The following is a 57,671-nucleotide window of genomic DNA, read 5'->3' as shown; positions in this document are numbered from 1 at the left end:
CACGCCGCGCCACCCTCGATGACGGACGATGTGCCGAGTCGCTCCCTCGATCGGCAGGAAGCTTCGCCTCGCTGGCGGCTCCTGCTGTTCGCGCCGAGCTTCGTGACCTGCGGTGAGCCGCCTCCACTCGCGTTCAAGGGAGGGTCGTGCCTCGATCTCATTCGCGTGTGGGCGCGTGCGGAGCCCCGGACCGCCGCCGCGTGCCAGCGCTGAAGGAGCCTGCTCCGTCGACTCCCGAAAGCCCAGCGCGCCTGAAGTCGCAGCCCCTTGCCGACGTTCACCTTCGAGACCACGCCGACCGGCCCACGCCTGACGTGCGTCACACGATTCTCGAGCCTGGAGGCAATGGAGCAGACGGCGGCCGGCCTGGAAGAAGGGTTGCGCGCCGCGATGCCCCAACTCGACGCCTTGCTCGCCGAGTCGAGCGCCTCGCCGGCGTGAGCCCGGGACGGATCCTCGGGGCCGTTGCGACGCCATCGAGCGGTGACAGAATCGCCTCGGGTCGAACCCGATCTTTCGAACGAGGCGAAGGGCGGCGAGGAGCGCGGTCGAGGCGCAGTCTTTCCGGTGCGAGAGCAACGCCGGCCGACGAACGAAGAATCAGCGAAGAAAGGACGCGCGATGACTCCCCTCTTCAAGAAGCTCAACCTCGGCAGCGCGACGGTCGTGCACGTGCTGAACGCGCCCGCCGCGATCGAGCCGGAGCTCGCGGCGCTCGAGCAGGTCGAGATCCGGCGGAGCGCCATCGGGCCGGTCGGCTTCGCGCTGGCGTTCGTCACCACCCTCGACGAGGTCGAGCGGGCGACCGGTCTTCTCACGCCCAACGCCGTGGAGGACGCCACCCTCTGGATGGCCTATCCCAAGGGCACGTCGAAGAACTACCGTTGCGAGTTCAATCGAGACACCGGCTGGGCCAGCCTTGGCGCCGCCGGATACGAGCCGGTGCGCCAGGTGGCGATCGACGAAGACTGGTCGGCATTGCGCTTTCGTCAGGTCGCCCACATCAAGAAGATGACGCGCAACCCGGAGGGGGCGATCTCGTCCGCCGGAAGAAGCAAGGCACGGGCGTCGCGTGGAGGCTGAGCGCCTTGGCCGGCTCGCGCCCGCAGCCGGTCTCCGGCGCCGCAGCCGGCCCGGCTCGAAGCGAACCGACGCCCCCCGCCACGCGATGACGAGACCTGAATGACGACACGCCAGGATGCGGAGACGACGATCGTGCCGGCCCGAATCCCGGATCGTCTGCCGGCAGGTCGACGCACAGGCGGGAGGTCGATGCCCGTCTGGCTCCAGGGGCTCGGCCTCCTGGTGGTCGCCGCGTTCTTCGGTGGGTCGCTCGTACTGCTCGGCCGGGTGATCGGCAGCACGTCCCCCTGGCTCGCCGTGCTCGTGATGTTCTACTTCCTCGCCCTGGCGAAGCTCGCCGAGCCGCTGATCGTGCTGCGGATGCCGCGGGGGCTCTCCCGCCTGCGGCCGTGGGAGGTCGACGGCCGCCTTTCGCGCCGGTTGGGCGTTCTTCGCTTCGGCCGTCTGCTACGCGACACCCCGCTCCGCCATCTGAACGCGCGTGTCTATCTCGGAGACTCGTCGACCGACCCGCGTCGCGTTCGCCTCCAGGTGGCATCCGCCGAAGCGTGTCACTTCTGGGCCGCGGTGCTCCTCGCGCCGTTCATCGGCGTCGCGGCCGTCGCCGGGCGCTGGTCGGTCGTCGCCGGGTTCCTCGTGACCCAGTTGCTGGTGAACCTCTATCCGATCCTGCACCTGCGCTCCGTTCGCGGTCGCCTCGACCGAACGATCGAACGGCAGAGCGCCGCCCGGTCGGCGCGCCAGCCTGCGCGCTAGATTGCGACGAGAGGTGCTCGCGGCCGCAGGGTCGGCAAAGCAGACAACCGGCGTCCGCTCGCGGACCGCGAACGCTTTGGCCCCGGGGTAGGATCGCACCACCAATCTGCTCTGCCTCGGATGTTCGCCCTCTCGAAAGCGGCCGCGTGGGTCGCTCCGGAAGAGGCCAGTGCGAGAAACCCTCGCTGTAGCGCATCGCCCGGCTGGCGCTCGGTCGCTCTCGCCGCGGCTAATCTCTACCGCCGAGGGGTTCGCAAGCGTTCGCTGGAGACGCAATCGCCGATGAAACGACCAAGCTCGATGATCGTGCCAATCGTCGTGGACGCTTCCGCAGCCCGCGGCTCGACAGCGCAACACCACCGCCATCGAGTCACCGAGGCCACCAACGGAGAGGGAGCCTGCCGATGAAGCCGGAGTCGAATCGCACGGTCGAAGACGGCGACGCCTGCGTCGTCACCGCAGGGTCGCATGCCGGGAAATCCGGGATCGTGCGCGACGTCAAGACCAGTCCGACGGGTGCGGTGACCATCACGGTCGTGCAGGCGAATGGCGAGAGGTTCAAGACCCTCGCCAGGAATGTCTCTCGCCAGAGCGACACGCCGGAGTAGGGGACTTGCCGGCTCCGTGTTCCATCCTGCAGGGAAAGCAGCGCTGCTGCGCGGTCGCGAGCGGGTGCGGCCCGGAGTAGAATCACCGCTCGTTCCTCGGAGGCTTGTGTGCTTGCTGTCTCGAGCGCGACCGCGTCGGTCGGCGCCGGGCGGCCGGCGTGACGCCCGAGCCATGGTCGCGCTCGCCGGACGTCGGGCTTCGAGGCTCGAGCGAAGCCACCGCCTTCACCCACGACCGACCGCGGAGGTTCGATGAAACGAGTCACCGGCATTGGCGGCATCTTCTTCCAGGCCCAGGACGCACCGGCCCTCCAGGCCTGGTACAAGAAGCACCTGGGAATCGACGTCCAGGAGTGGGGCGGCACGGCCTTCACCTGGACCGATGGCGAGGGCAAGCCCGTCGCCGGCACGACCGTCTGGTCCATCGGCGCGGCGAAGGGCGATGCGTTCGCGCCCGGCAAGGCGACCTTCATGGTCAACTACCGGGTGGAGGATCTCCACGCCCTGGTCGCCGCCCTGCGCGACGAAGGCTGCAACGTTCTCGAGAAGATCGACGAGTCCGAGTACGGCAAGTTCGCCTGGGTCATCGACCCGGAAGGGAACAAGGTCGAGCTCTGGGAGCCGCCCACCGGACAGTGACCTGAAGGGTCGCTTTCCAGCGCCGTTCTGCGCCGCTCCTCTGGCGACGCGAGCCCTCCCGCGCGTCGTGGCGTTCCCGCGGAGCCACTCCGCAATTTCCCTACACGTCCCTGCTCCCGCCGCCGATTCCCGCGGCCCGCTCCCTGACCGACCCTCAGGCCGTCGAATCATCCACCGAGCGGAGGGCCCTCCGAACCGGTCGATCGCCGTGCCGACGCGGCGCTCGCCCTCCGCACCCCACGCCACCACACTCCAGTGGATCCGCGATCCGACGATCTCCCCCGATGGACACACCATCGCCTTCGCTCTGGGCGGTCAGATCGGGCGGGTCGACGCGCCGGGCGGCGAGGCAACGCCGCTGACCAGCGGCGAGCTCTGCTCCACCCGTCCCGTCTGGTCGTCGGACGGCAAGTCGATCGCCTTCGCCTGCAAGCGCAACGGGAACTTCGACGTGTTCGTCACCGACGCGACCGGTGGCACGCCGCGCCGCCTGACCTTCCACTCGGCAAGCGACCTGCCTGATGCCCTCTCGCTCGATGGCCAGAAGGTCTACTTCCGCTCGACCCGGGTCGCAGATCCGGAAAAGGAGCTGCCGCCGGCGAAGAGGTAAAGAGTGAAGTCCCGGTGGGTCCGTCTCGGCGACGAGACGGACCCGCGGATAGCCGACGACGGCATCGCCCCGGAGGAACGTCGACCAAGGACCACCAGCGCGCCACCAAGTCGCACCCACCGAGGGCGAACGTTCGGCCGATCCCGCGGCTGGGACCCAACTGATCCTTCCCCGTGGGCGACGCCGCGACGGGGCGCGGCGTCGCGGGGTTGACGCATAGTACGCGTCGTACTATTGTGGCCGCATGCCCAGGTTGCAAGGCGACGCCACGACCCTCGAGTTCGCGCTGCTCGGCCTGCTCGACCAGCAGCCGCAGACGGGCTACGACCTGCGCCGGGTCTTCGCGACGACACCCTTCGCGCTCTACAGCGACAGCCCGGGCGCGGTCTATCCGGCCTTGCGCCGCCTCGAGGCGCGGGGCTGGATCGCGCCGGTGGCGGTGCGGCCGACGAACGCCCGCGGGCGCCGTCCACTCCAGCTGACCGCTCTCGGATCGAGGTGCTTTCGCGCCTGGCTGGAGCAGCCGCCCACGCGAGACGAGGCGGTGCGTGACCTGGGGGCCCTCTATCTGCGCTTCGCCTTCATGAGCCAGGCGGCGCCGCCCGCGGTTCCCGTGCGGTTTCTCGCGTCGCTGCGCGAGCTGCTCGCGGCACACCTCGAGGGGCTCGAGCGCTTCTACGCCGGGGCGAAGCCCGCGATGCCGCCGACCGGGCGGCTCGTGTTCGAGCACGGAATGGACGAGATCCGCCGCACCGCGCTGTGGTGTGAGCGTTCCGGGATGGCCCTGTCCGCCGGCGAGTCCGGTCGCCGGAAGGAAGGAGAAGAGTCTTGAAACATGGAGTCCGAATCTGGGCGGCTGCCTTGGCGGTCTATTGGCTCGGTGGAGTGCTCCTCGAGTGGGTGCTGCTGCGCGACATGCCGGCGGTCGCCGGAGCTTTGCCGGGCTCGCTGCTGGCGAGCGCCATCGTCGTCGCGGCGGCGCTCGCCATCACTCCGCGCCTTGCGGGTCGCGGGATCCGGCGTGCCCTCGTGGTCTTCGCGCTGCTCGTCGTGCCGGTGGTGAACAACTTCGTCGAGCTGCTGATCTTCCCGCTCGACCTTCAGGCGCGGCTCGTCCCCTGGCTCCTCCTCAAGGTCGCCCTGCAGGCCGCCGTCGTCGCGGCGGCGCTCGACGCGTGGGTCGCCCCGGGCCCGGTGGAACCCCGGTGCTGGCCCGCGGGCCGCGGGATCGGGAGTTGGTTGGCGCGTGTGCTCGCCTGCGATCTGGGGTACGTCGTCACCTATCTCGCCGCGGGAATGATCGCCTGGGCCTTCGTCAAGCCGTTCTACGAGCAGCGCGTCATGCCCGAGATGGGCACGATCCTGCGCCTGCAGGTCCTGCGGGGCCTCGTGTTCGTCGGGCTCCTCGCCGGGCTCGCGCACGAGCTGAGAGTCCGGCGGCCGGTCGCCATGCTGCTCGGAGGGCTCGCGCTGTCGGTCTTCGCCGCCTCCGGTCTGCTCGTGCCGAACCCCTTCATGCCGGACTTCGTGCGGTGGGCCCACCTGGGCGAGGTGGGCACCTCGAACTTCCTCTTCGGTGCCTTCGTGACGTGGATGCTGACGACGAAGGCGCGAGCGGCGCGATCCAGCGCCACGGCAACGCCCCTGCAACCCGCAGCGCTCTCGCGATGAGGTCGGACACCGGCAGCGGTCGGGTGATGACCCGTCGGCGATCGCCGGCGAGACGATCGGTGATGCCGTATCGAGCTTGGAACGGGCGTCGCGCTCGCCTCCGGCAACGCCGATGAGCGGTCATCTCTACCAGGAAGACCTGGCCTACATTCACCACGCGGGCTTCCTTGGCCTGGCGGAACGGGCCGCGCCGTGGATCGTGAGCCAGCTCCGGCGCCGCGGGCTCGTCGGCGGGCGGGTGGTGGAGCTCGGTTGCGGCAGCGGTCTCGTTCTGCGGGTGCTCGCCGAGGCCGGCTACGAGCCCTACGGCATCGACGCCTCGGCCGAGATGCTCGCCCTGGCCAGGACGATCGCACCGGGTGTCGCGCTCGAGCAGGCGTCCCTCTACGAGTGCGCCATCCCGCCGTGCGTTGCCGTCGTCGCGGTGGGCGAGGGGCTCAACTACTGGGCTCACCCCTCTCCTCCCCCGACGGCGGCCCTGTTCGGGCGCGTCGCGACCGCCCTCGATCCGAACGGCTTCTTCCTCTTCGACGTCATCACCCGACGTCGCGAGGTGCCGGCGCCGTATCGCACCTGGGCGGCAGGGCCCGACTGGGCCTGCCTGGTCGAGGTGAAGGCCACGGCGAGCGAGCTCGTGCGCGAGATCGCGACCTTCCGCCTGCACGAGGGCAGCTACCGGCGCGCCGCGGAAACACATCGGGTGCACCCCTTTCGCGAGTCCGCGCTCCGACGGGAGCTCGTCGAGGCCGGCTTCGCTCCCTCGACGCGCCGCGCCTACGGCGCGACGCCGCTGGCCCCGGGGCGACGCCTCTTCTGGAGCCCGCGCCAACGCAGTGGGACCGGCGCCTCACCCGGCCGATCGCGGGCCGGCAAGGGGTGAGACCCCGGTCGCTGCCCCGGCACGTCGCGGCGCCGCTCGCGTTGAGGCGGGCCCGAGTCCGTCCCGACGGGCTGCGAGCCGGGAGGCGCGCGGCGGCCGGGTCGTCGGCTGCCAACTTGCCGAAGGCCGCGTGACCGTGAAAACTCCGACGGTGCCTCCGTCCCGCGGCAAGCCGCGTCCGTCCGGGGCACCATCGGCGTCCCTCGCTCCGTGGCGTGGGCTCGCGGCGCCTTCTGGCGTCGCCCTGACCTGCCTCCCGGTCGTCACGCCGCGGGTCTGCGTGCCTCGGCGAGCGCCGTCTCGTACTCGCCGAGCAGGCGCTCGGCCATGACCCCGGCCGACCACTCGCCTGCGACCTCCGGGCCCTCGCGGCGCAGGCGGGCGGCGAGCACCGGGTCGTGAAGCACCTCGAGGACCGCGCCGGCAAAGACCCCCACCGACTCCGCGACGACCCGCGCGCCGCGTCCGCTCGCGAGCAGATCGCGGGTGCCCATCTCGGCGGTGGTGACGATCGGCACGCCGAGCGCCATCGCCTCGAGCAGCACGAGCCCCTGTGTCTCCGTGCGGGAGGCGAAGAGGAGCGCGTCCGCTGCGCGGTAGCAGGCGGCGAGGTCGCCGTCGCGACCGAGGTAGCCGAGGAAGCGTACCCGTCCGGCGAGGCCGAGCTGAGCCGCCCGGCGATCGAGGTCGCGTCGCGCCGGTCCCTCCCCGGCCACGAGCAGGAGCGCGTCGGGCCGCTGTGCGCAGACCGCGGCGAAGACCTCGAGCAGGAAGAGGAGGTTCTTCTCGTGCCCGAGCCGGCCGAGCACGAGAAGCAGCGGTTGCTCCGGCGCGATGGCAAGCCGACGCCGGAACGCCGGCGCATTGCCCCCTTGGATCGTCGAGTCGAAGCCGGTCGGGACGACCGCCATCGGCGAGGTGACGCCGTAGCCGGCGAGCACCTCGCGCATCGCCGTCGACGGCACGAGCAGGCGGTCGACCGCATTGCCCTGGGCCCGGGAGAAGCGGCGCGCCAGCCAGCGGAGCAGGCGGCCGGGAAGTACCGGCACGTAGTGCTCGAGATAGTGCTCGAAGAAGGTGTGGTAGGTCTCGACGACCGGAACTCCGGCCGCGCGGGCGGCGGCCACGCCGGCAACGTGGGCGCGAAACGGCGTCTGCACGTGGACGAGGTCGAAGCCTCCGGAGAGCGCGACGCCGAGGGCCCGGGCGAGGGGCCGTCGCGCCATGAGGCGATCCTCGGGGTCGAACGGCACGCGCCGACCCGCAACGCGGATCAGTGTCGGATCGTCCTCCCGACTGCTGCCGTCGTACTGCGGAGCGACGAGCCGCGTCTCGCAGCCGAGCCGGGCAAGCTCCCGGCGGAAGGTGGCAATCGAGGTCGAGACGCCGTTGACGCGCGGGAAGGCGACGTCGCTCACCAGGAGAACGCGCGGCCGCGCGGCCGCGGAGCGCCTGGATTCGCGCGTCGCTCCGCTCACAGCCACGCGAGAGTCGCCCAGGCGATGACGCCGCCGGCCGCCGCTCCGGCGAGGACGTCGGACGGATAGTGCACGCCGAGCGCCACGCGCGACCAGGCGACGAGCAGGGTGAACGGCACCAGCACCCAACCGACCGCGGGGAAGTGCGCGACGGCCACGGCGGTGAGCGCCACGGCGTGCAAGGTGTGGCCGGAGGGAAAACTGAAGCGGTCGAGCGGTGCGACGCCGAGCTCGATGCCGTGGTGGGTGAGGTAGGGCCGCGGGCGGTCGATCGCGTGCTTGAGCGCCTTGGAGGTGACGGCACAGGCGACGCCGGCCAGAGCGAGCCGCGCGACGGCGTCGAGCGCCGCGGCCCCGAAGAGCAGCGGCAGGAGCGGGGCGAGCGCGAGCCACGCGGGCCCGTCGCCGAGCCGGCTCGCCATGCGCAGCAGTGCGGCGAGCGCCTGACGCCGTTGCACGCGCGCGCAGGCGAGGCAGACGGCGAGCTCCAGCGCGCGCAGGCGGGGGAGAACGGCGGCGGAACGAGTTTCGGGCATCGGAACCTCCGATGCCGATGCTGCCGTCGCGGCGTGGCGTCAGGAAGACGAGGGCGTGACGGGCGGTGCGCGAAGCCGTGGCGGGGGCGCGACGAAGCGCGCTCCGCTCAGCTTTCGCCGAGGAGCGGCTCGAAGCGCGACTTGTCCTGGGCCTTCAGGTAGGCGTCGTGCGGTGAGACGAGCTTGCGATCGACGAGGTCGAAGAGACTGTCGTCCATGGCGATCATGCCGAGGTTGCGCCCGCCCTGGATCAGGTTCTGGATCATCGGCAGGTTGCCCTCGCGCACGATGCTCGGCAGCGCCGAGGTCTTGAGCAGGATCTCGAGCGCGGCGATGCGCCCCGAGCCGTCAAGGCGCGGCAGCAGGTGCTGGGCGATGATCGCGACGAGCGACTCGGAGAGCGAAAGTCGCGCCTGCTCCTGCTCGTCGGAGGGGAAGACGTCGATCAGCCGGTCGATCGTCTTCGCGGCGCTGCTGGTGTGCAGGGTGCCGAAGACGAGAGCGCCCATCTCGGCCGCCTTGAGCGCCAGCGAGACGGTCTCGAGGTCGCGCATCTCACCGACCAGGATGACGTCGGCATCCTGACGGATGGCGCTGCGCAGCGCGGAGGCGAAGCTCTCCGTGTTGGTCCCGAGCTCGCGCTGCGAGAAGACCGAGCGCCGGTTCTGGTGGACGAACTCGACGGGGTCTTCGATCGTCACGATATGCCGCGACGACATGATGTTGATGCGGTGGATGACCGCCGCGAGCGTCGTCGATTTCCCCGAGCCGGTCGGACCGGTCACCAGCACCAGGCCGGCGCGCAGGTCGGCGAGATTGGAGATCGCCGGCGGGAAGCCGAGCTCCTCGAGCGACATGATGCGCTCGGGGATGACGCGGAAGACCGCGGCAGCGCCGCGCTCCTGGCGCAGGAAGTTGACGCGGAAGCGTGCGACTCCGGGCAGGCCGAGCGCCAGGTCGAGGTCGCCGTGCTCGACGTACTCCTGCCACTGCTTCTCGGAGACGACGGTGGGGAGAAGCCGGGAGAGGGTCGCGTGGTCGAGCGTCGGCCAGCCCGGAATCGCCTCGAGCAACCCGTGGCGTCGCACCCTCGGCTCCATGCCGGCGGCCAGATGCAGGTCCGAGCCGCCTTGCTCGACGGTGTAGCGCAGGAGATCGAAGAGGTCGCCCATCGCCGTGCTCAGCTCGCGAAGACCTTCGGGTCGTCGCAGTGGACGAGCGCTTCCTCGCGGGTGACGCGCCCGGACCGCACCAGGGCGAGGAGCGACTGGTCGAGCAGGCACATGCCGTGCGTCGAGCCGGTCTGGATCATCGAGCGCAGTTGGAACGTCTTGTTCTCGCGAATCATGTTCGCCGCGGCGCGCGTGGCCATCAGGATCTCCAGCGCTGCCAGGCGGCCCTGGCCGTCGCTGCGCTGCACCAACCGCTGCGAGACCACCGCGCGCAACGACTCGGAGAGCATGGCGCGGATCTGCGGCTGCTGGCTGGGAGGGAAGACGCCGACCAGCCGGTCCACCGTGCGCACCGCCGAACCGGTGTGGAGCGTCGCGAGGACGAGGTGGCCGGTCTCGGCGGCGGTCAGCGCCAGCGAGATCGTCTCGAGGTCGCGCAGCTCGCCGATGGCGATGACATCGGGGTCCTCGCGCAACGCCGCGCGCAGCGCACGCACGAACCCCGCGGTGTCGCGCCCGGCCTGCCGCTGGTTGACCACGCAGCGGGCGGGCGGATGGACGAACTCGATCGGGTCCTCGATGCTGACGATGTGCTCGCGCCGCTCCTCGTTGATCAGCCGAACCAGCGCGGCAAGCGTCGAGGACTTGCCGCAGCCGCCTGGTCCGGTGATGAGCACGAGCCCCTGCGAGAAGTTGGTCAGGCGGGCGAGATCCGGCGGCAGCCCGAGCTCCTCGAGCGTCGGCGGGCGCGGCGGGATCACCCGGAAGATCGCGTTGGTCCCGTTCTGGTGCCGGTAGGCGTTGCCGCGGAAGCGGGCGACGCCAGGAATCTCGTGGGCGAAGTCGGTCTGGCCGCGCTCGGTCAGGTCGCGTCGCAGCGGTGGCGCGAGCACTTCGTCGAGCAGTGCGTCGATCAGCCGATTGGGGATCGGCTCGCCCTCCGGGTCTTCCAGTCGGCCGTTGCGGCGCAACCGCAGCGGCAGCCCGGCATGAAAGTGCACGTCGCTCGCTCGTCGGTCGACGCCGTAGCGCAGCAGCCGGTCGATCCGCAGGTCGCTGTCGCTTTTCGCGGCGCTGGCGACCACCGCCACCGGCGGCGCGGTCGCCGGCTCGGCCGCGGGCTTGGCCGGCGTCGGAACGGCGTTTGGCTTGGCCAGCACCTCGCGCTGCACGGCGAGCAGGCGGTTGAGCTGAGCGGCCGAGATCCAGCCGCGCTCGACGAGAAGGTCGCCGAGCGCCGGGACGCCACCCAGCCGCGCCTGCTGGCGCGTCACGTCGGCGAGCTGATCGGAGGTGATCAGCTTGTAATGGACCGCCAGCCGTCCGAGGAGGGTCGCTTCCTGATTGGGAGTCACGCCGTCCGGAGGTTAGGGGAGGGTCGGCGTCGAGTCAAGATCAGCGCCGGACGGAGGCGGTCGGGTGGTTCGTCATGGCCGTGGACCGAGGGGAGGGGTAGAGTGGGAAAGTCGTCCCGTCCGCATCGGGGTCGGCGGAGTCGCCGGCCGCCGGTGCAAGGAGATGAGCCATGGGATTCACCCAGGAGTTCAAGGAGTTCGCGGTCAAGGGCAACGCGATGGACCTCGCGGTCGGGGTCATCGTCGGCGGCGCCTTCGGCAAGATCGTCGACTCGGTGATCAACGATCTCGTCATGCCCGTCGTCGGGCGCTTCGTCGGCGGCTTCGACTTCAGCAACCTCTTCGTGCCGCTCGCCGATCCGCCCGCAGGGCTCGAGCGGACCCTCGCGGCGTTCCGTGCCGCCGGGGTTCCGGTCTTCGCCTACGGCGCCTTCCTGACGGTGCTCGTCAACTTCCTCATCCTCGCCTGGATCGTCTTCCTGATGGTCAAGGCGATCAACCTGGCCAAGCGCCAGGAAGCCGCGGCCCCGGCGCCGCCCGCCGCCCCGCCGGAAGAGATCGTGCTGCTGCGCGAGATCCGCAACGCGCTGCAGACCGGGCGTTGATTGCCCGACCGAACCCCCGCAAGGAGAGACCCATGCAAGCCCTTCTCGAAGCCCTCGGCCAGCAGCTCGGCGGCGACCCGATCCACCGCCTCTCGGGCCAGATCGGCGCCCCGGCCCACCAGACCGCCTCGGCGGTCTCCGCCGCCCTGCCGATGCTGCTCGCCGGACTTGGCCGTCAGGCGGCACAGGCCGGTGGCACCGACAACCTGATGGCGATGCTCGACCGCAACGGCGACGGCAGCATCCTCGACGACGTGGCCGGTTTCTTCGCCGGCGGCGGGCGTGGGGCGGGTGCCGGTCCGCTCGGCGAGATCTTCGGTCACCGCGCCGATTCGGTCAGCGGCGCCGTGTCGCGGGCGAGCGGCCTCGGCGGGGAGCAGGTCACGCAACTGCTCGCGATGCTGGTTCCGGTCGTCCTTTCCTTCTTCGCTCGGGCGCGCAGCGGGGCGGCGCCGTCGGGCGGCGGCGGTCTCGGTGACGTGCTGGGTGGCCTGCTCGGCGGCGGCGCGCCGGGCGGTGCCGCGTCGGGCGGCGGCGGCCTCGGCGGTCTGTTGGGCGGCCTGCTGGGCGGTGGGTCCGGCGGCACGGGAGGAGGGGGGCTGGGCGACCTGCTCGGCAGCGCCCTGTCGGGCTCGACCGGAGCGACGCCGGGGGCGCCGGCTCCCGGCGGCGGCCTCGGCAGTCTGCTCGACAACGACGGCGGGCTCGACCAACTCGCCGCCCAAGGGGCGTCGATCCTCGGCGGGCTGCTCGGCGGAGGGCGTTAGCCGCCCGCCGGCCGCTCGGCTCGCCCGTCGCGCCTCGCCGCGGTCGTCTGCGGGGGGAAACCCGCTCGCCGGAGGCGCTCAGATCTCCAGTGCCGCGCCTCCGCCCGAGGCGCGGACGCCCGCGGCGAGGAGCCCGAGGAAGCGCGAGCGCAGCAGATCGCTCATCAACGCCTTCTTCGTCGCCGGCAGGCGCAGGAAGGCCCCGAGAATGGCGCGCATCACGGTGTGGGTGAGCCGGCCCGGGTCGTCGAAGATCTGGTTCTGCAGGGTTCCCCGCTCGAGGCACTGCAGGATGACGCGCTCGAAGGTCGTCTCCGGGTGGAGGACACGCTGCGCGCGGGCGTGGAGATGGAGCGCGTCGAAGGCGCAGTCGAGAGCGCAGACGCCGCAGCCGAGACAGCGCGACTCGTCGACGCGGGCGACGCTCCGCGCACCCTCCTCCGCATCGGCCGAGACCGGCGTCATCGCCAGCGCGCCGACCGGGCAGGCGGCGACGCAGTTGCCGCACGCCTCGCAGGTCGTCTCGTCGGCGCGCGCCACGACGCTGGCGGTGACGATCGCGTTGGCGCTGCCGAAATCGCGGTAGCCGTGCAGGAGGTTGCAGCAGCAGCGGCAGCAGTGGCAGATGAAGCCGACGTTGCGCTGCACGTTGTCGGCCGAGAGCACCAACCCTTCGTCGCGCGAGCGCGCCAGCCGGTCACGCATCTCCTCGCGGCTCGCGGCGCGGGCGAGCCCGTGTCGCACCAGGAAGTCGGCGCCGCCGTCGAAGGCGGTGCAGACCTCGAGCGGCCCGTCGCACTCGCGTCCGCCGGCGTGCTCCCGCTCGTGCCGGCAGGAGCAGATGCCGACCGAAAAGCGCTCGGCGCGCTCGACGAGGGCGCTCGCCTTCTCGTAATCGAGGATCTCGACGTGCGGGGCGAGCGCCTCTTCGTGCGGCAGCGCGCGCATGATGTTGACCCGTGCGCCGTCCTGCGCGTTCGCCGCCCAGACGGCGCCGTCGCCCATGTAGTCGCGGAAGAGCCGCGCCAGCCGCGCGGAGTCGACGCCATCGCCGGAGCGCATCATCGTGAACTCGAAAAGACCCACGGCGAGCGGGCTCGGCATGTAGCGCGTCTCGTCGCCGACCAGCAGGTCGACGACCAGCCCACGATCGGCCATCGACTCGAGCCGGCGCTGCACCACGGCCTCGGATTGCCCGAGCGCCCGCGCGATGCGCGGCGCGGTGGCGAGCCCATAGGGCATGGCGACGAAGAGCTCGGCCTCGTCGGGAGAGTAGAGCTCGGCGAGGACGGCGCGCAGGGTCTCGTTCCACGGCGCGCGGAACGGCAGGCCGTCGAGCTTCTCGCCGACCTGGCGGAGGAGGTCTTTGCCGGCGAGGTGTCCCATGGCGACGGTGTCCGGCGGCATCATACGGCGTGTGTGCGGGTGCCGGCGCGACGGCGGGTCCGCGGCTGCAGTAGGATCCGCCGTCGTCGCTGCCTCATGCCGACCCCGCTGCCCGTTCCCGTCCCTCTCGGTCTCTCCCAGGCGCCCTCGTGGCGGCTCACCCCGCGACAGCTCTGTGACCTCGAGCTGCTGCTCGACGGCGCCTTCGCGCCGCTCGACGGCTTTCTCGGTCGGGCCGACTACGAGTCCGTCTGTGCGTCGATGCGCCTGGCGAGCGGGGCCCTCTGGCCGATTCCGGTGACGCTCGACGTGTCCGCCGAGGTCGCCGGGGCGCTGCACGCCGGTGACGCCCTGCTGCTGCGTGACCCGGAGGGCTTCCCGCTCGCGGTGCAGCGGGTCGAGGAGGTCTGGGAGCTCGATCCGGCGGCCACCGCCGAGCAGGTCTACGGCACGCTCGACCGGACGCATCCGGGGGTCGACCACCTCTTCGCCCGCAAGAACCGCTGGGCAGTCGGCGGACCCACCGAGCGACTCGCCGCGCCGCGCCACCACGACTCGCTCGATCTCCGGCTCACCCCGGCGCAGGTCCGAGCCGAGATCGCCCGGCGCGGCTGGGAGCGCGCGGTCGCCTTCCAGACACGCAATCCCCTCCACCGGGCTCACCTCGAGCTGACGCTGCGCGCGCTCGCCGGCGGCGGCGGACTGCTGCTCCACCCGGTGGTCGGCATGACGAAGCCGGGCGACGTCGATCACTTCACGCGGGTGCGCTGCTACCGCGCCGTCTTGCCGCACTACCCGCCGGGACGTGTCCTGCTCGCCCTCCTGCCGCTCGCCATGCGCATGGCCGGCCCGCGCGAAGCGCTCTGGCACGCGCTCATCCGCCGCAACTACGGGGCGACCGATTTCATCGTCGGGCGCGATCACGCGAGTCCCGGTACCGACCGGCAGGGCCGCCCCTTCTATGGACCGTTCGACGCCCAGGCGCTGCTCGAGCGTCATCGCGACGAGATCGGAGTGCGCATTCTGCCGTTCCCGGAGATGGTCTACAGCGAGCGCGACGCGGCCTACAAGAGCGCCGACGAGATCGCGCCGGGCGAGGCGGTCGTCGAGCTCTCCGGGACCGAGCTGCGGCAGCGGCTTGCGAGCGGACGCGAGATCCCTTCCTGGTTCACCACCCCGGAGGTCGAGCGCGAGCTGCGCGAGACTTGTCCGCCGCTGGTGCGGCGCGGGCTCACGATCTTCTTCACCGGTCTCTCCGGCTCGGGGAAGTCGACGCTGGCGAGCGCGCTCCTCGACCGGCTGCTCGAGATCGGCACGCGACCGGTGACGCTGCTCGACGGCGACCTGGTGCGCCGGGTGCTCTCTTCCGAGCTCGGCTTCTCGCGCGAGCACCGCGACCTCAACATCCGTCGCATCGGATTCGTCGCCGCCGAGATCGGCAAGCACCGCGGCATCGCCCTCTGCGCCGCCATCGCGCCCTACGACGCGGCGCGCCGCGAGGTCCGCGCCGCGGTGGCGGCGGCCGGCGCCTCCTTCGTCCTCGTCCACGTGGCCACGCCGCTTGCCACCTGTGAGCAGCGTGACGCCAAGGGGCTCTACGCCAAGGCGCGCGCCGGCACTCTCCCCGGCTTCACCGGCATCTCCGATCCGTACGAGGTGCCGGAGGACGCCGACCTCGTGGTCGACACGAGCGAGCTCTCACCCGCCGAGGGGTGTGAGCGGATCGTTGCCTTCTTGCGCCAGGCAGGCCATCTGCCCGCCGAGGGAGCGGGCTCCGAGGCGCGGGGCTGAGGCTCAGCGTCGCGCGACCGCCCGTCGCCTCGGCGGATCAATCGAGCGGACCGCCGGGAACGAGCAGCGGTCGCAGCTCGCTCGTCGAGAGGGTGATCTCGTCGCTGCAAGCGGCGAGCGCATGGATGAAGCGCGGTTCGATCACCAGCCGGTCGTGATCGATCCAGAAGGAGAAGCGGTCTCCCGGCGCGGCGACGAACTCCTCCCAGGGCTCGCGACACTCCTCGTCGAGCCCGCTCGGCAGGTGCCGGGCGAGCAGCTCGGCGAGTCGGTTCCGGCTGGCCTCGTCGCGTCGCAGGATCGCGGGGAGGTCGATCGACCGGCCGGTCGTCAGGTCGAACACCATTCCGGCGAAGAACTCGTTGGGGTAGGCGGCGCCGGTGCAATAGCCGCTGACGGCCACACGCAGGGCGAGAAAGCGCGCGTCGAGCTGCGTGACCTCGCCCGCCCACGACCAGTCGCCGATCATGCCCGGGTCACAGGACGGCGTCGTCGCTTCGTGCTCGATCGCCCGATTGAGACGCTGCGCGGCCTCCCGGTTCGTCAGCCCGACGAGTTGCGGATAGCTCACTTCGCAGACGATCCTGCCGTCCTTGCTCTCGCGGCGGCGGACCATCTCGACCCGCACCGCGTCGGCAGACCGCGGCGAGGCGGCCGCCGCGGCGTCTCCCGGCGTAGCGCGAAGCGCGGCCACGCGAGCGCGCAGCGCCTCGGCGAGACAGGCCGCCGCGCCGCCGCAGCGTTGATCGCGCTCTTCGAGCCAACGGCGCTGTGCGGTGCGCAGGGCGTCGCGTTCCCCCTGCGGAGTCCGATCCCGGGCGCTCTGGAACGCTGCGTTCAGCTCGCGGTCGAGCCGCAACAACTCCGCCGAGCCACAGACCGTCCGCTCCGCCGGTGTGGCGGCCTTGGCGCAGTCGATGGCCAGAAGGGGGTCGAAAGCGAAGCTCGCCGCAAGGACAGTTCCCACGGCGAATGGAGCAAGCGATCGCTGGCGGATCATGCAGGGTCTCCCTTTCGCGAGGTGCGGCTCGTCGGAACGAGCTCGAGCGACCGATTCTGGCTCGCCCGGCCGTCGGCGGTACGTCACCAACGTCACCGCCCTCCTGGGAGCTTCGTGGACGCGGTGGCGATCGCACCCCCCTCCTCGTTGCGGGTCCGGTTCTCCTGCGGGGACAACCGGAGCCCACTCGGACGACCCTTCCCGGTCCGCAGCGGCTCTCGAGGGCTTCGCCGTCACCGCGGCACCGACCGCGGTACGCTCGGCGAGCGATGCCGCGGATCCTGGTCGATGCCGATGCCTGCCCGGTGAAGGAGGAGGTCTACCGCGTGGCGCGGCGGCTCGCCGTGCCGGTCGTGGTGGTGGCCAATTCCCGTCAGCGTGTGCCGCTCGAGGTGGGCATCGAGCTCGTCGTCGTGGCGAGCGGCCAGCTCGACGACGTCGACGACTGGATCGCCGAGCGCGCCGCCCCCGGCGACGTCGTCGTCACCGCCGACATCCGGCTCGCTGCCCGCTGCCTCGCCGCCGGTGCACGAGCGCTCGCTCCCGACGGCCACCCGTTCACCGAGGAGGGGATCGGCTCCGCACTCGCCACCCGCGAGCTGCTCGCCGACCTGCGGGAGCTCGGCCATCTCGGTGGCGGACCCGGGCCCTTCTCGCGCCAGGACCGCTCGCGCTTCCTGCACGCCCTCGACGAGGCGCTGCGCCGGACGGGGCGGCAGACCTAGGAGCGCCCCGCTCGTCGTCTCGCCGCCCCTCGCGGCGGGTGGTCTCGCCGGGCGGCTGTGGCCTCCGAGATCCATCCTCCTTTCCTTTCAACGGTTTCGCAGCCTCTCGCCCCCGGCGCCAGGATCGGCGCCGCGACGTCTCCCGGAGGGGGACAGGCGGGCCCGGCGCTGGCCCTTGCCGCACCACGACTTTTCCTGCACCATAGTCCGCGACCTGGTTAGTCCGATTATCGCCAGCGCCCGAAAGGGCCGTTCCGGGATGCTCCCGTGCGGCGAGTCGGATTCCGTGACGTGAGGAGGGTAACGATGGACAGAAGAACGATGTGGGATCGGCTTGCCGCAGCCGTCGGCCTGGCCATCCTGATCTCTGCAGGTGCCCAGGCGACGACCAAGGGAGGGGAGCAGGAGTCGGTAGCCCCTGCCTACGTTCGCGCCGAGGTCGATCGCGGCGCGGGCAGTGCGCCGCAAGCTGCCTACACCTACCACAACAACACCCCGATCGCCGTACCGGACAATTCCTGCACCACCGGAAACACGGTGGCAACCATCACGGTTCCCGACTCGTTCTACGTGTCGGACCTCAACGTCGGCCTCTGCATCACGCACACCTACCGCGGCGATTTGCGGCTCCAACTGCGCGGCCCCGATGGCACCACGGTCACCCAGGTCCTGTGGGGCCAAGGGAGCTCGGCCGACAACGTGAGCGTCCTCTTCGACGACTCCGCCACCGGCGTCATCGACGGCACCACCGCTCACAACGTCGCCGGCTGCAGCACCAGCCCGCCGACCTACGCCTACACCTTCCAGCCGATCCAGGCCCTCTCGGCATTCCAAGGGAAGGCGGCGGCCGGCACCTGGACGCTCGAGTTCTGCGACAGTGCCACCGGCGACACCGGGACGATCAACCAGTGGTCGCTCTACTTCCAGTCGATCGACGGCGTCGGTCTCTTCCCACCCTCCCAGAACGCGGCAAGCTGTCCCGGCGAGCCGGTGACCTACGATCTCGATCTGTTCAATGCGACCGCCGCGCCGCTCACCGCGGATCTGGCCTACTCTTCGACCTTCCCGGCGAGCGGGCCGGCCACCGTGGGACCTGTCGCTGCGGGCAACTCCGCGCCCTTCTCGGTCGAAGTGACACCCCTCAGCGCAGCCCAATTCCCCGCGACCGACACCTTGACGGTCGACGCCACCTCCGGGGCGCTGACCTCGAGCGCCACCGCCGCCACCACCGTCGACCTGTTCGACGCCTTCGCCGATGTCGCCTCGCTCACCACGGGTCGCGGCGTGCGCTACCACTCGCTCGTCTACGACAACGGCAAGCTCTACAAGATCGGTGGCGAGGACCCGACGGTTCGCGCCTACCTCGACATCTACGACATCGCCGGCGGTAGCTGGACGGCGGGGGCGGACATGCCCGCTGTCCGCACCGGTACCCGCGCCGTGGCGATCGGCGGGAAGATCTACGTCGCCGGTGGCGGGTCGACGACGACGACCGGCTCGAACACGCTCTACATCTACGATCCGCTGCTGAACTCCTGGTCGACCGGAGCGACGCTGCCGGCCGCCCGCATGCTTTACGCCGGCGTCACCGTGGGCGGGAAGTACTACGTCATCGGCGGCGGAACGTCGAGCACGACCTACCTCAGCACCATCTACGCCTACGACCCGATCGCCAACACCTGGGACACGACGCTCCCCAACATGAGCTCGGCTCGTCTGGGCGCCATGGCCGGAGTCATCGGCGGCAAGATCTACGTCGTCGGCGGGCGCAGCGCCTCCTCGACGTTCGTGAGCACGATGGAGATCTTCGACCCGGCGCTCGGCACCTGGTCGACGGGCACGAGCCTCCCGGCCGCGCTCGGGGTGACCGGCTGGGTACAAGCGGCCGAAGGCGTCATCAACGACCGCTACCTGATTCTCGCCGGTGGCTACCTCGCGACGCTGACGGCCTCGAACTACTACCTGGTGTTCGACCAGGTGACGAATGCCTGGTACCTTCCGGGCTCCCTGAATCACCAGGTCTACGGCTCGGCCGGTGTGGGCGTGGGCGGTACCTTCTGGTTCGTCTCAGGCCGCATGTACGAGAACGCCGCCTTCAGCTACAGCCTCTATGCGACGCACAGCGTACCGTGCGCCGTTCCTCCATCGGCAGGCGGCAACGCGTACACCACGCCCTTCGGCGTCACGCTGAACGTCGCCGCCCCCGGTGTTCTCGTCAACGACTCCGATCCGGGAGCTCTTCCGCTCACCGCGCAACAGCTCTCGAGCCCGCTGCATGGCACGTTGACGCTGGCCGCGGACGGCTCCTTCACCTACGTTCCGAACGTCGGTTACTGGGGCCCGGACGCCTTCACCTATCGGGCCACCAACGGCGCGCGTGTCAGCGACCCGGCGACGGTGACTCTCGGAGTGGATGCTCCGCTGCCGGCGCTCGTCGGCGGCACGAAGACCGCAGCCGGTACCTTCGCGGTCAACAGCACGGTGACCTACACCGTCGTACTGAGCAACACCGGCACCGGACCGCAGCAGGACAACGCCGGCGACGAATTCGTCGACGTCCTCCCGGCGACCCTCGCGCTCGTCTCGGCGACGGCGACGAGCGGGACCGCGGTGGCGACGCTCGGCACGAACACGGTCACCTGGAACGGGGCGATTCCCGCCGGCGGCAACGTGACGATCACCATCACCGCCACCGTCAACCCTGGAACGATCGGCCAGTCGATCAGCAACCAGGGAACGATCCACTACGACGGTGACGGGAACGGCAGCAACGAGGCGACGGCTGCCACCGACGACCCGACGGTCGGCGGGGCCACCGACCCGACGGTGATCGTCGTCACCGGTAGCGTGCTCGAGATTCCGACGCTGTCCGGCCTCGGGATCGCCGCGCTCGCACTCGTCCTCGCAGGCCTGGCGATCGTGCTCCTGCGCCGGCGCACCGTGTAGAGCGACCCGCGCATCGCGCAGTACGGCCCCGGTCCCCGCCAGGGAACCGGGGCCGCTTGCTTCAGCTCCCCTTCATCTCCCAGCGCACCAGGGCGAGATTCAGGTTGACGAGGGTGTTGTCGTGGCGCGCGCTCTCGGCGAGCGCCTTGGCCTTGGCGGCGTCGCCCTGTCCGGCATAGGCCTGCGACAGGTGGTAGCGGTTCAGCGGATTGAGCTGGTTTGCCGCCTCGAGCTCGGTGATCGCCGCGGCCCATTTCTTCTCGGCGAGCGCGATGCGACCGGCGATCTCGTGGCCCAGTCGCACCTGGAACGGATTGCCGGAGGCAGCGACCGCTGCGCTAAGCGCCGCCGACTCCTGCTTCGCCGCGGCGAGGTCGCCCTGGGCGAGCGCCACCTTCGCCCGGGTGTAGATCGCGAAGCGCCGCTGGTTCTCCTTGTTGGCCGGCGCGACGTTCGGCGAGGCCTCCACCGTGTCGACCGCCTTCCTGTAGAACCCGGCGGCAGCCGCGGCGTCGCCCGCGGCGAGAGCCAGGTCACCCATCGGCACGTAGTCGCCGGCCATGCCGAGGGCGTCGTGGATCTTCTCGGCGAGGACGAGCTGCTTGTTCATCTCGCCCTGCGCGGCGGCGAAGTTCCCCTCGAAAGCGTAGGAGACCGTCTTGGCGAAGAGGCCGGCGCGGCGCTGTCCGTCGTCGCGTGCCGCGGCGAGCATCGCGTCGAGCTCGCGGCGTGCTTCGCTCCCCTTCCCCTGGAGATCGAGACAGGTGGCGATGCCGAACTGCGAGTTGACGAAGTCGGGCCGCACGGCGAGCGCCTTGCGGTAGAGGGCGATCGACTCGTCGAAGCGGCCGAGCTTGAGGAGCAGCTCGGCGTAGGAGTCGTACGGGTTCGGGTCGTCCGGGAGGACCTCCGTGTACTTCTTGAACGCCGCCTCCGCCTTCGCCATCTCGCCGAGGAAGCGATAGCTGTAGCCGAGCTGGTTGTAGATCTGCGAGAAGCCGGGAGCGATCTTCGCGGCCCGCTCGTAGAGTGCGATCGCCTCGCCGTAACGCTGCGTGCCGAAGTGCGTGTTGGCGAGCAGCAGCAGCGCCCGCTCGTCGCCGGGGAACTTCTGCACCAGCTCCTCGTAGAGCTTGAGCTGCGCGGCAACGTCGCCGCGGCCGCCGGCGTCGGCGCCGCGGATCACGAGCCGTTCGCCGTCGGAGACCTGGTCGGCGAGCGCGACCGCCCGGGCGATCTTCTCGAAGAACGCCTTCGGGCTCGGCTGCGTGTTGGCGAGGCCGAGCCAGGCGAGCGCGAACTGCGGATCGGCAGCGACCGCCTTCTCGAAGAACGGCCGCGCCTCCTGGACGCGGAGCCGCTCGGCGAGATCGCGCCCCTGGAGATAGGCGGCGCGTGCGTCGGGGGAGGCGGTGGTGATCGGGACCTTGCCGGGAGGCGCCGCATCCGCCGCGAAGGCGAGCGACGCGACGCCGGCGAGAGCGAGAGCGAGTCCAAGGCGGAGGGCAGCGGACGAGCGGCGTGAGGTCATGGGGTTCTCCTTCCCGCGGGGCATCGCCCGAACGTCGCGCTCGGGCGATCAGCGGTCCGGGCAGTGGCTGTCTGGGCCGTGAGCTGGGTACGGGAAGAGCGGAGTCGGGTTGCGGCGGGTTGCCGCGCAAAGCCCGAATTGCCGCGCGACTGGTCCCGTGCCATCGGCCTCCGGTCCGTGCGGGCACACGGTCCGCCCCGCGGCGCGAGCCGTTCGTCCCATGGTGCACGCGAAGGCGGGAGGCTCCCGGAGCCGGAGCGGCGTGCCACCCCCCGAGGCGGCCGCACCGCGAGGTGCGCCGAGGTCAGCGATGTCGTCGGGTGGTGCGGGAGGAACGGGGCCGCGCCGGCGACGGCGCGGCCCCCGGACGGCTCACGATCCGCTGCCGAGGAGCTCCTGGAGCCAGGAGCGGCAGGTCGCGTACCAGAAGAGCGAGTTGTTCGGCTTGAGGATCCAGTGGTTCTCGTCCGGGTAGTAGACGAGCCGGCTCTTCACGCCGCGGTTCTGCAGGGTGTTGAACAGCTCGACGCCGTGGTTGACCGGCACGCGCAGGTCGAGTTGACCGTGGATGACCAGCGTCGGCGTGTTGAAGTTGCCGGCGCGGTAGTGCGGCGACGAGGTCTTGAAGATCTCCGGCTTCTGCCAGAACTCGCCGTGGCGGCTCTTGCCCGCGCCGTAGTCGGCACCGATCTGCGTGTACCAGTCGTAGACCGCTGCGTGGGCGATGAGCGTCTTGAACGGATGCTCGCGCCCGAGCAGGACGGTCGCGAGATAGCCGCCGAAGCTGCCTCCGCCCGCAGCCATCCGCTTGGCGTCGATCCAGGGCTTGGCGGCGAACCAGCGCGCCGCGAGGATCGTGTCCTGGTAGGGCAGCTCCGACTGCAACGGGTTGATCGAGTCGGTGAACGCCTGCCCGAAGCCGCTCGAGCCGTGGAAGTTGTGCCAGGCGACGACGTAGCCCCAGCCGGCGAAGATCTGTGCGTTCCAGCGCGGTTGCCAGGCGTCGGTGACGCCGTTGTGCGGGCCGCCGTGCAGGAGCAGGTAGAACGGGTACTTCTTCGTGCGGTCGAAGCCCGGCGGGTAGTTGACCCACATCTGCACCGGCTCGCCGTTGGCGCCGGCGTAGGTGACGCTCTCGTAGGTGCCCCAGTCGACGTTGGCGAGGATCGCGTCGTTGAAGGTCGAGAGTGCCGTCGCCGCGCCGCTGGCGAGGTCGACGCGGACGAGCGTGGGCGGCTCGACGAAGCTCGAGCGCAGGGCGACCATCGTCTTGCCGTCGGCCGAGAGCGCCAGGGACGAGAAGCTGCGTTCGCGCGTGACCGCCGTCGGCGCGCCCCAGGGGAGGGCAATCCGGTAGACGCGGCTGGTGCCGGCGTCGTCGATGGCGCCGTAGAGGGAGCGCGAGTCGGGAGCCCAGACGAGGCCGCCGACCGAACGGTCCCAGGCGTCGGTGGCGACCCGGTTGGTGCCGCTCGCCCGGTCGTGCAGCACCAGGCGGACGCGATCGCCGTAGAAGCCCTTGATCGTCTGCCGTCCGAAGGCGAGCGCGCGACCGTCGGGCGAGTAGAGCGGACCGTCGTCGTCTCCCGGGTTGTCGAGCGTCAGATCGCGCGCCGTGCCGCCCGTGGCCGGCACGACGAAGATGTCGAGGTTGCCGTCGACGCCGCTCTTGTCGATGTCGGAGGCGAACGCCACCTCGGTGCCGTCCGGCGCGATGTCGTAGGAGCCGGTGCCGGGCTCCGAGCGGGTCAGCGAATGGCCGGTGCCGAGGGTGATCTTCTGCGGCTCGCCACCGGCGAGCGCGATCGAGAAGACGTGGGGCTCGCGATCGTCGAGGTAGTGGTCCCAGTAGGAGATCGGCGCCTTGTCCCAGACCTTGGCGCTGACCTTCGACTCCTTGCGCTCCTTCAACCGCTTGCCCTGATCCTCCCAGGTCGCGAGGTCGGTCCACACCCAGGAGACGAAGGCGAGGCGCTGCGAGTCGGGGAACCACTTGACGCTCTCGGCGCCGGTCGGCACCGAGGTGAGGCGGCGTGCTTCGCCACCGCTGACCGGGATGACATAGAGCTGTCCGTCCTCGTCGCCCTCGCGCTTCGACTCGAAGGCGATCCACTTGCCGTCGGGGCTCCAGACCGGGCTCGAGTCGCTCGCCTCGTGGGTGGTCAACTGCCGCGCCTCGCCGCCGGCGGTCGGCAGGAGCCAGAGGTCGGACTTCCCGGCGTCCTTGGCGAGGTCGATGCGCGTCACCCCGACGACCGCCCAGGCGCCGTCGGGCGAGATCGCCGGGGGACCGATCCGCGCCAGCTTCCAGAGGGTCTCGGCGGTCATCGGACCGCGCGTCGCGGTCGCGGGTGTCGGGTCTCCCGGCGTCGCCGCGCCGAGCGGCGAGGTCAGGACGAACAGGGCGGCCAACGCGAGGGCACGCGAGGCACGCCACGGGGTGGCGGTCACGTTCATGGTCGAAGCTCCTCCGGTCGAATCGCGCCGATGGCGCACGAAGGAAAGCTAGCACGGCCGGCGCGGGCCGCTCGTCCGGCGCAGGGGGGCCGCCGACGGGCGCGGCAAGGTGGAGGCAAGGCGTCGAGAGATGATCCTGCGCCCACCGCGGTGAAGCTCGAGCGACGGCGTGTCAGTCGCGCGGGAAGACGACGCCGGGTCCTTCGCTCCAGGCGGGAGGCTCGACGCGCCCGGCGGGTTCGCCGAGGGCGATCGTCGTCGCCGGCCGGACCGTGCCCAGCCCTTCGACCGGGACGAAGTTGCCGTGGGCGGCGACCGGCTTGCCGTCGAGGAGCTGCTGGAGCTCGCTCAGCCGGCTCGCGAGCGGCTTCGGGAGGATGGGAGGGCGATTCCATCGGATCTCCTCCCAGTCGGTGCTGAAGGGGACGTTGATGCGCGAGCCTCGGCCGAGGAACTTGAACTCTCCGGCCGACCCCTTGTGCCAGCACCGCGTCTTCAGCGAGCGCCGCGTCATCGGCGTCTCCGGCCGTGCCGCAGCCGGGTCTCCGTCGAGCTCCCAGCGCTCGTAGAACACGCAGACCCAGCGAAATCCGCCGTTGGCGAGCGGCGCGAAGGTGGCCATTTCGAGGGCGGGCTTCGCCGCCGCGTCGCTCACCGGCCGGAACGAGGTGATCCAGAACCAGTCGTCGCGCCAGCTTCCGGCGGTCGCCTGTCGCACGACGTCGTCCCAGAGCCGTGCGGGGGTCCCTCGTCCGGCGCTGGCGTCGCGGCTCGCCTCGCTCCGGTTCGCCGGGGGCGTCGCGCCGGTCGGCGCATCGTCGAGCGGGTTCACCGCGACGTCGACCCGTCCGGTGGAGAGGACGGATGGCACCTCTCCGCCGGAGACGGCGGCGACCGCCAGCGCCAGGACGCAAGCGGCGAACAGTGACTGGGCTCCACGGGTCCTTCGCATCGAACGCCTCCCGTTCGCGGTCTCCCTCGGCTCTCCGCCTTGACGCACCTTTGACCGCCGGCAGAGCATACGAGGATCGTGAAGACCTTCTCCATCAAAGTCGACCCGCTCACCGGCGAAGAATTCTGGGAAGTGTACCTGCGCGGCCAACTGCTGCTGAACGACCCGTTGCTCAACAAGGCTTCGGCGTTCACCCAGGAGGAGCGACGCGCGCTCGACCTCGACGGCTTCCTCGGCGCCGGCACGTCGGACGTCGACACGCAGTTGAAGCGCATCCTCGACGCCTACGCGCGCAAGTCCGACGACCTCGACAAGTTCATCTACCTGCAGTCGTTGATGGACCGCAACGAGGTGCTCTTCTACCGTCTCCTGGTCAACAACCTCACCGAGATGGTGCCGATCGTCTACACGCCGACGGTCGGCCTCGCCTGCCAGCAGCTCAGCCGCATCACCCGCCGCTATCGCGGCGTCTACCTGAGCCCCGACACGATCGGGCGGATCGACCAGATCCTGGAGAGCGTCTCGTTGCCGAACGTCTCGCTGATCGTCGTCACCGACGGCGAGAGGATCCTCGGGCTCGGCGACCTCGGCTCGGACGGCATGGGCATCCCCGTCGGCAAGGTCAAGCTCTACGTCGCCGCCGGCGGGCTCCACCCGGCCTGCTGCCTGCCGATGTGCCTCGACGTCGGCACCCACAACCAGGCGCTGCTCGACGATCCGCTCTATCTCGGCTGGAAGCACCCGCGTCTCGAAGGGAGCGCGTACTGGGAGTTCCTCGAGAAGTTCGTCCTCGGCGTGAAGCGTCACTTCCCCGATGCCCTCGTCCAGTGGGAAGACTTCGCCAAGCACAAGGCGTTCACGCTGCTCGAGCGCTATCGCGAGCGGGTGCTCTCGTTCGACGACGACATCCAGGGCACCGGTGCCGTCGCGCTCGCCGCCGTCACCACCGCGGTGCGGATCAAGAAGAGCCGGTTCGCCGACCAGCGGTTCCTCATCGCCGGTCTCGGCCAGGCCGGCATCGGCATCGCCCAGAACATCCGGACGCAGCTCAAGGCCGAGGGCCTGTCGGACGCCGAGGTCCACCAGCGGATCTTCGCCGTCGACCTGCCGGGCCTGATCTGCGACGACATGCCCGACTTGACGCCATGGCAGCAGCCGTTCGCCCAGCCCCGCGCGGCCCTCGCCGGCTGGACGCTCGCCTCGCCGGACCGCATCGACCTCCCGGACGTGGTGCGCAACGCCCGGCCGACGGTCCTCGTCGGGGTGACGGCGCAGCCGGGCCTCTTCGGCCGGGAGGTGCTCGAGATCGTCACGCGGTACGAGCCCGAGCCGGTGGTGCTCGCGCTGTCGAACCCGACGAGCAGCTGCGAGTGCACGCCGACCGAGATGGCCGCCGTGACCGGCGGGCGCGGCTTCATCGCCACCGGCAGCCCGTTTGCCGACGTGCACGTCGACGGGCGTGTCCTGGTGACCTCGCAGTGCAACAACCTCTACGTCTTCCCGGGGGTCGGCCTCGGCGCTCTCGTGGCGAAGGCGACGAAGGTTACCGACGCGATGTTCCTCGCCGCCAGCCGCACCCTGAGCGCGCTGGTGACGCCCGAGCAGGAGGCGCGCGGCTGCCTGCTCCCGCCGATGGAGGACATCCGCGCCGTCTCCCGCGCCGTGGCGAAAGCGGTCGCCATCGAAGCGCGCGACGCCGGTCTCGGCCGCCTCGTCGACGACGCGACCTACGACGAGATCATCGCCCGCGCGCAGTGGGAGCCCAGGTATTCGCCGTTCCGACCGGGTGGCGATCCGGCGCCGGCGGGGCCGGGGTGGCGGCGGATGCTCTGAGCGCCGAAGAGGACGGCCTGGACCCACCTGTCCCGCTGCGGCGCCCGGCCACGATGGGCGAACCCCGGCTCGACGAGCCCGCGAAACGCTCGTCAAGCGCCCGTCGGCCGGTGCTTCAGGCGCCCTGGTACATCTCGCGGATGAGGTCGGCGTAGCGCTCCATGGCGAGGTTGCGCTTGACCTTCATCGTCGGGGTCAGCAGCCCGTTCTCGATGGTGAACTCCTCGACGAGGCGAAAGTCCTTGATCGTCTCGAAGGAGGGGAGATCGCGGTTACGCAGGGCGATCTCGGCGCGGATCAGATCGTGGGTCTGGGTCTCGCCGAAGAGGTCGGTGAGGTTCCTGAACGCGATGCCGCGCCCGCGTGCCCACTCCTCGACGTTCGGCCCGTTGAGTGTCACCAGGGCGGTCAGGAAGGGCCGCCGGTCGCCGATGACGCAGGCCTGGGCGATGTACTTCGAGGTGGTGAGCGCGCCCTCGATCGCCGACGGCGCGATGTTCTTGCCGCCGGCGGTGATGATCAGGTCCTTCTTGCGGCCGGTGATGCGTAGATGTCCGTGGGCATCGATCTCGCCGAGATCGCCGGTGTGCAACCAGCCGTCGGCGATGGTCTCGGCGCTTTCCGCCGGCATCTTGTAGTAGCCCTTCATCACGTTGCGACCGCGGTAGAGCACTTCGCCGTCGGGGCCGAGCTTCTGCTCGATGCCCGGCCCGGTCGGACCGACCCAACCGAAGCGGTAGTCGTCGACGCGGTTGACGTTGGTGAACGAGGTGTTCTCGGTCATGCCGATCCCTTCGAGGATCAGCACGCCGGCGGCGTGGAAGAAGCGCCCGATCGATGGCGTCAGCGGCGCGCCGCCGCTGATGCACCAGCGCACCCGCCCGCCGAGCGCCTCCTGCACCTTGTGGAAGACGAGCCGGTTCGCGAGGCCGTACTGGAAGGAAGTCCACGCCGGGACCGGGCGCTTGGCGACCTTGCAGTCGCTCACCTCGCCGCCGACGCGCACCGCCCAGCGGAAGATCGCCAGGGCCGCCCCGCCCTTGGCTTCGGCGCCGCTGACGATCTTGGTGAAGACCTTCTCGTAGACCCGTGGCACCGAGGGGAACCAGTGCGGCCGCACCAGCTTGAGGTCCTCCGGCAGCGTCTCGAGGCTGCGCGCGAAGGTCGTCGCGACGCCGGCGATCAGCGCGGTGAAGGCACAGGTGCGGGCAAAGATGTGGGCGAGCGGCAGGAAGAGGATCACCTCGTCGTCGGGACGGATGTCGGCCGAGCCGAGCACCGACTGCGCGGTGAAGGTGATGTTGTCGTGCGTGAGCATGGCGCCCTTCGGCACCCCGGTCGTTCCCGAGGTGTAGACGAGGGCGGCGATGTCGCCCGGGCGGACGGCGGCGATCCGCTCGTCGAGCTCCTCGTCGGTCGCCTTCGCGCCGAACGCGAGGAACGCTTCGAAGCCCATCACCCAACCGTCGTCCTCGACGTCGCCTTCCATCACCACGACGCGCCGCACCCGCGGAATCTCGCCGCGCACCTCGAGCATCTTGTCGAGCTGCTGGCGGTTCTGCACGAAGACGAGCACCGCGTCGGAATGGTCGACGATGTGCCGGCAGTCCTTGGCCAGCAGCGACTGGTAGATCCCGACGGTCGCCGACCCCATGCTCTGCACCGCGAGGTCGACCAGCACCCAGCGGTAGCAGCTGTAGCTCAGGATGCAGACCTTCTCGTCGCGCCCGACGCCGAGGGCGAGCATCGCCCTGGCGGCAGTCCGCACCTCGCCGTAGAACTCCTTCCAGGTCACCGACACGCTGCGCCCGCTGCCGTCGAGCAGGGTCCGGAAGGCGGTCCGCTCGCCACAGCGATCGACCGTGCGCTTCAACATCTCGTGCACACTGCGGTAGTCGACGAATTCCATGCACCCTCCCCAGGAGCGCGGCCCCACAGAATCTCGAACCGTTCGGTCGGAGTCTATTCTGAGTCGCCTGCGGCAGCGAGTTCGGCGAACGAGCACGGCCGTCCTGGCAGCTCCGGTCCGGCCAGGGCACGAACCAGAGCTCACCAGCAGCGCCGGCGATTCAACCCGGCGTGAGCTTTCGGCGGAGTCTAGGTCGTGGCTCGGGGGAGGTGCAGCGGGGCAACAACGAGACTCGCGGCTCGGCGAGCGCCAGGACGGCGATCACCCGGTGTCGCCACCGGCGGGCGGCAGCGCCGCCTGGTGAAGTTCCTCGAGGTCACCCGCCGCCAAGGAGCCGGTAGCCGCCCGCTTGAGCCGATCGCCCGCCGCTGTCACCGGTGCCCGCAAGCAGCTCGGTCGATTAGCCGCCTTGCAAGTCTCCGCCGTCTATGTGCACTTTCGCGCGCAGCGCGTCGGCACCGCGACCCTCTCGGCGCAGGGAGCGCTGGCAAAATGGGGCGCTGGGGGTCCTGCGCCCCGTCCCCTCTTGGCATGGGGCCCGCTCGGGGCTACCCGGTCTTCCCACCCCCTGAAACCCCCCGGCTCCGAGGGCGTCGCCCTACACTCCCGTCCGCCGGGTGGGAGGAAGTCGTCGACATCGTCTACCTCGAGGACTTCTCACTGACCAGCGCGGAAAGCAGATCGCGAATCGCGGACAGTGATTCCCTCGCGCCTGTGCGCGTCGTCATGTTCCGACCCGTGTATTGAAAGGCCAAGACGCCTCCAAGCGACTTCACTCTTCGCGCCGGCTCGAACTCGGCGGAGCGGTCCGCGAAGCGAACGGTCTTCGGCTTCTTTTCTCCAGGCAGGAGCACTTCCATCGACAGCCACATAGTTGCGTCGTCGGAATCGACTCTGACGCCTGCAAATCGCGCGAGCTCGAAGGCCCGATCCTCCCAGCCGCAGGGCTCGTGGAGAGGTTCGAAGACCACCGACTTGGCATTGATTTCGAGAATCGCGTCGAACATCTCGGCTGTGATCTTGGTGTCGCGATGGCGAACCGGGATACGAACGGTCTCACCGGCCACGATCGCCTTCTTTCCGAGCTCGACGAACCGCCCACCCTCATCATTGAGAAAGCAGCCTTCCGCCAACGACGCGACAGCGGCCGGATCATCCGGGAGGTAGAGCGTGAGCGTCTTGGCGATTTCGGCGCCCGTCCGAAAGTCCTTCTTGTCGCGGGCACTCAACAGGCTCTCTCGGAGGACTGCGACCGCTTGTGGATTCACCGTCAGCCCAGAGTCGACTCGGCGCCTTTCTCCAGGCGAAATCGTCAACTCGTGGCGGACCGGTTCGCAGGCCGGGCAACCGAAGACGATCACGTGATGACCCGGCTCGACTTCGACCGGCGCACCGACTTTCCACGACACTTCCCTGTCATCGATCGTGACCGATGCCCCCGCTACGTCGGTCGACCATTCGATCATTGCCGGCCCGGGAAGCAGCTTCTGCTCGACGACCGTCTCTTCGCCGGCGCTGAGTGTGACCGAGCCACTCCAATCTTTGAATCCCGGTTTGCGAAGAAGCACGCCGTGCTTGCCTGGGGTAAGGCCACCGATGCGCGCGATGCCCGAGCTGTTCGTCTTCCTCGGCGAGCCGCCGTCAATGACGGCCTCGCTCTCGCCGGGCTGGACCTTCAGCATTAGGATCGGCCCAGAAAGGCGCGAACGGAGGACCGCCAGCGTCTCGCTCCCCACGCCCTTCGAGCGGAGTTGAGCGAGGAGGTCACGTGTGACCGGAAACGCCACCCCTCTTGACTGAATCTCGGCGGCAATCTCAGTGTCCGGCTTGCCGATCAGGAGGAAGGACTGGATCTCGCCAAGGCTCACCGGCGTCGCGGCCTCGGCCGTTCCCACGATCGCGATGAATGCCAGCAACAGCAGTGCACAGACTGCGGGGACGGCACATTCGCTCTGAGTGCGGCGCATGGCTGCCGTCACCCTCCGTGACTGTCTTTCAGCGCGTGCTTGATCTCGCCCACGTCCCCTGCCAGCGCGATCCACATCCCGCCGATCTCCACGAGCACGCCCAAGCCCCAGACGACAACGAGAAACAGGACAACCACACCTCCCAAGGTCACAGCGGACCTCCCCCATCGGGGGTGATACTGAGCGTCGATCTCCTTGGATTGAACCTCGAGAGACTCCATCCTTGTCTTCAAGCCGGCTATGGTTCGCGAGAGCTCGACTTGAGCCTTCGTTTCCTCAGCTCGAACCGCCGCCTCTGCTCCTGCCAGCTCCACCTCAGCGACGAGAGCGTCCTTCCAGGCGTCTAACCAGCGAACCAATGGCCCCTCCGCGCCACCAGCCCACGAGGCGGCCTCCATGCGCGCTCGAAGCCGACGATGAACGTTGCCGATCTCGCGTGCTGTCCGCGCTCCAGCCTGACTTGTCTCCGAGAGGACGAAGTCGAAAAGAACCTTCGCTTCCGCCGATTGCCTGAGCTCGGACTCGAGAGAGCTCATCGTTCCTCTCGCCGCTCGCTGGGCGGCCTCTCGGGGAGCTCGATACTGAACCAGCGCTGCGGCGACCCTGCTCTCGGCGAGTGGAGCTTGGGCTTGAAGCTCCAGCTCCTTGGCCGCCAGCGACTCCCTCGCCTCGTCCAGACCCTTTCGCACCTCCGCCCGCTGCTTGCGCAACCACTCTTCGGGCAGCAATGCGTTCCAGGAGACGACTGCGCCGCCGGCGAGGATCACGATTCCCAACATGAGGAGAGCGGCCTTCTCCAGGTCCAGCAGTTTGTGGAGGAGGTAGAGGCCTCGATGCTCGGTGAGCTTGTCGCCGCTTTCGCCGAGGTCGGCCAACTCACCGGCGAGTCGTCGCATGTACCTCCACGGCGCGACGACGCCCGAGACGACGATGCGCAGCAGGCCGAGAACGAGACTCGGTGTCCGTCTGCCTGCCACCGCGGCAAGCAGGCCCAGGAAGACTGCCAGCGCCACCCCCACGCCGACCAACGACGTCATCAGCCCCTGCACTGCACTAGCCAACATGTTCATCGCTCCCCCCGAAGTGTTGGCGATTCGAGCCGGCCATGACAAACGCGCAAGTCGGCTCGAGCCGCACGGTCGTACCACTGGTGTTCCGCTTTCTGCAGCCTCCCGGAGAAGAGAATGGCCACAATCGCATCCCGGTTCATCTGCAGGCAGCAGGTGCGCGCTAGCTCGGCGTTCGCAGCGATTGGGAATGGACGGGCTGCCCCGGTCCGCGAGTCGCCGCCCACTTTCCTTCTTTCGAACAACCGTCGACCTGTCCGGTGGCGCAGTCCTTCAGCGCCCGAGGGCTCGAGAGAACAGGTTCTCCTGGATGCCACGCTGCGAGGGCGGCGAACCGAACAGGCGAAGGAAGCTCGTCCGCGAATGCGGGGAGAGCACGCCGCCCGAGCAAACGCTGTGCGCCCGTCCGCTGGAGATTGATCGCGGTGCGCCCACAACGCTCAGCCGAGCGGGTTACCCTCCCCATTCGTCCCCCCCCTTTTCCGGCGATTGGAGGCTGCCACCGCTCGCCCGCAATGAACACATCCACGAGGGTGGCGAGGACCCACCCAATCGCGCAGTCCGCTCTGGCCGACGAATCGCAGGGCGGCGTCTCGCGAAGTGCCCTCACGCCGCAGTCCTGCTGTCCGATCGGTTGGCGCCCCGTGCGGCAGCCCGTGCTCGTGCGAAGGCGCAAAGGGAGGCGGACTGCACGGCAGTCTTGGGAAGGATGAGCGGGGGCCGAGCAGCCTCATTCGTCGCCGAGCTCGACGCTGCAGCCCGACCCGCTAACAGAGCCACCTTGCCCTCCGTGACCGGCACCAGCGCGATCTCGTCCTCGGCGAAGAGCTCGAGAACGTCGGCGGCGACACTGCCCACCTCGAGGCCTTCACCAACTTCGTCCGACGAAAGTGCCTTTCAGAGCACCTCCCCCGGGGCTTCGAGGAGGCCCGTGGCCACCTCGAAGCGTGGCGGATGGACTACAACCACGAGCGGCCCCACGGGAGCTCAGGCCGCGAGGTGCCGGCCCGGTACCGGGCCGGCACCTCGATCCAGACGGGCTGGAATCACTCCGAAAAGTCGCAGACCTAGTGGCTCAAGATCGGGGAGGAGAGCCCATTCAGCACGGACTCTCTTCCCGGGCGGACCGATCACACGAAAAGGCTCACGAAGGCTACCCACCAGCCCGATCTCGCCAGCAACTCGTCGGGAGCTTCGCGATGCGAAGCTCCGCCCCGGGACGACTGCCCAGGAGGAGTTGAATGCCTGTCAGGACAACCGAACGAAGTGGCACAGCCAGAGCGAGGAGTCGAACCGCCAACCTACAGATCCGAAGGCGTTTCAAGCACCAAACTGTCAAACAGTTGGAGCGACGGGAAAGCCCGACCAGCTTCGCTCTCGGCCCAGGTGACCTACCCTGCTGTGCCTCTCGACTTCCCTTTGCTTCGTTCGGTCCTGGTTGCTCCCCGGCATCTCGTCGGAGGGCCACGGAGGAAGGCGCCCCATGGGCGCCCTCGCCCCTGAGCGGCTACCCGCCGCATCAAGGGCCGAGTCGCAGAATGGTGCCCGACGCGCCTACTGCGAACGCGCTACTCCCGGTCTTCGTCCACACGCCCGAAAGCGACTCCGTGGTCCCGCTGTCCATAGGCGACCAGATACTCCCGTCGTAGTGGACGATCGTTCCCGCCCCCCCGACCGCGAAGACATCCGTCGCCCCGCTCCCAGCTATCCCTAAAAGCCACTCGCTGGTAGCAGGTGGCATGGATGTCCAAGCGCTGCCGTCGAAGTGGAGAATCACGGCGCCGAACGAGCTTCCCACCACGAACACATCCCCGGCACTCGAGCCCCAGACGCCCATCATGGCGGGGCCGGAGTACGACTGCGACCAGTCCGCGCCGTTGTAACGGAGGACCATCCCGCTGAAGTAGCCGCCCGGCGCGAACACGTTGCTGCCACTGCTGCCCCAGACGCTCCGAATGAAAGTGGTCGAACCACTCGTCATCGGAGACCAGTCGGTACCGTTGTAGTGGAGGATCGTCCCCGAAGCCCCGACGGCGAAGACATCGGTCGCACTCGCTCCCCAGATGCCCAGAAGTTCCGCAATCGTTCCACTCGTCATCGCAGACCAAGCGGTGCCGTTGTAGTGGAGGATGGTGCCTGCAGCGCCAACGGCGTAAACGTCTGTTCCCGAGTCGCCCCACACGCTCGTAAGGTACTGCGTCGTGCCGCTCACCATCGGCGACCAGGCGTTGCCGTCGTAGTGGAGGATCGTGCCGGCGTCTCCGACGACGAAGACATCGTTGTCGGCAGTACCCCACACCGCGTAGAGAACGGCACTCGTGCCGCTCACCATCGGGTTCCAGGTCCAGACCTGGGGCCACACAGCACTCCACTCTGCCAACGCTCCGGACTCAAAGCCGCTGTCGAATTGGAAGTTCTGCCAGCTGAACACCGCCCCGACCGTCACGGGCGACGTCATCGTCAGAGTGCACGTCTCATGTCCGGAGCAGGCACCTTCCCAGGTAGCGAACCTCCACGCCGGTCCTGGAGTGGCAGTCAAGGTCACCGCGGACCCATGAACCAAGGTCTCCGTACAGTCCGTCCCGCAGTCGATTCCCGTGGGCACACTGGTCACGGTCCCAGTTCCGGGTCCGGAGAGCGTCACGCTGAGAGCGTAGGTCTTCAGGGCGAATGTCGCGGTGACCGCTCTCGCGGCATCCATCGTCACCTGGCAGGGGTCCACTCCCGTGCAGGCGCCGCTCCAACCGGTGAAGGTCGAGCTCGCCGACGGCGTGGCAGTCAGCGTCACCTCGGTGCCGAAACGATAGGTCTCGTTGCAGTCGGCGCCGCAGTCCACGCCGACGGGAGCGCTCGTCACGTTTCCTGCACCTGGACCTGCTGTGGTCACCGTCAGGATCCCCGGAATGGAAGTGGGATCGAGTGGATTCGACGCGTACTGGACCTCGACCGGGTCCGTGAAGCCATCGCCATCCGAGTCCGCGTCCAGAGGACTCGTTCCAAGTCCATCCTCGACTCCGTCGAGGAGCCCGTCGCCATCACTGTCCGGATCGTCGATCCCCGTTCCACGCCGAGCTTCCTCGGAATCGCTCAACCCATCGTGGTCGCGGTCGTCATTCACGGCGACGTTCGAGAGGAAGCCCTCGTGCCCATCGGCGTAGCGAGCCGCCACGGCGTAAGCCCGAACCGGGTCGCCTTCGGCGGCCGCCCAGCCGTGGCCGGTCGCGAAGCTCGTGACGGTCGAGGTCCCGAGAAGTGAGAGGTGGGCGTCGGTGTCGAGCTTGCCGTACACCGCATAGCCGGTGACGCCCGCGTCCGGGCTCGCGCCCCAGCTCAGTTGAGTGAGGCCGGCCAAGTAGTCGGCCTGCAATCCAGCCGGCGGCGGTGGCGCCAAGTTCACAGCAATTCTCTCCGGGGACGCGCTGTCGACGCTGAAGCCGAAGGTGAACGGTGTCGTGCCGTCGAAGTAGCCGAGCCATGAGTTGCTCGCACTCACCGTGTCGTCCTCGTAGCCGAGCGCGACGCTGAACTCTCCCGGGTAGGCACCGCCGAGGGCCACCGCCCACGAGCCGTCGGCCGGCGTATCTACGTCCAGGCCCGAGCTATCCGCCGCGAGCTCGACCGAGCCACCCGCGATCTCCTCGAAGAGCGCGACGCTCCCCGGTTCGATTCCGAGCCTCTGGCCCCCGGGGCTGGTGAGCAGTGGCTGGGTGCGGCCCGACAGGTGGAGAGCGAGCCGGGGCACGATCGCCTCGGGCGTGCGGCCCGGCTTCGGAGGCCGCGCGATCCCGGTCAGGTACTGGACGATCTCGTCGGCGAAGGCGCCGACGAGGCCGGAGTGCGCTCCGCGGCTCTCGGGCGCCCAGCCCACGGGCGGCGGCAGGTAGGCACTCACTCCACGTACCGTCCCGTCCCCCCAGTCCTTCTCGTAGTCCCCCGGGCTCAGCGTCAGCCACACCTGGGTGCCCGGGTTGACGGGCGCGAGGCTCAGCCTCGGGGTGCCGTCCTGCCAAAGCTCCAGCGCCGAGTTGGGTGCCTCCTCGAAGACGCGGAGGCTCTTGAGCGTCGGCTCCTCGATGCTCGCGAAGACCTTCGACCGCACTCTGTTGGGGTCCGGGTCCCCCGGGCCGACCAACCGGCCGAGATTCTGGTTGAGGTCGTCGAGCACCAGGTTGGCGTTGGCCGTCGTCTCGATCCCGCGCGGTGCCGACGTGGGCGGATAGAGGAAGTCGACCTCGGGAGCCGGCAAGAGTTGGCGGAGAGCCGGCACGTGCCACCGAAACAGTTGCCGCATCGAGCGCCGGTACCCGACCCGGTCAGCCCCGTACTCCCACCGATCCTTCGGGAGGGCCGCCGCAGCCGTTTCGCCTCGGTGGGTCTCGAAGAGCGCGTGCGAGGCGCGGCGGTAGAAGTCGAGCTGCCCCATGAAGAACCCGGCTCCGGAGAGAGTCTCGCCGATGGCGTCGCCGAGGACCGGATCGCCGCCCTCCCAGAGCGCGTAGGCCACCGCCGCGCCATGGTTCGGCGCGCCCACCATCGCAAGCTTGTCGATGTCGCTCGGTTGCGGGAAGTCGGGATGTCTGATGTAGGCGCGCGCGACGAGGCCGCCCATGCTGTGCGCCACGATGTGGACGCGGCTCTGGCCTGAGCGGGCGAGGGCCTCCTCGATGACTGGCGCCAGGTAGGTGGCCGCGGCCTCCGGCGCCTCCATCCTCCAGTCGTACGGCACCGGGAAGACGGTGCAGCCGAGCACGTAGCCGGGGTCGGCGTCGTGGAGGCGGTCGGCGAGGTGGCGCCAGCCCGGCTGGCCCAAGAGATCGAAGAGCCCGCCGAAGCTGGAGTCGCTCTCCGTTCTGCACCAGTCGCCGGGGCGCGCATCGCGCTCGGGCAGCCGCGGAACGAGCGAGCTCGCGCAGCCGGCGGTCGAGCCCATGATCCCCGGCACCAGGAGCACTGGCACCAGCCCCGTCGGGTTGCTGCACTCGGAGCCCGGCGCCTCGAAGACCAGCGTGTTGCCGGGGTTGCAGGTGCTGGTGACGAGGTGGCGGTCGACCTCGAGCCCGGCGACGACGGCCCACGCCTCCCGCTCTCCCGGCGCCACGAGGCCCAACCGGCATTTCCCACTCGCGCCGGTCACGCAGGCCATCCCGGAGTCGAGGTGGGCCTCCGCACCGGCGACCGGCGCCCCGACACCGTCGAGTACCAACGCGTCGAGCCAGGCCAGCGGACAGTTGAGCGAGCCGACCTCGACCGCGAACGGGTTGCTCGTCCCTTCGAGCCCGCCGCCGCTGGCCGAGAGCACCACGTTCGCCCCGGGCGTGTCGAGGACCACCTGCTTCGTCCCCACTCCATTGACCACCCGCACCTGCCCGGGCGACCGTGACGGCGGCGCATCGATCACCAGCGAGCCGTTCCACCCGACGGTCACGCCACCGTCCTTCACCGTGAACGTCACCGGAAACGCCATCCCCGCTGTCTGCGGCGAGGCGATGGTCGAGATCTCGACGTAGGTCCCCGACCGCAGGTCGATGGTGAAATTTCCCGACTGTCCGCTGCCGGCGAGCGCGGGCGCGGCGAGCAAAGCGAGCGCCGCGAGGACGGTGCCAGCGTGGCGCGTGAGGTGGCTCATGCGGACCTCCCAAAGTCGAGAACAGGATCCCAATCGCAAGCGGCGACTTCCTACTCACTGAAACGGTGCAGCGGCGCATCGTTGAACCCCTCGAGCGCCACCGGAATGCTCTGGGTGAGGAGTTTCAGTCGCACAATGTCCTCAACCCCACTCCGTCCAGGCTCGACACGGATTGGGGCCGCTGTTCGACGGGGCTTGTCGACAAGGCAACAAAGCCAAATCACGGATTGTCACAGTGACCTAGCGATACGAAACCCGATGTTGCTGTAGCGATTCGTCGGGGCGCCGTCGTTATTGCGACCTGCGGAGCGGCAGTACCGGGCGGCGTAGTTCCAGTAGCCGCCTCGGATCACACGGTGCACACCGCCGACCAGGACAGTCGGGTCAGTTGCCGGCCCCACGGGGTAGGTGATGTACCAGTCCTGAACCCACTCACCGAGATTGCCGTGGACGTCATACAGCCCGAACGGGTTCATGGACCTGAAGCCCACCGGTTGGGCATGCCCCTGGGTGTTTCCGCACCAAGCCATGTACTGGTTGTGGACTGAGCAGATCTCACATGCTTCGCCGCACTCCAGCACGTCTCCGTGCGAGAAGCGTGTCGAGGTTCCCGCCCGCGCCGCCCGCTCCCACTCGGCCTCTGTCGGCAGACGGAAGAGAGTCGTCCCGAGATAGGCGTTTAGCCGCTCGACGAAGCCGTTCGTCGCTGCGATGTCGTTCCAGGAGACGCAGTAGACCGGGTAGTTCGGACCGACACCATAGGCGCCGCACGAGGTCGGCATCGCGGTGCCCATCACCGCCTGCCACTGGGCTTGCGTCACCTCGTATTTGCCCAGGTAGTAGGGCTGGGTGAGGGTGACCTGATGGAGGGTTTCGTCGGCTTCTCTTCCGCGCTCACTCGCGGGCGAACCCATCATGAAGATTCCTGCCGGGATGCGCACAAGCGTCAGAGGAACACTGCCAGGCAGCATGACGGTCAGCTCGTTGACCGCCGGGTCGTAGGCGGAGATCCTGGCCCGAAAAGTGCTGCCGGAGGTTCCGCCGGGGAGCGTCGCAGCGGCGCTCCAGAGGAGCCGACGGCTCGCGCCGTTGCGAACCCCGGCGCCGATGTGGCCGCTCACCGTGTCCGCAGCCGGGATGATCGTCCAGGTGGCACCGCCGTCGGCAGAGAAGGCGACCGATACGGTCGAACCGGCCGCCGTCCCTCCGGCGAGGTCGTAGAGGACCTCGACCCGCTTGTCGGCGAGTTGCGTCGCGCGAACGTTGGTGACCGCGGGGTCGGCGGCGAAGACGGCCGCGGAGAAGGGTCCCAGCGCAGCGAGGAAGACCAGACCGATAGCGCGCATGCGAGATCCTCTTTTCGTGAAGCGATGCCGCGGGGAGGAGGAGCGCGGATTCTGCAGTCTCCAAAGCGAACTGGCCTCGCGCGGACCGCCCGTGCTACCGGCGTGCGGCGGCGGGTCGCTACCCCCCGAAGGAGGCAGGAAGGTGAGGAGGCTCAGTGTCATTGTGATCTGGCGACCCGGAACCCGACGCTGTATCCACGAGCCGTCGGCGGGAAGTAGCCGTCGCGGAATGCCGACCGCCCATAGCTCGCGTTGTCGTTCCAGGAACCACCCCGAAAGACACGGTTGGGGCCACTGCCCGGACCCGTCGGGTCTGTCGCGGGGCCGACCGGGTAGGCGCCATATCTGTCCTGGACCCACTCGAACAGATTGCCGTGGACGTCGTGGAGCCCGAACGGGTTGGAGGCCTTCGACCCAACGAGCTCAGCCCGATTCTGCTGGTTGCCGCACCAGATCATGTACTGGTCGTGCACCGTGCAGGCCTCGCACGCATCGCCACACCCCAGCGCGTCGCCATAGGAGAACCTTGTCGACGTCTCCGCCCGCGCCGCCCGCTCCCACTCTGCCTCCGTCGGCAGGCGAAAGAGGGAAGTCCCCAGGTAGGCGTTGAGCCGCGCGAGGAAGCCGTTCGCGCCGGTGATGTCGTTCCACGAAACGCAATAGACCGGGTACTCCGGTCCGACCCCGTAACTGCCGCACGAAGTCGGCATCGCTGTCCCCATCACCGCCTGCCACTGCGCCTGTGTGACTTCGTACTTTCCAAGGTAGTAGGGATGAGTCAGCGTGACTTGGTGGAGAGTCTCGTCGCTCACTCTCCCGCGTTCACTGGCGGGAGAGCCCATCAGGAATGTCCCCGCCGGGATGCGAACCAGGGTCAGGGGCACGTTGCCGGGGAGTATCACCGTGAGCTCGGGAGGGAAGGCCGCATCGTAGGCCGTGACCCGCGCCCGGTAGGTGCTGCCGAACGTTCCTTCGGGGAGGGTGGAGGCGGCGCTCCAGAGAATGCGCCGGCTCGCGCCGTTGCGAACCCCGGCTCCAACATGGCCGCTCACCGTGCTCGCCCCCGGGGCGATCGTCCAGGTGGCGCCACTGTCGGCAGAGAAGCCCACCGAGACCGTCGAGCCGCCCGCCGGCCCTCCAGCGAGGTCGTAGAGGACCTCCACCCGCTTGTCGGCGAGTTGCCTGGCGCGAACGTTGGTGACTGTGGGGTCGTCGGCGAACGCACTCTTCGCAGCCAAGATCGCTGCCAACAGCAGCACCATCCAAGCCCTTGCGCTCACGGTTGTGCGGTTCCGGTTCCTCGTAGGGTCGGAGTATGGGGGTCTCTCGGTGACACCTTGCCACCCCAAGAGGTGGCTCGGGACAGAAGAGCTTGGCATGCGGTTGGGCACCGTTCCTCTGGCGCCACCTGTGCAGAACTGACCTCGGGCGGCGGCCCAAGATCGCCCAGGCACCTGTCAGGAAAGGGGAGGAAGGAGGGAAAGTGGTGCAGCCAGGAGGAGTCGAACCCCCAACCTACAGATCCGTAGTCTGTCGCTCTATCCAGTTGAGCTATGGCTGCACGGCCCCGGTCGATGGGGATCGACGCGGGAGGTGGATTCTAGGCCGAAGGGGTGGGGGGGTGCAACTCGGGGCGGGGAGATCGGGGGTGGAGTGGGGGGCGGAGCGAGGTTCGACGGCGGGTACACGGTCGGCGGCCGTGGGAGACTCTGATCTCTGGTGACGGTCGAAGCGAGCGACGCGGAGCTGGTCGGCGCGGCCCGGCAGGGGGACGAGCGGGCGTTCGGGCGGCTGGTCGAGCGGCACTGGGGGCGGCTCGTCGCGCTGGCGCGCTCGGTCGGCGGCGAGGTGGAGGCCGAGGACGTGGTGCAGGACAGTCTGGTCGCGGCGTGGCGGCGGCTCGGGGCGTTGCGCGAGGATGGGGCGTTCCTCGGCTGGACGATGCGGATCGTCTTCCGTGCCAGTCTCCGGCGCGCTCGGCGGCGTGCCCTCTGGCGGCCGCTCTCCCGGCTGTTCGAGCCAAGCGACCCGCGCGAAGATCCATCCGCCGGCGCCGGCGCTGGCACGGTCGACCGCCTGCTTGCCCGCCTCGCCCCGCGGCAGCGGGCGGTGATGCACTTGACGGTGGTCGAGGAGATGACCGACCGCGAGATCGGCGCAGCGCTCGGCATCGAGCCGGCGTCGGTCCGCTCGCACCGGCGACGGGCGCGCGGACAGTTGCAGGGAATGCTCGCCGGCGAAGCCGACGGCCGAACGAGCCCGGGGGTCCGACGATGAGAGTCGACGACGAGCGTGACGACGGCCGGCCGGAAGAATCGAACGACCTTCTCGCCGGATTCGAGCAGGCGCTGCGCGAGCGCGCGGCACGACCTCCCGAGACGAGCCCTGCCGCGGCTGCCGCCGCCGTCCGCGAGCGCCTGAAGAGCGCCGACCGAAACGTGAGGATCACCCTCCCGGCGTGGGGTTGGGGGCTTGCCGCGGTGGCGCTGGCGCTCGCCCTCGGAACCCTCGGGCGCCTCGGCGAGCCACGCCTCGCGCCGGAGCCGCCGCCGCAGATCGCGCTCGTCGCGTCCACCACGGGCGGCACGACGCTTCGCGACGGGCAGGTGTTGATCTGGCTCGACGAGCGGACGCCGCTCTACATGAACTTCGCCCCGCCCGGCGGCGGGAGTGCCCCGGGAGGTGGATCATGAAGCTCGCGACGTCGGTCGCTCTCGCCCTGCTGCTCGCTGCGCGCGTCGCCGCCGCCGCGGGCGAGGCGCCGCTCATGACCGGTTTCACGACCCTCGTCGGCTTCCCGTCGTCCGAGCCGGCCGCCGCGGGCGGCGTGCTCCTCGTCCCCGGCACGGTGATCCCCCTCGGGGGAAACGCTCCCGAGGTCCGGCGCGGCGTCGTCGAGCGCAGCCTCGCCTTCGCCTCGGCGGTCGAGAAGCTCTGGAGCACGTTCCGCCTCGACCCGGCGCGCCAGATCCAGAAGGGTGCCTACCTGCCGGCGCGGCTCGGCGCGGCGCTCGAGCTGCCGACGGTCGACGGCAGCGCGGTGACGATCGCCGCGACGCTGCTCGGCTTCAACGACTGGGCCGCGACCTACCGCGTCGTCTTCCGGGAAGGGGCGAAGGTCGTCGCCGACTCGACGGTGAGCGTCGAGCGGGGCGGGCGCGCGGTGGTCGGCGGGCTCGACGGCGAGGCCGCCCCCTATCTTTTCGTCTTCGTCGAACCCGACGCCGCAGGCAGCAGCGCTCCACCGGCGACCGTCGACAAGGAGGCGGGGCTCACCGCCCCGGTGGCACGGACGCGGGTGCCACCGGCATACCCGGCCGAGGCGCGGGACGCCAAGGTGCAGGGCGTCGTGGTGGTCGAGGCAGAGATCGACGCCGCTGGGCGCGTCGTCGACGCGCGCATCCTCCAGAGCCCGGCGACGAGCCTGGCCAACGCCGCGCTCGAGGCGATCCGCCAGTGGCAGTTCACCCCGGCGCGGGACGCCGCCGGCGCTCCGCTCGCCGTGCGCTTCAGCCTGACGATGAACTTCCGCCTCGAGTAGCTCGCCAAGCCGGACCGATGTCTGAGAGCGGGACCGTCATTCGTCGGAGCCTTCCGGCGGGTCCTCGCCGCGCGCCTGCCGCCAGGCGCGCTCGACCGCTGGCGCCAGCACGAAGGCGTCGAAGGCGCGACCCAGGGCCTCGGCCGTGTCGCCGCTGCCGGCGAAGCGGGCGCGCCACTCGGGGAGGCGGACCTTGTCCCGCGTCGCCTCGAGCGAGAGCCCGGCGGCCACCGCGGCCTTCGTCTCCTCGACGAGCGAGCGCAGAAGCCCCTGCACCTGATGCAGGTAGGCGCGGTCGCGCTGCGGCGCGCCGTGGCCGAGGAAGAGCGTGTCGACGGGCAGCGCATCGAGGCGCCCGAGCGTCTCGATCCACTCGCCGTAGTAGGACCCGAAGCCGAACGGAATCGGCGCGACGAGCAGATCGCCGGTCGCCGCGATCCGCTCCTGCGGCAGCACAACGACCGTGTCGCCCGCCGTGTTGCCACGCCCGAGCCAGCGGACCTCGATGGTGCGCGTGCCGCGATGGAGCACCAGCGAGTCGGCGAAGGTGAGGGTGGGCGGCATCTCGCGCGCCGAGCCCAGCTCGGCGACGCTCGTGGCGAACAGGGTGGCGAGCTCGCCGGCGCGCTGGCGGCGTCGCGCGACGAGCGGCTTGCCGTCGTCGTCGACACCGCTCTCCGCCCAACGCGACATCCGCGCCGCCTCCTGGCGGTACTGAGCAAGGATCTTCGGTCGCGGAGCGTAGGTGTGCTCGAGGATGGCGGCGCGCGTCTTCTCGTGAGCGACGATCTCCAGACCGGGCCAGAGCTCGGCGAAGACGGCGTTGCCGCCGTGATGGTCGTCGTGCCAATGGGTGTTGACGAGCGTGCGCACCGGCTTCGGCGTCAGCCGGCGGATCTCCGCCGCCACCCGCCGGGCCGAGGAGGGGAAGAGGCCGCTGTCGACCACCAGAACGTCGGCGTCGTCGATCACCACGAGCACGTTGCTTTCGATCGGATCGGCGAGCGGCTCGCGCCAGACGAGCCCGTAGACACCGGCCGCGAGCGGGAGGACGTCGAGTGCCTTCTCCGGCAGGGCGGCGGCGACGGCGGGAGCGTGGACCTCCGCCCCGCGTCCGGACGGGGCGAGCAGCAGCGTGGCAAGGGCCGCGAGCCAGGGGGCGAGGTGGGCGGAAGGGGGGGGCCGTCTCATCGGTGCCTCCGGGAAGAGCGGCGCGGACTTCCCGGCCGTTGCGCCATCTACGGAGGCCGAACCGGTGCCGTTGCACGTCCCACCCCGCCGGAGGCGCTTCCGGTCCCGTGGCGTGCACGCGACCGCCCCGCTCCGGCCTCTCTCCAGCAGCGACCTGCAGGTCGCCCAAGGAGACAGCAGATGCGACCCGAGGCAAGAACGATCGGAACGGCGGCGCTCGTGGCACTCGCCACGCTCGTCGGCTCGAGCGTGGCGACCGCCGGCAAGACCCCCGAGCGCTGGACGAAGGAGAGCGGCTTGAGCGAGCCGAAGATCGTCGAGCGGGTGGCTCCGGCCTACCCGGAGGCGGCCCGCGAGGAGAAGGTCCAGGGCGCCGTCGTCGTCGAGGTGACGATCGGCACCGACGGGCGGGTGAGCGACGCCAAGGCGATCGAGGATCCGGATGCGCGCCTCACCGCGGCGGCGCTCGAGGCGGTTGCCCAGTGGCGCTTCGAACCGGCTCGCACCGCCCAGGGCAAGGCGGTGGCGGTGCGCCTCGCCGTGACGGTGAACTTCAAGCTGTCGTGAGCGGGGCCGACTCGGACGCCTCGTCGGCGGGGCGTCCGACCGCCCAGCCCTGAGCAAAATCACAACCTTCGCGGCGCAGCCAATCGAGCTGCTCGGTGGTCTCCACGCCCTCGGCGACGACCTCGAGGCCGAGGCTCTTGCCGAGGGCGATGGTGGCGCGCAGCAGGCGCGTGTCGTGCTCGCCCCGGCCGATCTCGGCGACCAGGACGCGGTCGATCTTCAGCCGATCGACCGGCAGCTCGCGCAGGTTGATGAGCGACGAGAAGCCGGTGCCGAAATCGTCGAGGGCGACGCCCACGCCGCTGGCGTGCAATTCGGCGAGCACCTTGCGACTCACCTCCGGCAGCATCAGGACGCTCGTCTCGGTCACCTCGAGGATCAGCGCCCGCGGCGGGACCCCGGCGCGCTCGAGTAGCGTGCCGATCGTGCCGACCACCTCGGGCGAGCGCAGCGTGCGTGCCGAGAGATTCACCGAGAGTCGGCTCAGGCGGCCGTCGGCGAGCTGGCGGCGGAGCTTCTCGATCGCCAGGTCGAGCACGGCACGGTCGATCTCCTCGATCAGGTTGGTCTCCTCGGCCACCGGCATGAACTCGGCGGCGACGAGCACCTCCGTGCCCCGCTGCAGCCGCACCAACCCCTCGGCCTCGTCGGCGCGCCCGGTGCGCAAGTCGAGGAGCGGCTGCAGGGCGAGCCGCAGCAGCCCGCCGCGCGCTGCCTTGCGCAGGTCGGCCTCGAGCGCCAGGCGTTCGGGAGAGAACGCCGTGGTCGAGCGGTCGTAGACCGCGACTCCCGAGCCGCGCGCCTTGGCCTGGTACATCGCGATGTCGGCGGTGCGGATCAGGTCGACGAGCGTCGTGCCGTGGCAGGGGAAGAGCGAGATGCCGACGCTCGCCCCGAGCTCCACCGCCTGGCCGCGCAGGCGGGCCGGCAGGCGGATCGCCTCGACCATGCGGCGCGCCACGGTGCAGGCCGCTTCCTGATCGCCCCCGAGCAGGATGCAGGCGAACTCGTCGCCGCCCATCCGTGCCAGCAGATCCTCGTCGCGCACGCAGTGACGAAGGCGCAGTGCCACCTCGACGAGCAGCTCGTCGCCGGCGTCGTGCCCGAGGCTGTCGTTGACGCTCTTGAAGCGGTCGAGGTCGAGATAAAGCACGGCGAGCGGCAGGTTGCGCTGCGCCGCCTGCTGCAGGGCCTCCTCGAGCCGGCCGTGCAGGGAGCGGCGGTTGGGCAGCGCGGTGAGCGCGTCGTGCATCGCGGCGAAGCGGATCTGCGTCTCGTATTCGCGCCGCATCCCGACCTCGCGTGCCCCGAGGACCGCCCCCTCGATCCGGTTGCCCTCGCCGCGAATCGCCGTAGCGAGCGTCTCGAGCCAGACCGGGACGTCGTGCTCGCCGAGGAAGCGTGCCTCGAAACGGGCCGACGAGCCCTCGCGCAGCAGGTTGTCGAGGGCGCTGCGTACCGGGCCGCGATCGGCCGGGGTGACCAGATCGAGCAGCGGCTTGCCGTGGAGCTCGCCCGGCGACTTGCCGAGCACCGCCGACGAAGAGGGGGTCGCGAAGCGGATCGCCCCAGTTTCGTCGACGGTCAGGACGACGTCCTGGATCGTCTCGGAGACCTGCCGCAGGCGCAGCTCGCTCTCGCGCAACGCCCGCTCGGCCTCGCGCCGTGCCGAGAGATCGCGCACCAGCAGCAGGACGTACTCCGAGGTGTCGCTGTGCACGCGCCGCAGGCTCGCTTCGACCTCGACGAGCCTCCCGTCGCGTCGCCGGAGCGGCATCTCGAAGGCCGTGTCGCCGGAGTCGGCGAGGAGCTGCTCGACCGCTTCGCGGCGGGCGAGCTGCGGGGCGATCGAGCCGAGCGAAAGGTCCCCGGTGCGAGCGGTGTCGAGATCGAGTAGCGACCGCAACGCCGGGTTCACCATGACCATGCGGCCACGCTGCGCGTCGACCAGGGCGATCCCCTCGAGCGCCTGTCCGACCAGCGAGCGGTAGCGCTGCTCGGAGGCGTTGCGCGCCTCGTGCGAGCGACGCAGGCGGGCGAGGAGGAAGCCGGACACCAGCGCCGCGAGCGCGACGAGCGAGCCGGTCGCCACGGCGACCTGGCGCAGGGTCGCGTCGCCGCGGGAGACGATGTCGCGCGGTGCGACGACCCGCAGCACGGCGATCGGGTGACCGGAGAAGTCGGCGAGCAGCGCCCGCCCCTCGATCCGCCGCGCGTCGAGCGGCTCGGCGACCGAGCGGCGCACCCCGGCCGCGAGCAGCTTCTCGCGGTCGGCCTGCGGGATGTCGTCGAGCATGGTCACGGCGACGTCGACCCCGAGCATCGCTGCCATCGACTCGCGGACCGCGCCGGCGAACGGACGCAGCATCGCCACCGTCCCCGCCGAGGGCGGGCTGCCGTCGGACGGGAGCATCGGCCGAACGGCGGCGAGGTAGAGCGCGCCCTCGATCTGCAGCAGCCCGACCCGGCCGCCGCTGGCGTCCGGCGCCGCGGCGAGCGCCGAGCGGTCGATCGCCGCGGTAACCGAGGTGGGAAGCGGGACGAGCCGGGTGGAGCCGGCGGGTCGCCAGAAGCCGGCGAACAGTCGGCCCGCGCGGTCGAAGAAGGCGATTCCGTCGAGATCGACGCTCTCCACCAGCTCCGGCGTGATGTTGATCGCGGCGAAGCCCGGGAAGCTGCCCTGGAGGTAGTGGAAGGCGTCGTCCCACAGTCCCCAGTCGGCGGCAAGATGGTCGAGGTCGATGAGCGAATGGTCGAGCGCGAGGACGGTACGGCCGGCGAGCTCCTCGGCATGGGCGCGGTCGAGCCGCGCGAAGCTCGGGCGAAAGAAGGCGAGGGCGACCGTCGCCAGCACGACGAACGCCCCAGTCGCCACCGCCCAAGCGAGGAGATGAGCGCCGAGCTCCACGCCGAAGCGCCGCGGTCGCTCGGCCGCCGCCGGTCGCGTGTCGCCGGTCAAGGGGCGGGCCTGTAGCGGGGAGGCGTGGGGCAGAAGCGCCTCCACAGAGGAGGACCGGGGGCAGTCATTTCCGAGGAAGGCTATTCCGGCCAGCCGCCGAAGGAAAGGGGCGCCCGTCGGCGGCCGCTACATGGCCGCGAGCAAGGCTTCGTCGTGCGACGAGGTCGCTGGATGGGCGAGAGGCCGATTGCTCTCGTCCACGAAGACGACCTTCGGCTGCCAGCCGCGCACCTCGGCCTCCTCGAGCTCGGCGTACGTGGCGATGATCACCAGGTGGCCTGGCCGGACCTTGTGGGCGGCGGCCCCGTTCAGGCAGATCTCTCCCCGACCCGGTGCACCCTGGATGGCGTAGGTGGCGAACCGCTCGCCGTTGGTGACGTTGTAGATCTCCACCCGCTCGTAGGGCACGATGTCGGCGAGCTCGAGCAGAATCGGATCGATGGTGACCGAGCCCTGGTAGTCGAGGTTGGCGTCGGTCACCGTGGCGCGGTGGATCTTCGACTTCATCAAGGTACGGCGCATCGTCGGACCTCGTGGCAAGAGGAGTAGCGGTCAGCTCCTGGCCTCGGCCGGGAGGCGAAGCTGCAGGTTGTCGAGCAGGCGGGTGCGGCCGAGCCGCGCCGCCACCGGCAGGACGACGAAGTCGGCGAGGCGGTCGAGCGGCCGGAAGGTGACGCCGTCGACGACGTCGGCGTAGTCGAGCCGCAGCAGCGGCTCGGTGCGCAGGGCGCGGCGCAGGGTGCGGCGCACCGCCGCGGCGTCGCGTTCTCCGGCGTCGATCTTGGCCTTGGCGGCGAGCAGCGCCCGATAGATCGCCGGCGCCGCCGCCCGCTCCTCGGGCGAGAGGTAGACATTGCGCGACGACATGGCGAGACCGTCGCTCTCGCGCTGGGTCGGTCCGGCGACGATCTCGACCGGCAGGTGCAGGTCGCGCGTCATCTGACGCACCACGGCGAGCTGCTGGGCGTCCTTCTCGCCGAAGACGGCGAAGTTCGGACGCACCATCTGGAAGAGGATCGACACCACGGTGGCGACGCCGTCGAAGTGCCCGGGGCGTGCGTCGCCCTCGTAGCCGCGCGCCGCTCCCTCGACGTGGATGCGGGTGGCATGCCCCGCCGGGTAGATCGTCTCGACCTCGGGCAGGAAGATGAGATCGCAGCCCGCCCCGAGCAGCATGCCGGCGTCGACGTCGGGCTGGCGCGGGTAGCGCGCCAGGTCCTCCGCCGGCCCGAACTGCGTCGGGTTGACGAAGATCGAGACGACGACCTTGGCGCCGCGCCGGCGGGCGATCTCGACGAGCGAGAGGTGCCCGGCGTGCAGGGCGCCCATGGTCGGGACGAAGCCGATCTCGTCGGCCCCGTCGCGCCGCAGCTGGCGGATCGCCGTCTGCAGCTCGGCGGCTTCGCGTGCGGTCCTCATGCGCCGTAGAGCCTCTCGACGCGGGGGCTTTCGAACGGGTGCTGAGGATCCTCGAAGCTCTCCGCCGGCCCGGGGAAGGTCCCGGCGCGGACGTCGGCGGCAAACTGCGCGAGCGCCTCGCGCGCTTCGAGCCCGAGCTGTGCGTAGCGCCGCACGAAGCGCGGCGCGATCCGCTCCTCGAAGCCCAGGAGATCGTGGAAGACGAGCACCTGCCCGTCGCAGGCCGGGCCGGCGCCGATGCCGATCGTCGGAATGGCCAGCCGCTCGGCCACTTCGCGCGCCAGCTCGGCGGGGATGCACTCGAGCACCAGGGCGAAGGCGCCGGCCGCCTCGAGCTCGACCGCGGCGTCGAGCAGCGCCTGGCGTGCCGCCTCGCCGCGCCCCTGGACCTTGAAGCCGCCGAGCTTGTGCAGCGACTGCGGCGTCAGACCGAGGTGGGCGACGACCGGGATCTCGGCGGCGACGAGCGCGCGCACGACCTCCGGACGCCCGCCTTCGATCTTCACCGCCTGAGCCCCGCCCTCCTTGACGAAGCGCAGGGCGTTGGCGACCGCCTGTTCGGGCGAGAGGTGGAACGAGCCGTACGGCATGTCGGCGACAAGCAGGGCGCGCTGAGTGCCGCGCCGCGCCGCCTTCACGTGATGGAGCATCTCCTCCATCGTCACCGACAGCGTGTCGGCGTGACCCAGCACCACCATGGCGAGTGAATCGCCCACCAGGATCAGGTCGGCGCCGGCGGTGTCGGCGAGGCGAGCCGTCGGGTAGTCGTAGGCGGTGAGCACGACCAGCCGCTCACCGCGAGTCGGGGCGGCGGTGACCCAGGGGACGGAGATCTTCTTTGGAGCGTCGGCCATCGCGCGGTCCTCCGGGCAGCAAAAAGCCCTTCCGCAGATCGGACGACGGAAGGGCTTCGCGGCGCCGGAGGAGCTCGCCACCCTCTCCCCGCGGTGCCCGGCCTCTCGACTTCAGGGGCTCGGTCCCGCGGCGCAGGCAGCTCGCCGGCAGGCTTCTCTTTCCGTCTCGGCCCCGGACGATCCGGGGTCCCAGCGTGGAGAAATGATAAGCCCTGCCCACCGGGTGTCAAGCGGCGCCGCGCGGTTGACGTCGACCGAAACGCAACGCTCGTTCGTCTCTTCCCACAAGGCCCCGTCTGGAGAGTCGCCTTTCCCGCTGCCGTCCGGCGGGGGAAGACCCGCACCCGCGTCTCTCCCGGGTCGCCAAGGGAGACGCCATGGCGCGCTACGGACTCTGCATCGGCATCAACGACTACCCCGGAACGGGCAGCGACCTCTCGGGCTGCGTCAACGACGCAACCGACTGGGCCGCGGCGCTCAGTGCACGCGGCTACGCCGTCAAGACGCTCCTCGACAAGCAGGCGACCGGCAAGGCGATGCGCGCCGCGATCGCCGCGGTCGTCGGCGGAGCGAAGAAGGGCGACTCGGTGGTCGTCCAGTACTCCGGACACGGCACCTACATCCCCGACCGGAACGGCGACGAGCCGGACGGCACCGACGAGTGCCTCTGTCCGTGGGATCTGATGACCAAGGGGCCGATCACCGACGACGAGATGTTCGACCTGTTCAACGCCAAGGCGAGCGGCGTGAAGCTGGTGATGATCTCCGACTCCTGTCACTCGGGCTCGGTGACGCGCTTCGCGCCGATCCTCACCCCGCCGACCGCCAAGGGCGTCAACCCGCCGCGCCGTCTGGTGCGCTTCCTGCCGCCACAGGTCTTCCTCTCCCCGCGCAAGCTCGCCGAGCTCGGTCTGCGCCGCGCCGCCCGCGCCTCGAGCCCTCCGGGCCGCTACGCCTCGCTCCTCCTCTCCGGCTGCCAGGACACCGAGTACAGCTACGACGCCGTCTTCCAGGGTCGCCCGAACGGCGCCTTCACCTTCGTCGCGCTCTACACCCTGAAGACCCTCCCCGCCAACGCCACCTACGGCGACTGGCACCAGGCCATCAAGAAGATCCTCCCCTCGCAGCAGTACCCGCAGACGCCGAACTTCTTCGGGACGAAGAGCATGCGGAAGTGGAAGGCGTTGGCGTAGGGCGTATTTCGACCTGCTGGTAGACGAGCCTTGTGCAGTGAGTAGGGCATGGAGCACAGCCTTGACCGACCGGGAAGCCATCGGGTGGCGGCTACCCATCGGGGCGCGCCGCATGCGGCAATGCGACTTCGACGACAGGGCACGACTGCCGCCGGAGAACACGCCTGCGCCTCATGACCCCGGCCGAATCGATATCGAACCTCGGGGGAGCCGCCCGAACAGGAGCCACTGACAAGATGCGCCTCGCAGCTGCTTCCGGAACGCTCGTTCCGGCCCCAGATCGGCCCTACCTCATCAGCTTGAAGCTGACGCTGATCAACGACGAACCAATTCCTCTCGACATCGAGAAGGTCTTCTCACCCCGCGCGTCGCTTGCTGGCAGCGAGCAACCCTACCTCCCGGTGCGAGCCTCCGTCGCGGGCGCCCCGGCATTTCCCATCCGAGCCTTCAGCGGTGTCCAGGAAATCGCGCTGGAGATCGAGACGAGTGCGCCTCCCAGGAGCGGAGACTGGCTGCTGCTCCACTTCATGCTCGCAACTGGAAATCGCTTGGCATTTCGCCTCGATCTCTCGGTTGCCCCGGATGGCACGGTCCAAACGAAATGCAGCGCGCTCGCCGACGACCGAACCCGCTTCCGTGTTGGGTTTGGTCTGACGCTGCTCTTTCTCGCCATCCTTCGAATCGAGGGTTCCGCTCTCGCCACGGACTGGTTCGACGGTGCACTCTCGATCAAGGAGGTCGCCACGCTCCTCTTCGGCGCTCTTCTGGGTGCCACGGCCCTTCCGAGCCTGTTCAGCTTCAACGAGTTCGCGGCACTGTGGCAGCGACCCGAGACGCGGGTAGCGTCTCCGCTCTTCTTCGCGATGTCTCGCAGAAGCTGGGCCGCCGCAGCGCTGGTGTCGAGTGTTGCCCTGCTCGTCGGAGCGACGCTCTTCAAGACCTACTCGCTACCTGCGCTCGAGGCAGATGAGCTCGCCTGGTACACGAGGGATTCGGATGGGCCGGTGGATCGAAAGCACGGCGTCTGGCGCTTTTCGTTCGACGACGTCTTTGTGGCAGTGAAACCGGAACACGAAAGCCCCCCGGCTGAGATCGGTCGACTTCCGCTCCATCCATGGGGCCGACTCTTGCTGCGATCGAGCATGGTCAAGCAGCTCAAGCCGAAATACCGAACCTGGCGCGTGAAGATCGACGCCGACGTTGCAGAAGCGCTGGGAGACGCTTGTCTCAAGAGTCATCTGGAGGCCCTGGCAAATGCGGACCTCTCGGCACCCGATCTGCTCAAGAACCCATGCTTGCAGGTGGTGAGAACCCAGGTTCTCGACATGCTGCGAGGCGACAGCCCGAATGTGGGCCCCGAGGGAGACAAAGCGAAGCCTTGGATCCTCGAAGAATCTGGCGACAAGGGGGCTCTCCTCGTTCGCCATCGAGGCTACCTGACGAGGAGCGACCTTCAGAGCACGATCAGCGGCTGGCTGGTGTCGGCCTCTTTTCGTTCTCCTTCCGCGGCAACGATGAAGGACCTGCCGGGCGCCTTTCCGGCTCCCGTCCTTCCGACTGCACTCGCGGGCCGGAAGGTTGGCGTCGAGACGTTCATCAACTCTCTTCGAGATGATCTTCTGGCGCGCTGGGAAGAGCCATCGCCCGGCCGGCCAGGTAGGGGCCAGGCAGCAGTGCTCTCGCGTAATGCAATCCTGGTTCATCTCGCCGGAACGATGGTCGAGTTCGCGGTTGGCCGGCTGAACGACCCTGAGGCCGACCGAGACAAGGTGCTCAGGGCGACGACGAATCTGCTGCGCGAACGGCTCTACTTTTCGTCAGAGCGTGGCCCGGCGCCCCGCTCCTCGACCGGCCGTGATGCGCTGGAGGCGTTCTTCTCGTTCCTGGTTCGCTGGGGCGCCGAAATTCCACGATTCCAGACGGAAGCCCTGCTTCAAGCGGCCGACTCAGGGGACCCCTCGAACGCGGCGTTCCTTCGCGCCGTTGCCTCGTCAAGAAGGTACTTGGCCGCAGCAACCAGCCTGCCAGAGGAACCCGGGAAACCGTCCGCTCGACGCCTCCTCGTCGACCATTTCGGCTCCTACTGGAGGCGGCGGGCGAAATTTCCGCTCTTCGCTCGAACATTCGACGAGCTGCTGGCGCGGAACGATGCCACCGTCGACCCGATGATCCTCAGCTTCCTGAACGATATCGAGGTTGCCCTCTAGCGCCGCCACGGTTCGTCTCTCGTCGCCGGTCGGGGCTCTTGCACGGTCGGGGAGGCGAGGTAGGATCGCGCGAGTTTCCGCCGTGGGGGTCGAGGACCCTTTTCGTTCAACGCTCGACGAGAGCATTTGAAAGGAGCCGCGCGATGGGAGACAAGGGAGGCAAGAAGGACAAGGAGAAGGCCCAGAAGCAGAAGGCCGGCAAGGGCAAGGACACCAAGACGGTAAAGAAGTAGCCGGCTCGCCGAGCGGCCCGGCGTCGGTTTGACGCGAGGCGGCTCGCCCAGCGAAACCACCCCTCTCCGGGCCGGGAGCGATCGGCTTGGGGAGGGGTTTTTCGTCAATGGCCGAGGGCGCGGTGGGGTGTCGGCCCGATCCTCCGGCGAGGGGCCACCTTCGACACGGTGGCCGACCAGCGCCCGGGGCTGCCCGACTCGAAGCCGTCGCTGAAGATCGCCGGCAGGCGCGCCAGGCCGAAGTAGGCGGCGACGCGTTCGAGGACGGCGCGGCGGCTCTCGGCCGGATAGATCGTTTCGAACGGGAAGCCGAGGTTGACGACGCGAGAGCTCCCGTTGTCGGCCGCGACGGCCGCGCCGAGACCGCCGCCATAGGCGAGACAGACCGCGGCGCTGCCCTCACCCTGGATCACGTCGGGATAGTCGACGTCGTAGGTGCCGTGGGTCCCGTCGTCGAAGGCGAGACCGGCGAGCCCGTCGAAGAGGCCGCCGGGCGAGCTGTCCACCTGATAGGTCTCGCCGTCGTCGGCGACGTAGCGGGAGCGCAGCACCTCGCGGTAGAAGGTCTGATCGGCCGCGCTGCCCAGCAGATCGAGATCCCAGGCGATCTCGGCCCCCGAGACCATCAGGCGCCCGCCGGCGTCGAGGTAGCTCCGCACGCGCGCCTGCTCGGCCGAGCTGAACGTCTCGTCGACCGTCGACTCCTCGCCGAGCTCCCAGAAGACGGCCGCCGGACTCGACGGGTCGAGCGTCACCCGCCCGGAGGCAATCGCCTCGTTGGACGCCGAGTCGATGGCCACCGCGAGGTGGCGCAGCGCCTCGGCGTGTTCGACGAGGTAGTCGAAGCGGTTCATCCGCGCGAGGTCCATCCGCTCCACCGTGCCGCCGAGCCCCGGCTCGGCCTGGCGCAGCAGCATCGCCGAGTCGAGCCGGTCGAAGCCTTGCACCAGGAGGACGTGCGGCTCGGCGGCCGTCGGCGGGCGCACGACGAGCGTCTCACCGGGCAGCGACTCGCCGCCCGCGTTGACCGCGGTCACGCGCAGGTAGACCGTCTCGCCGGGGGTGAGGCCGGTGAGGGTGACGCTCGTGCCGGCGACCGAGGCGCCGTCGTCGAAGCCGCGCCCGTCCTGGCTGCGGTAGAGGCGATAGCCGGTGGCGGCATCGCCGTAGAGCCCGCCCCCATCGGTAAGCGGCGCGACCCACGAGACGACGGCCTCGCCGGCTCCGGTGGTGTGCGCCTCGACCTCGCGCGGCGGCTCCGGCAGGAGGTGGACGGGCAAGCCGTCGCGGCCTGCGAAGTACTTGACGATCCCCTGGTAGATGGCTCGCGCGACGATCTGGCGGAAGCGCGGCGACTTGAGCGCCGCCGCGTCGCTCGCGTTGTCGTGGAAGGCGACCTCGAGCAGCGCCGAGGGCATCTCCGGGTTGTAGCTCGGGTTGATCTCGCCGAAATAGGCGGAACGATAGCCACGGTTCTGCCAGCTCGCGCTCCAGCCGGCGCGCAGGTCGTTGACGATCTCGTCGTGGATCCGGTTCATCAACGCCGCCGACCCGGGCACGCTCTGCGTCGGGTCGTAGGTGTTGTCGGGCGGGTTGGCGCTGTAGATGTAGCTGCTGGTGCCGCGCACCGTGCCGTCGAAGGCATTCGAATGCCACGAAAGGTAGACCGAGTCTTCGACGCCGTCGACGTGCTCCCAGGCCGCGAACTTGGATCGCGCCGAGACATCGCCGCCGGCGTAGATCGCATTGGCCGCGCCCATGAACTGGGTGAACGTCCGCGCGCCCTCCTCCCAGCGCGGTCGCCCGCTGAGCGTGGCGTGATGCTCGCCGAGCACGTCGCCCATCCCGCCGCCGAAGCGCACCGCGTCGGCGGAGACCGTTTCGCCCGGCTCGCCCGAGTCGTTGGCGAGCGCCACCGCCCCGCTTTCCGGGTGGAAGCCCGCGGCGAAGTGAAAGCGCCCGAGGAAGACCCAGACCCAGCCGTGGCGCTCCTGGTTGACGCGCAGGTGGGTCTCGCCACCGGTATGGCGAACGATGTAGTGGGCGTCGCTCGCGCGGTTCGTCCCGTCCCGGGAGTACGCCACCGACACGTCGTAGTCGCCCTCGGCGGGAATCGACGGCGTCCAGGTGGCGCGTGCCGTCTCGCTCGTCGCGGTGGCGAGCAGTCGATCGGTGCCGCCGTTGGTGAACGGGTCGGTCGTCGGGCCGTACGGCGCCTGGAAGTTGCGGAAACCCCGCAGCCCCGAGCTCGAGAAGGCGCCCGCGGCGCCGCTCTCGACGTAGGTCCCGTTGTCGGGCCGGCTCGAGCCGTCGCCCTCGTCGACGATCACCATCGCCGCGCTGCGGTCGCTCTCGCGCAGCGTGAAGACCTGGGCTCCGGCACGGCGCAGATAGCGCAACAAGTACTCGTTGACCGCCTCGGCGTTGACGAAGTCCTCGACGATGCCGTGGGTGATCCCGCGCTGCGTCGTCCAGGCGCTGGCGTTGTCGTAGTCGAGATAGCCGTGCGCCTGGCTGACGAAGATCACCTTGCCGTCGAGCGCTCCGGGGACGGCGGAGTCGACTCGCCGCACCAACGTTGCGGGCGAGGCTGCGCCTTCGTCGGCGCTCTTTCGGCGGAGCGCGGGATCGACCGCCGGGAGGTAGGAGGCGAGCGTCCGCCGGCGCGCCCGGGGGTCGTCCGGATCGACCACCGCCAGGTGCAGGCGCAGAAGCTCCGGCCAGGCATCGAGTCCGAGCACGAGCTGTCGGCTGAGGCGCTCGAGCAGCTCGTCGGTGACGCCGGTGGCGAGAAAGCGGGCTGGCAGTCGCAGTCGGATGACCAGGTCCGGGGCCGCGACGAAGAGCGAGTCGACGGCCCCTTCGACCGGGAGCAGCCGATCCACGCCGAGCTCGTCCGGAGGGAACAGCAGGAGCTGGATCCGTCGCCGGAGCTCGGCGTCGTTCCCCGCGCTCGTCGGCGCGCCCGCCCGTCCCGCGAGCGTCTCGTCGACCGCGCGCACGGCCAGGGTGCCCGACGCCCAGAAGGGCAAGTGAACCCTCTCGCTCGCCCGCGCGTTCGCGCCGGCAGTCACGAGCACGAAGAGCAGGACGAGGGGCTCGCGGAGCGACCGCAGACAGCGACGCGGACCGTGACCGTGGCGAAGAAGGCTCTTCATCGACCACCTCCCGTTGCGCAGCGCCACGCCCGGCCCCGGACCAGGCTTTGCAGAGCGTACTCCTGCGCGACCCTTGGGGCGATGGGAGGCTCCCGTCCCCGGCAGGCTCTCCGCTGCGCTCCTAATCACGAAGGAAGGTCCTCGACATCGACGAGGGGTTCCGAAAGCCCCGTCGCGAAAGGCGAGGCCTCGGTCGTGGAGGTGACGCGTGTCAAGCGCTCGTGGGTGGTCTCGCAGGTTCTGGCGGCTGGCGTTTCCCGCCTGTCTCGCCCTCTCGGGTTGCTCCGCACTCCTGCTCGACGTCGGCGGCGGACTCACGCCGGAGCTGGCGCAACGCGGCGTTTCCGCCACCGCGAGGATCCTCGAGATCTGGGACACCGGCTGGACGATCAACGACAACCCGGTCATCGGCATGCGCGTCGAGGTCGATTCCCCCGACCGTCCGCCGTTCGAGGCGCGAATCGAGAAGACGACGGTCTCGCGCATCGCCATCCCGCAGTTCCAACCCGGCGCCGTCGTCCCGGTGCGCTTCGACCCGGCCAATCCGAGTCTCGTCGCGGTCGATCCGGAAGGTCCGGCGTCCCCGCCTGCCGCGGACTCGGGGAACCCGTATCGCGATCGCTTCCAGGCGGCCGAGTACGTCGGCGCGGCTCTCCTGCCACCGCCGGCGGCGCCGCGGATCTACCTCGGCACCGGCGACAGCGGCGCCGACCGCCTGGCGCTCTCCGAGCACGAGTACGTGCTGCTCGGGGCCGCCAGCGCCACGAGGACGCCCGATCTCGCCCTGGTGCTCGAACAGGGGCGGGCGTTGGGCGCGGCGCTCATCGTCGTCTACGGGCATTTCACGCCCCTCGGCAGCGCCGGCCTCGAGGTCGTTCCCTTCCGGCCCCGGGCGACGGGCTCCGCCGCCGAGGCCCTCGCCGAAGCCGAGGCCGCGCGAACCCAGGCGATCTTCTCGACGCTCGGTCCGGACGATCAGGTCGCCGTCTTCTGGGCCCAGAGTCGTCCGGCGATTCTCGGCATCGTCTCGCGTCCGCTCGCTGCGGCGGAACAAGCGCGCCTGGGGCGCCGGGACGGCATCGTCGTCGAGAGCGTCGCCCACGGCTCACCGGCCGAAGCGGGCGGTCTCGTCGCCGGGGACGTGCTGGTCGCGATCGACGGCGCGCCGCTGGCCGATGCGCGGCAGGTGCCTGGACAGATCGCCGCCCTCGCGGGGAGAACGGTGCGGATCGACCTCCTTCGCGACGGCCGACCCCTCGCCCTTGCGGTGCAACTCCACCCGGCCGCGCCCTGATTCGGCGCGGCGGGAGCGGGTGGCGTCGGCGCCGCTCAGCGCTTGCCGGCGGGGATGAAGTACTCGGTGCCCTTGATCGGACGTGAGAGCTGGGCGACGAGCTGCTCGAAGTCCTCGGGCCGGGTAGGGAAGTTCAGGTGCCGCGTGTCGACGACGAGCAGCGGCGAGCGGTTGTAGTAGTGGAAGAAGTGGTTGTAGGCGTCGATCAGCTCGGCGAGGTATTCCTCGGAGATCTCGCGCTCGAAGCTGCGCTGGCGCTTGCGGATCCGCGACATGCAGGTGGAGACGTCGGCGGTCAGGTAGATCACCAGGTCGGGCACCGGCACCTGCGGCTCGAGGACGGTATAGAGCTTCTCGTA

The 57,671-nt window shown here is 69.9% G+C and carries 43 protein-coding genes, 1 tRNA gene and 2 pseudogenes (1 of these 46 cut by a window edge); 23 read left to right on the top strand and 23 right to left on the bottom strand.

Going from position 1 to position 57,671, the window contains the following annotated elements; genetic code table 11:
* The first annotated feature begins 273 nt into the window (after positions 1-273).
* The 9 genes and pseudogenes from IPJ17_02875 to IPJ17_02835 all read left to right on the top strand — a co-directional run bounded on the left by IPJ17_02875 (position 274) and on the right by IPJ17_02835 (position 6,247).
* A pseudogene (locus IPJ17_02875) lies at positions 274-441 on the top strand (ATPase).
* 180 nt (positions 442-621) lie between these two features.
* A complete protein-coding gene (locus tag IPJ17_02870; protein ID QQR74550.1) occupies positions 622-1,083 on the top strand; it encodes a hypothetical protein in 462 nt (153 codons plus the stop codon).
* Between the two features lie 189 nt (positions 1,084-1,272).
* Positions 1,273-1,839, top strand: coding sequence for a hypothetical protein (locus IPJ17_02865; GenBank protein ID QQR74549.1), 567 nt, complete (start codon positions 1,273-1,275; stop codon positions 1,837-1,839).
* Between the two features lie 404 nt (positions 1,840-2,243).
* A complete protein-coding gene (locus tag IPJ17_02860; GenBank protein QQR74548.1) occupies positions 2,244-2,447 on the top strand; it encodes an RNA-binding protein in 204 nt (67 codons plus the stop codon).
* Positions 2,448-2,699: 252 nt separating this feature from the next.
* Positions 2,700-3,086, top strand: coding sequence for a VOC family protein (locus IPJ17_02855; GenBank protein QQR74547.1), 387 nt, complete (start codon positions 2,700-2,702; stop codon positions 3,084-3,086).
* 208 nt (positions 3,087-3,294) lie between these two features.
* Complete coding sequence (locus IPJ17_02850) at positions 3,295-3,696, top strand: PD40 domain-containing protein (GenBank protein QQR74546.1); 402 nt, start codon at positions 3,295-3,297, stop codon at positions 3,694-3,696.
* 244 nt (positions 3,697-3,940) lie between these two features.
* Positions 3,941-4,528: a PadR family transcriptional regulator gene (locus tag IPJ17_02845; protein ID QQR74545.1), complete on the top strand. Its 588-nt coding sequence runs from the start codon at positions 3,941-3,943 to the stop codon at positions 4,526-4,528.
* Positions 4,525-5,367: a hypothetical protein gene (locus IPJ17_02840; protein QQR74544.1), complete on the top strand. Its 843-nt coding sequence runs from the start codon at positions 4,525-4,527 to the stop codon at positions 5,365-5,367. Before IPJ17_02845 ends, IPJ17_02840 begins: the two co-directional genes overlap by 4 nt.
* 112 nt (positions 5,368-5,479) lie before the next feature.
* A complete protein-coding gene (locus IPJ17_02835) occupies positions 5,480-6,247 on the top strand; it encodes a class I SAM-dependent methyltransferase (protein ID QQR74543.1) in 768 nt (255 codons plus the stop codon).
* Between the two features lie 263 nt (positions 6,248-6,510).
* On the opposite strand, the gene IPJ17_02830 is transcribed toward IPJ17_02835, so the two are convergent.
* From IPJ17_02830 to IPJ17_02815, 4 genes are all read right to left on the bottom strand, one after another.
* On the bottom strand, positions 6,511-7,725 hold the full coding sequence (locus IPJ17_02830; protein QQR76073.1) for a glycosyltransferase: 1,215 nt from the start codon (positions 7,723-7,725) through the stop codon (positions 6,511-6,513).
* Positions 7,722-8,147 carry a phosphatase PAP2 family protein gene (locus tag IPJ17_02825; protein ID QQR76072.1) on the bottom strand — a complete coding sequence of 142 codons (426 nt, stop codon included), beginning with the start codon at positions 8,145-8,147 and terminating at the stop codon, positions 7,722-7,724. The genes IPJ17_02830 and IPJ17_02825 overlap by 4 nt, the downstream gene beginning before the upstream one ends.
* Before the next feature lie 221 nt (positions 8,148-8,368).
* A complete protein-coding gene (locus IPJ17_02820) occupies positions 8,369-9,433 on the bottom strand; it encodes a type IV pilus twitching motility protein PilT (protein ID QQR74542.1) in 1,065 nt (354 codons plus the stop codon).
* Between the two features lie 8 nt (positions 9,434-9,441).
* The gene (locus IPJ17_02815; GenBank protein QQR76071.1) at positions 9,442-10,485 is read right to left on the bottom strand and encodes a type IV pilus twitching motility protein PilT; all 1,044 of its coding nucleotides are present in this window, start codon (positions 10,483-10,485) and stop codon (positions 9,442-9,444) included.
* Positions 10,486-10,958: 473 nt separating this feature from the next.
* Here IPJ17_02815 and mscL point away from each other — a divergent pair, with 473 nt between their 5' ends.
* Positions 10,959-11,393, top strand: coding sequence for a large conductance mechanosensitive channel protein MscL (mscL, locus tag IPJ17_02810; GenBank protein QQR74541.1), 435 nt, complete (start codon positions 10,959-10,961; stop codon positions 11,391-11,393).
* A gap of 32 nt (positions 11,394-11,425) precedes the next feature.
* Complete coding sequence (locus tag IPJ17_02805; protein ID QQR74540.1) at positions 11,426-12,160, top strand: DUF937 domain-containing protein; 735 nt, start codon at positions 11,426-11,428, stop codon at positions 12,158-12,160.
* Positions 12,161-12,238: 78 nt separating this feature from the next.
* On the opposite strand, the gene IPJ17_02800 is transcribed toward IPJ17_02805, so the two are convergent.
* The gene (locus IPJ17_02800; protein QQR74539.1) at positions 12,239-13,546 is read right to left on the bottom strand and encodes a 4Fe-4S binding protein; all 1,308 of its coding nucleotides are present in this window, start codon (positions 13,544-13,546) and stop codon (positions 12,239-12,241) included.
* 96 nt (positions 13,547-13,642) lie between these two features.
* Between IPJ17_02800 and IPJ17_02795 the strand changes: the two genes are divergently transcribed.
* A complete protein-coding gene (locus IPJ17_02795; protein ID QQR74538.1) occupies positions 13,643-15,337 on the top strand; it encodes a bifunctional sulfate adenylyltransferase/adenylylsulfate kinase in 1,695 nt (564 codons plus the stop codon).
* 37 nt (positions 15,338-15,374) lie between these two features.
* Here the strand turns inward: IPJ17_02795 and IPJ17_02790 are convergent, their stop codons facing one another.
* Positions 15,375-16,337, bottom strand: coding sequence for a DUF1311 domain-containing protein (locus tag IPJ17_02790; protein QQR74537.1), 963 nt, complete (start codon positions 16,335-16,337; stop codon positions 15,375-15,377).
* Between the two features lie 269 nt (positions 16,338-16,606).
* On the opposite strand from IPJ17_02790, the gene IPJ17_02785 reads away from it, so the two are divergent.
* Together IPJ17_02785 and IPJ17_02780 are read left to right on the top strand one after the other, a co-directional pair.
* Positions 16,607-17,062 carry a YaiI/YqxD family protein gene (locus tag IPJ17_02785; protein ID QQR74536.1) on the top strand — a complete coding sequence of 152 codons (456 nt, stop codon included), beginning with the start codon at positions 16,607-16,609 and terminating at the stop codon, positions 17,060-17,062.
* Positions 17,063-17,368: 306 nt separating this feature from the next.
* Positions 17,369-20,008, top strand: coding sequence for a proprotein convertase P-domain-containing protein (locus IPJ17_02780; GenBank protein QQR74535.1), 2,640 nt, complete (start codon positions 17,369-17,371; stop codon positions 20,006-20,008).
* A gap of 61 nt (positions 20,009-20,069) precedes the next feature.
* On the opposite strand, the gene IPJ17_02775 is transcribed toward IPJ17_02780, so the two are convergent.
* The 3 genes from IPJ17_02775 to IPJ17_02765 form a co-directional block, all read right to left on the bottom strand.
* Positions 20,070-21,539 (bottom strand): tetratricopeptide repeat protein, encoded by a 1,470-nt coding sequence (locus IPJ17_02775; protein QQR74534.1) that lies wholly within the window; start codon positions 21,537-21,539, stop codon positions 20,070-20,072.
* A 372-nt stretch (positions 21,540-21,911) separates the two neighbouring features.
* Positions 21,912-23,996, bottom strand: a complete 2,085-nt coding sequence (locus tag IPJ17_02770) for a S9 family peptidase (protein QQR74533.1) — start codon at positions 23,994-23,996, stop codon at positions 21,912-21,914.
* 172 nt (positions 23,997-24,168) lie between these two features.
* Complete coding sequence (locus IPJ17_02765; GenBank protein QQR74532.1) at positions 24,169-24,948, bottom strand: hypothetical protein; 780 nt, start codon at positions 24,946-24,948, stop codon at positions 24,169-24,171.
* Between the two features lie 78 nt (positions 24,949-25,026).
* Between IPJ17_02765 and IPJ17_02760 the strand changes: the two genes are divergently transcribed.
* Positions 25,027-26,781: an NAD-dependent malic enzyme gene (locus IPJ17_02760; protein ID QQR74531.1), complete on the top strand. Its 1,755-nt coding sequence runs from the start codon at positions 25,027-25,029 to the stop codon at positions 26,779-26,781.
* A 115-nt stretch (positions 26,782-26,896) separates the two neighbouring features.
* Here the strand turns inward: IPJ17_02760 and IPJ17_02755 are convergent, their stop codons facing one another.
* The 3 genes from IPJ17_02755 to IPJ17_02745 form a co-directional block, all read right to left on the bottom strand.
* Positions 26,897-28,690 (bottom strand): long-chain fatty acid--CoA ligase, encoded by a 1,794-nt coding sequence (locus IPJ17_02755; protein ID QQR74530.1) that lies wholly within the window; start codon positions 28,688-28,690, stop codon positions 26,897-26,899.
* A 641-nt stretch (positions 28,691-29,331) separates the two neighbouring features.
* Positions 29,332-30,657 (bottom strand): PEGA domain-containing protein, encoded by a 1,326-nt coding sequence (locus IPJ17_02750; GenBank protein ID QQR74529.1) that lies wholly within the window; start codon positions 30,655-30,657, stop codon positions 29,332-29,334.
* Between the two features lie 8 nt (positions 30,658-30,665).
* The gene (locus IPJ17_02745) at positions 30,666-31,694 is read right to left on the bottom strand and encodes a hypothetical protein (protein ID QQR74528.1); all 1,029 of its coding nucleotides are present in this window, start codon (positions 31,692-31,694) and stop codon (positions 30,666-30,668) included.
* A gap of 882 nt (positions 31,695-32,576) precedes the next feature.
* On the opposite strand from IPJ17_02745, the pseudogene IPJ17_02740 reads away from it, so the two are divergent.
* Positions 32,577-32,795 (top strand): annotated as a pseudogene (locus IPJ17_02740) (transposase).
* Between the two features lie 448 nt (positions 32,796-33,243).
* Here the strand turns inward: IPJ17_02740 and IPJ17_02735 are convergent.
* The 4 genes from IPJ17_02735 to IPJ17_02720 all read right to left on the bottom strand — a co-directional run bounded on the left by IPJ17_02735 (position 33,244) and on the right by IPJ17_02720 (position 40,257).
* A complete protein-coding gene (locus tag IPJ17_02735; protein ID QQR74527.1) occupies positions 33,244-37,350 on the bottom strand; it encodes an alpha/beta hydrolase in 4,107 nt (1,368 codons plus the stop codon).
* Between the two features lie 230 nt (positions 37,351-37,580).
* Positions 37,581-38,696 (bottom strand): formylglycine-generating enzyme family protein, encoded by a 1,116-nt coding sequence (locus IPJ17_02730; protein ID QQR74526.1) that lies wholly within the window; start codon positions 38,694-38,696, stop codon positions 37,581-37,583.
* Positions 38,697-38,854: 158 nt separating this feature from the next.
* Entirely contained in the window at positions 38,855-39,976 is a 1,122-nt protein-coding gene (locus tag IPJ17_02725; GenBank protein QQR74525.1) for a formylglycine-generating enzyme family protein, read from the bottom strand.
* 204 nt (positions 39,977-40,180) lie between these two features.
* Positions 40,181-40,257, bottom strand: a tRNA-Arg gene (locus IPJ17_02720).
* 158 nt (positions 40,258-40,415) lie between these two features.
* Between IPJ17_02720 and IPJ17_02715 the strand changes: the two genes are divergently transcribed.
* From IPJ17_02715 to IPJ17_02705, 3 genes are read left to right on the top strand one after another with little or no spacing between them, the layout of a single operon-like run.
* On the top strand, positions 40,416-40,973 hold the full coding sequence (locus IPJ17_02715; GenBank protein ID QQR74524.1) for an RNA polymerase sigma factor: 558 nt from the start codon (positions 40,416-40,418) through the stop codon (positions 40,971-40,973).
* On the top strand, positions 40,970-41,389 hold the full coding sequence (locus IPJ17_02710) for a hypothetical protein (protein QQR74523.1): 420 nt from the start codon (positions 40,970-40,972) through the stop codon (positions 41,387-41,389). Before IPJ17_02715 ends, IPJ17_02710 begins: the two co-directional genes overlap by 4 nt.
* Positions 41,386-42,237, top strand: coding sequence for an energy transducer TonB (locus IPJ17_02705; GenBank protein QQR74522.1), 852 nt, complete (start codon positions 41,386-41,388; stop codon positions 42,235-42,237). Before IPJ17_02710 ends, IPJ17_02705 begins: the two co-directional genes overlap by 4 nt.
* Positions 42,238-42,273: 36 nt before the next feature.
* On the opposite strand, the gene IPJ17_02700 is transcribed toward IPJ17_02705, so the two are convergent.
* Positions 42,274-43,428, bottom strand: a complete 1,155-nt coding sequence (locus tag IPJ17_02700) for an MBL fold metallo-hydrolase (protein ID QQR74521.1) — start codon at positions 43,426-43,428, stop codon at positions 42,274-42,276.
* A 180-nt stretch (positions 43,429-43,608) separates the two neighbouring features.
* Here IPJ17_02700 and IPJ17_02695 point away from each other — a divergent pair, with 180 nt between their 5' ends.
* Positions 43,609-43,995 (top strand): energy transducer TonB, encoded by a 387-nt coding sequence (locus IPJ17_02695; protein QQR74520.1) that lies wholly within the window; start codon positions 43,609-43,611, stop codon positions 43,993-43,995.
* Here the strand turns inward: IPJ17_02695 and IPJ17_02690 are convergent.
* The 4 genes from IPJ17_02690 to panB all read right to left on the bottom strand — a co-directional run bounded on the left by IPJ17_02690 (position 43,982) and on the right by panB (position 49,227).
* Positions 43,982-46,954: an EAL domain-containing protein gene (locus IPJ17_02690; protein ID QQR74519.1), complete on the bottom strand. Its 2,973-nt coding sequence runs from the start codon at positions 46,952-46,954 to the stop codon at positions 43,982-43,984. The two genes, IPJ17_02695 and IPJ17_02690, sit on opposite strands and share 14 nt — an antisense overlap.
* 126 nt (positions 46,955-47,080) lie before the next feature.
* Positions 47,081-47,476 carry an aspartate 1-decarboxylase gene (locus IPJ17_02685; GenBank protein QQR74518.1) on the bottom strand — a complete coding sequence of 132 codons (396 nt, stop codon included), beginning with the start codon at positions 47,474-47,476 and terminating at the stop codon, positions 47,081-47,083.
* A gap of 30 nt (positions 47,477-47,506) precedes the next feature.
* Entirely contained in the window at positions 47,507-48,373 is an 867-nt protein-coding gene (locus IPJ17_02680; GenBank protein ID QQR74517.1) for a pantoate--beta-alanine ligase, read from the bottom strand.
* Positions 48,370-49,227, bottom strand: a complete 858-nt coding sequence (gene panB / locus IPJ17_02675) for a 3-methyl-2-oxobutanoate hydroxymethyltransferase (protein ID QQR74516.1) — start codon at positions 49,225-49,227, stop codon at positions 48,370-48,372. The genes IPJ17_02680 and panB overlap by 4 nt, the downstream gene beginning before the upstream one ends.
* A 377-nt stretch (positions 49,228-49,604) precedes the next feature.
* Here panB and IPJ17_02670 point away from each other — a divergent pair, with 377 nt between their 5' ends.
* The gene (locus tag IPJ17_02670) at positions 49,605-50,420 is read left to right on the top strand and encodes a caspase family protein (GenBank protein ID QQR74515.1); all 816 of its coding nucleotides are present in this window, start codon (positions 49,605-49,607) and stop codon (positions 50,418-50,420) included.
* Positions 50,421-50,656: 236 nt separating this feature from the next.
* Positions 50,657-52,627, top strand: a complete 1,971-nt coding sequence (locus tag IPJ17_02665; GenBank protein ID QQR74514.1) for a hypothetical protein — start codon at positions 50,657-50,659, stop codon at positions 52,625-52,627.
* 337 nt (positions 52,628-52,964) lie between these two features.
* Here the strand turns inward: IPJ17_02665 and IPJ17_02660 are convergent, their stop codons facing one another.
* Complete coding sequence (locus IPJ17_02660) at positions 52,965-56,018, bottom strand: N-acetylmuramoyl-L-alanine amidase (GenBank protein QQR74513.1); 3,054 nt, start codon at positions 56,016-56,018, stop codon at positions 52,965-52,967.
* Positions 56,019-56,226: 208 nt separating this feature from the next.
* Here IPJ17_02660 and IPJ17_02655 point away from each other — a divergent pair, with 208 nt between their 5' ends.
* Entirely contained in the window at positions 56,227-57,312 is a 1,086-nt protein-coding gene (locus tag IPJ17_02655; protein ID QQR74512.1) for a PDZ domain-containing protein, read from the top strand.
* Positions 57,313-57,347: 35 nt separating this feature from the next.
* Here IPJ17_02655 and IPJ17_02650 read toward each other — a convergent pair whose 3' ends face one another.
* A protein-coding gene (locus IPJ17_02650; GenBank protein ID QQR74511.1) for a deoxynucleoside kinase crosses the window boundary here: on the bottom strand, positions 57,348-57,671 show its 3' end. The gene runs 324 nt beyond the window's last position; the window shows 324 of its 648 coding nt (coding positions 325-648); its start codon lies beyond the right edge, outside the window; it ends in the stop codon at positions 57,348-57,350.

The sequence above is a fragment of the Holophagales bacterium genome, assembly GCA_016699405.1.
In the GTDB taxonomy this organism is placed as follows: Bacteria; Acidobacteriota; Thermoanaerobaculia; order Multivoradales; family JAGPDF01; genus JAAYLR01.
This window is presented reverse-complemented; position numbering and strand designations above follow the sequence as displayed.

Excerpts from the sequence above, each read along its gene's own strand:
- IPJ17_02870 (QQR74550.1), top strand. The coding sequence starts at position 622 with ATGACTCCCCTCTTCAAGAAGCTCAACCTCGGCAGCGCGACGGTCGTG.
- IPJ17_02825 (QQR76072.1), bottom strand. The coding sequence starts at position 8,147 with ATGGCGAGCCGGCTCGGCGACGGGCCCGCGTGGCTCGCGCTCGCCCCG.
- IPJ17_02665 (QQR74514.1), top strand. The coding sequence starts at position 50,657 with ATGCGCCTCGCAGCTGCTTCCGGAACGCTCGTTCCGGCCCCAGATCGG.
- IPJ17_02700 (QQR74521.1), bottom strand. The coding sequence starts at position 43,428 with ATGAGACGGCCCCCCCCTTCCGCCCACCTCGCCCCCTGGCTCGCGGCC.
- IPJ17_02735 (QQR74527.1), bottom strand. The coding sequence starts at position 37,350 with ATGAGCCACCTCACGCGCCACGCTGGCACCGTCCTCGCGGCGCTCGCT.
- panB (QQR74516.1), bottom strand. The coding sequence starts at position 49,227 with ATGGCCGACGCTCCAAAGAAGATCTCCGTCCCCTGGGTCACCGCCGCC.
- IPJ17_02670 (QQR74515.1), top strand. The coding sequence starts at position 49,605 with ATGGCGCGCTACGGACTCTGCATCGGCATCAACGACTACCCCGGAACG.
- IPJ17_02805 (QQR74540.1), top strand. The coding sequence starts at position 11,426 with ATGCAAGCCCTTCTCGAAGCCCTCGGCCAGCAGCTCGGCGGCGACCCG.
- IPJ17_02685 (QQR74518.1), bottom strand. The coding sequence starts at position 47,476 with ATGCGCCGTACCTTGATGAAGTCGAAGATCCACCGCGCCACGGTGACC.
- IPJ17_02765 (QQR74532.1), bottom strand. The coding sequence starts at position 24,948 with ATGCGAAGGACCCGTGGAGCCCAGTCACTGTTCGCCGCTTGCGTCCTG.
- IPJ17_02865 (QQR74549.1), top strand. The coding sequence starts at position 1,273 with ATGCCCGTCTGGCTCCAGGGGCTCGGCCTCCTGGTGGTCGCCGCGTTC.
- IPJ17_02770 (QQR74533.1), bottom strand. The coding sequence starts at position 23,996 with ATGAACGTGACCGCCACCCCGTGGCGTGCCTCGCGTGCCCTCGCGTTG.
- IPJ17_02755 (QQR74530.1), bottom strand. The coding sequence starts at position 28,690 with ATGGAATTCGTCGACTACCGCAGTGTGCACGAGATGTTGAAGCGCACG.
- IPJ17_02860 (QQR74548.1), top strand. The coding sequence starts at position 2,244 with ATGAAGCCGGAGTCGAATCGCACGGTCGAAGACGGCGACGCCTGCGTC.
- IPJ17_02680 (QQR74517.1), bottom strand. The coding sequence starts at position 48,373 with ATGAGGACCGCACGCGAAGCCGCCGAGCTGCAGACGGCGATCCGCCAG.
- IPJ17_02795 (QQR74538.1), top strand. The coding sequence starts at position 13,643 with ATGCCGACCCCGCTGCCCGTTCCCGTCCCTCTCGGTCTCTCCCAGGCG.
- IPJ17_02835 (QQR74543.1), top strand. The coding sequence starts at position 5,480 with ATGAGCGGTCATCTCTACCAGGAAGACCTGGCCTACATTCACCACGCG.
- IPJ17_02790 (QQR74537.1), bottom strand. The coding sequence starts at position 16,337 with ATGATCCGCCAGCGATCGCTTGCTCCATTCGCCGTGGGAACTGTCCTT.
- IPJ17_02695 (QQR74520.1), top strand. The coding sequence starts at position 43,609 with ATGCGACCCGAGGCAAGAACGATCGGAACGGCGGCGCTCGTGGCACTC.
- IPJ17_02660 (QQR74513.1), bottom strand. The coding sequence starts at position 56,018 with ATGAAGAGCCTTCTTCGCCACGGTCACGGTCCGCGTCGCTGTCTGCGG.
- IPJ17_02800 (QQR74539.1), bottom strand. The coding sequence starts at position 13,546 with ATGGGACACCTCGCCGGCAAAGACCTCCTCCGCCAGGTCGGCGAGAAG.
- IPJ17_02730 (QQR74526.1), bottom strand. The coding sequence starts at position 38,696 with ATGCGCGCTATCGGTCTGGTCTTCCTCGCTGCGCTGGGACCCTTCTCC.
- IPJ17_02820 (QQR74542.1), bottom strand. The coding sequence starts at position 9,433 with ATGGGCGACCTCTTCGATCTCCTGCGCTACACCGTCGAGCAAGGCGGC.
- IPJ17_02710 (QQR74523.1), top strand. The coding sequence starts at position 40,970 with ATGAGAGTCGACGACGAGCGTGACGACGGCCGGCCGGAAGAATCGAAC.
- IPJ17_02785 (QQR74536.1), top strand. The coding sequence starts at position 16,607 with ATGCCGCGGATCCTGGTCGATGCCGATGCCTGCCCGGTGAAGGAGGAG.
- mscL (QQR74541.1), top strand. The coding sequence starts at position 10,959 with ATGGGATTCACCCAGGAGTTCAAGGAGTTCGCGGTCAAGGGCAACGCG.
- IPJ17_02855 (QQR74547.1), top strand. The coding sequence starts at position 2,700 with ATGAAACGAGTCACCGGCATTGGCGGCATCTTCTTCCAGGCCCAGGAC.
- IPJ17_02705 (QQR74522.1), top strand. The coding sequence starts at position 41,386 with ATGAAGCTCGCGACGTCGGTCGCTCTCGCCCTGCTGCTCGCTGCGCGC.
- IPJ17_02750 (QQR74529.1), bottom strand. The coding sequence starts at position 30,657 with ATGCGCCGCACTCAGAGCGAATGTGCCGTCCCCGCAGTCTGTGCACTG.
- IPJ17_02845 (QQR74545.1), top strand. The coding sequence starts at position 3,941 with ATGCCCAGGTTGCAAGGCGACGCCACGACCCTCGAGTTCGCGCTGCTC.
- IPJ17_02745 (QQR74528.1), bottom strand. The coding sequence starts at position 31,694 with ATGACGTCGTTGGTCGGCGTGGGGGTGGCGCTGGCAGTCTTCCTGGGC.
- IPJ17_02775 (QQR74534.1), bottom strand. The coding sequence starts at position 21,539 with ATGACCTCACGCCGCTCGTCCGCTGCCCTCCGCCTTGGACTCGCTCTC.
- IPJ17_02780 (QQR74535.1), top strand. The coding sequence starts at position 17,369 with ATGGACAGAAGAACGATGTGGGATCGGCTTGCCGCAGCCGTCGGCCTG.